Consider the following 55,440-nt stretch of genomic DNA (forward strand, 5'->3'; position numbering starts at 1 on the left):
CGACGTCCCGGCCCCGCGGATCCTTCAGATCCAGGGCGATCGACTCCTTGCCGCGGTTGCACCACACGAAGTGCGAGGCCAGACCGCGGGCGGCGGTGTCGTAGCCACGCGCGAAGTCGCCGCCGTCGACCCGCTCGATCTTGATCACCCGGGCACCGAGATCGGCGAGCTGACGGGTGGCGAAGGGGGCCGAGACGGCCTGTTCCACGGCGACGACGGTGATGCCCTCCAGGGGCAGGGGCAGGCCCTCGGGGGGCAGGGGCAGAGGATCCATGGGCTGGATCATGACCTGCGGCGGTGGGCCTTGTCAGCAGGTCGTCACCGGGGACGCGCGTACCGGCGCACGGCCGACGGCGCGAACACCGCGATCAGCACCGCGCACCAGGCCAGCGACCCGGCGACCGGGTGGGCCACCGGCCAGGCGGCACCCCTCGGGACGGGGGCGTTGCCGAAGAGGTAGCGCAGCGCGGTGGTGACCGCGCTGATCGGGTTCCACTCGACGAGGGTGCGCAGCCAGCCGGGCATGCCGTCGGCGGGGATGTACGCGCTGGACAGCAGCGGCAGCACGAAGGTCGTGCTGGCCAGCTGCCCGGCCGCCTCCTCGTTACGGGGCAGCATGCCGAGGAGGATCCCGGCCCAGGTACAGGCGAACCGGAACAGCAGCAGCAGGCCGAGCGCGCCCGCCGCCCGTGCCGCGGACCCTTCGATGCGCCAGCCCACCGCCAGTCCGACCAGCAGCAACGGCACGGTCCCGGCGGCCGAGACCACGAGGTCGGCCACCGCCTGCCCGAGCGGTACGGCCGCCCGGCTGACCGGCAGCGTGCGCAGACGGTCCATCACGCCGCGGTGCGCGTCCTGGGAGGCCTGGAGCATCCCGGTGGTCAGCCCGCCCGCGGCCGTGGCCGCCAGCAGTCCGGGGACGAGGAAGGAGCGGTACTGCTCGCCGGGCATCGCGACCGCGCTGCCGAAGACGTAGCCGAAGAACAGCAGCATGGTGATCGGCATGGTCTGGGTCAGGACCACCAGACCGGGGTTGTTGCGGATCCGCTGGAGCTGCCGCCCCAGCATCGCCGTGCCGTCGTGCGCCAACATGCTCATGCCACCAGCTCCTTGCTGCCCGTGAGGCGGAGAAAGACGTCGTCCAGGGTCGGCGGGCTGATGCTCGCGTCGAGCAACGGCACGCCCGCCGCGTCGAGTTCACGCACCAGGCGCGGCAGGGTGAGGGTCGGGTCGCGGGTGACGGCGCCCACGGCCTTGCGGTCGCGGTCGATCGACGGCTCGGCGCCGGTGAGCCGGTCGAGGACGCCCGCCGCCCTCACCATGACGTCCGCGTCCGTGACGACGACCTCCGCGTACGCCCCGATGAGCGCCTTGAGCTCGGGCGGCGAGCCCGTGTGCGCCACCCGTCCGCGGTCCACCAGGGCGATCGTGTCGGCGAGCTGGTCGGCCTCCTCCAGATACTGCGTGGTGAGCACGACCGTCGTGCCCTCTTCGGTCAGGTCGCGCACCGTGTCCCAGATCCGGTTCCGGCTGGCCGGGTCGAGGCCCGTGGTGGGCTCGTCCAGGAAGAGCACGTCGGGCCGGCGGACCAGGCTCGCCGCCAGGTCCAGTCGCCGCCGCATCCCGCCCGAGTAGGCGGACGCGGGCCGGTCGGCCGCCTTTGCCAGTCCGAACCGCTCCAGCAGCTCGTCGGCGCGCGCCGCCGCGTCCCGGACCCGGTGCAGCCGGGCGAACAGCCGGAGGTTCTGCCGCCCGGTGAGGTCCCCGTCGACCGATGTGTCCTGTCCGGTCACCCCGATCCTGCGGCGTACCGCCGCGGGCTCCCGCACCAGGTCGTGGCCCGCCACCCGCGCCGAGCCGGCGTCGGGGCGCAGCAGCGTGGTCAGCAGGCGTACCGCCGTGGTCTTGCCTGCCCCGTTCGGGCCGAGGAGCCCGCAGACCGTGCCCTGTGCGACCGCGAGGTCCAGTCCGCGCAGGGCGTGCACGCCACCGAACCGCTTCTCCAGCCCCTCACTAAGTACAGCGTACGTAGTAGTCATGGGTGGACCATAGCGCACTACGTACGCCGTACGTAACTACGATGGTGGGCGAGGTGATGACGGATGGCGGGCCGAGCGGCCGAACCCCATGTGATCTGGGCGCGCCCCGAGCGCACGGGCCGAGGGCCGAGGCCGGCGTACACCCGCGCCGACATCGCGGCGGCCGCGGTGCGCATCGCGGACGCCGAGGGACTGGACGCGGTCTCCATGCGGCGCGTGGCGGCCGAGCTGGGCTGCGGCACGATGTCGCTGTACAACTACGTCCCCCGCAAGGAGGACCTGTACGAGCTGATGATGGACGCCGTGGGGGGCGAGCACGAGCTGTGGGAGCCGTCCGGGGACTGGCGCGCGGACATGCTGCGCCTGGCCCACCAGACCCGGGCCCTCATGCACCGCCACCCCTGGCTGCCGCGAATGATCTCCGGTCACTACGGCTTCAGCCCCCAGGCGCTGCGCTACCTCGAGCACTGCCTGGCCTGCCTGGACCCGCTGCCGGCGCCCGCCGCCGCCAAGCTGGAGCTCATCGCGATGGTGAACGGCGTGGTGACGACGGCCGTCTCCAATGAGCTGGCCACCGCCGAGCGCGCCCGCTCCCTGCCCTGGTCGGCGGAGCAGGAGCAGGCGGTCCGCATGGCCTACCTCGGCGGACAGCTCGCGACCGGTGCCTACCCGCGCCTGGCCGCCGCCCTGACGGAGGGCGCCGGACCGGTCGACCTGGACGCGGTGTTCCAGCGCATCGTGGAACGCGTACTCGACGCCTTCGAGCCCAAGGACCGGTACTAGAGCAACGCGCCCGAGGAGCGGTACTAGAGCAACGCGAACTGCCCCTCGGGGCCCTCCTCCTGGTGATCGAGCACGGAGGCGGGACGGCGGGCCGTGCCCGGGACCGGCAGGACGCCCGCCGCGCGCAGCTCCTCGGCCGTGACGGGTGCGCCGAGCGTCAACGCCTCACGCGACGGCCGCACATCGGCGAGCAGGGCCAGGACCGTGATCAGTTCCAGCAGCTCGGACGTCCAGGTCTGCGGCCAGGTCGCGGGGCGGATCGCCGTCAGTGTGCCCTGCTGTCCCTGAACGGTACGGGCCGCGAACCACTGCTCCAGGACCCGGGCCCCGCCCGCCTCGAACTCCCAGGCCTCCGGCGGCACAGGGGAGATACGCCCCTCGTCGAGGTGGAGGGTTTCCTCCTCGGGGTCGTAGTGAATGGTCAGAGGCCGGGTGGGCAGCGGGGCGCGGACGTAGGGGCGGCGGCCGCCCGGCAGTTTGGGGCGTTCGCCGTCGCGGCGCATCAGCCACAGCATGCGGCGGCCCAGCTCCACGCCGTGCGACCAGTGCTCGGGACTCTCGGTGAGGGGGACGGCGAGTCCGCCGGGGCCGGGGCATGCGACCGCCATGGTCCAGGCGAGCATGTCCGCCGGGGTGGGGCTCAGGCCCAGACGAGCGCTCAGGTGCTCCAGCAGGCCGGGTGCCAGGTTGGGTTCGGCGCCGCCGGGCCTGCGGTACAACGGGCGGACGAGGCCGGGGCGGACGAGCGGCGGCAGGGACGTCGCGAGCAGGACCGGGCCGCCCGAGTCCGTGGCGCTCTCCACGACGAAGATCTGGTGGTCGTCGGCGACCCGCCACAGCTCGGGCCGGGCCGTGTCGATGAGGCGGTGGTCGGGGATCAGCCACTGCTCGTCGAAGGGCGCCGCCAGGACGCGTACCGGCTCCGGGCAGGGGCCGACGGCCCGCGCCAGCTTCTCCGTGCCGCCGGACCGGCCCGGCAGCTGTCCGACCGCCGAGTGCAGGGTGCGGGAGCGTGTCGGTTCGAACAGTGCCTCACGAGCGGGTCCTTCGGCCTCCATCAAGGCGTCCCACCGCGCCTTCAGGCAGGCCGCGTCGGGCGCCGACGGCCAGGCGCGGCCCGGCCGCAGCGGTGCGACGGACCACGGCATGAGGTCCGCGAGCAGCGGAGCGTCGTCGTGCGTCACGCCGGGCATCGTACGACGTGCTCAGGTGGCCTCGAGGGTGACCGTGAAGGAGAAGCGGTCCCCCCGGTAGTGGATCACCGCCACGTCCAGGGGCCGCCCGGAGGTGTCGTAGGTGACACCCGTGTAGTGCAGGATCGGGCTGAGCAGCGGGACGTTCAGCAACTGGGCCGTCTCCGGGTCCGCGAGCCGTGCCTGGACCGTGTCCGTGATGCGGCTGATGCCCGCGCCGACCACGTCCCGCAGCACCTTGGTCATCGGCCAGCGGACCAGGTCCTCGGCCTCGATGCGTTCCGCCAGCTCCGGACGGACGTAGTTGCGCGCGTGGTTGGTCGGCTCGCCCGTCTTCTCGTCGCTGCGCAGCCGGTGATACGTCGCCACCTCGGTCAGATCCGGGAAGTGCTCGGCGAGTTCGGCCGGTACCGGCGCCGTGCCCCGGTCCAGCAGCTCGGTCGTCATGCCGGACTGCTGGGCCACGATCGCGTCCACCGAGCCCAGCAGGCGCACCGGGGCGCCCCTCCTCACGCTGGGCTCGATGAACGTGCCGCGCCGTCGGTGGCGGCTGATCAGCCCCTCGTCCTCGAGCTCCTTCAGCGCCTGCCGCATGGTCAGCACGCTCACCCCGTAGTGCCCCGCGAGCTGCTCCTCGGTGGGCAGGCGCAGCGGGTCCCGGGGTGAGCGGCCGAGTATCGAGGCGCGCAGCGACTGCGACACCTGGTACCAGAGTGGCAGCTTGCGGTTCAGAACGATCGAGTCGGGGGCAAAGGAGGTCACGGGGCTATCCGTACCGGTCGTCGGCGCTCAGCGCAACGGCTGGTAATGGCGCTCGAAGCCCCGCCACACATCGTCGTATCCGCGCTGGAGGTGCTCCGCCTGAGCCGCGTGCGGTGTCAGGGTCACCGGCCAGCGGGTCTCGAACATGAACGCCAGCCCGTCGTCGACCTTGTGCGGCCGCAACTCGGCCGCGCTCGCCTTCTCGAACGTCTCCCGGTCGGGGCCGTGCGCCGACATCATGTTGTGCAGCGATCCCCCGCCCGGCACGAAGCCCTCCGCCTTCGCGTCGTAGGCGCCCTCGATGAGCCCCATGTACTCGCTCATCACGTTCCGGTGGAAGTACGGCGGCCGGAAGGTGTTCTCGCCCACCAGCCAGCGCGGTGCGAAGACCACGAAGTCGACGCCCGCCAGTCCGGGGGTGTCGCTCGGCGAGGTCAGCACGGTGAAGATCGACGGGTCGGGGTGGTCGTAGCTGATGGTGCCGATCACATTGAACCGGCGCAGGTCGTAGACGTAGGGCACATGGTTTCCGTGCCAGGCGACGACGTCGAGCGGCGAGTGGTCGTAGAGGGCCGTCCACAGGTTGCCGCAGAACTTGTTCACCACCTCGACGGGCCCCTCGACGTCCTCGTACGCGGCGACCGGCGCCCGGAAGTCGCGGGCGTTCGCCAGGCCGTTGGCGCCGATCGGGCCGAGGTCGGGCAGACGGAAGGGGGCGCCGTAGTTCTCGCTGACGTAGCCACGGGCGGCCGGGCTCGGCCCCTTGTCGGACTCAGTGTCGAGCAGCTCCACGCGGAAGCGGACGCCGCGCGGGATCAGCGCCACCTCGGCGGGCTCCACGCGCAGCATCCCGAACTCGGTGCGCAGCAGCAGCCCGCCGCGCTCCGGCACGATCAGCAGTTCGCCGTCGGCGTTGCTGAAGACACGGTCCATGGAGGCGTTGGCCTGATAGAGGTGCACGGCCATGCCGGTGCGCTGGGCGGCGTCGCCGTTGCCGCCCAGGGTCCACAGCCCGGCGAGGAAGTCCGTGCCCGCGGCCGGTTCGGGCAGCGGGCTCCAGCGCAGCCGGTTCGGGTCGGGCACCGTCTCCGTGAAGGGCGCCGAGCGCAGCGTGCCGTTGTCGGCGCGGGTGAAGGCCGGGTGGGCCGCCGAGGGGTGGATGCGGTACAGCCACGAACGGCGGTTGTGCGCCCTCGGCTCGGTGAACGCCGTACCGCTCAGCTGCTCCGCATACAGCCCGAGCGGCGCGCGCTGCGGGGAGTTGCGGCCCTCGGGCAGCGCGCCCGGGACCGCCTCCGAGCTGTGCTCGTTGCCGAAACCGGAGAGATACGACAGCCCCTCCGCGATCTTCCTCGTGTCCCCGCTCATCCACGCTCCCTCGCAACGGATTCCTATGCATCACCGTAGGATTCGGGGGTCGGGTGCGCAAGGGGGGAAGGGGCGTGTGAGCGGAAGCGAGGCGCGCGTGGGAGAACGGGGGGCTGAGGGCGGCGGGGCCTGCAAGGGAAACGGTGCGTTCGAGAGGGACGGGGTCTGCGAGTGGTAACGATGCGTTCGAGAGGGACGGGGCCTGCGTGGGGTAACGGGGTGTTCGAGGAAGGCAGGTGGGGTACGTGAGGGCGGTCGGCTGCCCCGCCCCCTCGGCCCGGCGTCCGGGCGCCGACCGCTCGCCGCGCCCGCGGCGGTGGTCCGGCGCCCGATGAGTGCCGGGGCCACCGATGTCCGTACAGACGGGCGAGGTTCACCGGCCCCCGGCGGAGATGCATCATGAAGCCCGTGCCCCACGCGACATCGCTGCGCCGCGCGCCCGTCCAGCGCCGTAGCGCGGAACGACTGACCAGGATCCTCGACGCCTGTGCCGACCTGCTCGACGAGGTCGGCTACGACGCCCTGAGCACCCGGGCCGTGGCCCTGCGCGCGGGTGTGCCGATCGGCTCCGTGTACCGCTTCTTCGGCAACAAGCGGGCCATGGCCGACGCCCTGGCCGAACGCAACCTGGAGCGCTACACCGAGCGCGTCACCCGCAGACTCGCCGACGCGGCCGATGCGGGCGGCGAGGGCGGCTGGCGCGCGGCCATGGACGCGGTGCTCGGCGAGTACCTCGACATGAAGCGCACGGCGCCGGGCTTCTCCCTCGTCGACTTCGGCAACCAGATCCCGGTCGGCGCCCGCTACGCCGAACCCAACCACCGTGTCGCCGACCGGCTTTCGGATCTGCTGTCGGCATATCTCGACCATGAACCGGACGAGGATCTGCGGCGTGTGTTCCTCATTGCTGTGGAAACGGCCGACACCCTGGTCCATCTGGCCTTCCGTATGGACCCCGAAGGCGACGAGAGCGTCATCGCGGAGACACGCGTGCTTCTGCGGGCCTACCTCGAGCGGGTGCTGGACTGAGGGCAATCCCACGTCCCGCCACCCCTCCCCACCGTCCATACCGGTCGGTATGCTCGGCCCGTTCGTGCGCCACCCCCGCCATCCTCCGGGAGGACCCGTGTCCCGCACCGCTCTGCGCATATGCCCCCTCTGCGAGGCCACCTGCGGGCTGACGCTCACCGTCGACGGCACCCGGGTCACCGGCGCCCGCGGCGACCGGGACGATGTGTTCAGCAAGGGCTTCATCTGCCCCAAGGGCGCCTCCTTCGGAGCCGCCGACGCCGACCCCGACCGGCTGCGCGCACCGCTCGTGCGCCGGGACGGTGAACTGCGCGAGGCCACCTGGGAGGAGGCGTTCGACGCCGTCGCCGCCGGGCTGCGGCCGATCGTCGAGCGGTACGGACCGCACGCGGTCGGCGTCGTCCTCGGCAACCCCAATGTGCACACCGTGGCCGGCGGCCTCTACCCGCCCGTCCTGCTCGCCGGCCTCGGCACCCGCAGCCTCTTCACGGCCTCGACCCTCGACCAGATGCCCAAGCACGTCTCCAGCGGACTGCTGTACGGAGACGCGGGCGCCATCCCCGTGCCCGACCTCGACCGCACCGATCACCTCCTGCTCATCGGCGCCAACCCGCTGGAGTCCAACGGCAGTCTGTGCACCGCCCCCGACTTCCCCGGCAGGCTCAAGGCCCTCAAGGCCCGAGGCGGCACCCTCACCGTGATCGACCCGCGCCGCACCCGCACCGCCCGGCTCGCCGACCGCCACGTCGCCGTCCAACCGGGCACCGACGCGCTGCTGCTCGCGGCCATGACGTACGTCCTCTTCGAGGAGGGCCTCGTCGACCTGGGGCATCTCGCCCCGCATGTGCAGGGAGTCGAGGACGTGGCCGCCGCCGTCCGGGACTTCACGCCCGAGGCCGTCTCCGCGGCGTGCGACGTCGACGCGGACACCGTCCGCGCCCTGGCCCGGGAGCTGGCCGCCGCGCCCACCGCCGCCGTCTACGGCCGCATCGGCAGCTGCACCGTGCCGCACGGCACCCTCGCCAGCTGGCTGGTCGATGTGCTCAACATCCTCACCGGCAACCTCGACCGGCCCGGCGGCGCCCTCTTCCCGCTGTCGGCCACCGACAAGACCCCCCGGCCCGCCGGGCCCGGCCGCGGATTCGCGCTCGGCCGCTGGCACTCACGGGTCCGGCGGCACCCCGAGGCCAAGGGGGAACTGCCGATCTCCGCGCTGGCGGAGGAGATCGACACCGCCACCGAGGAGGGCAGCCCGGTGCGCGCCGTCATCGCGATCGCCGCCAACCCCGTGCTCTCCTCCCCGGACGGCGACCGCCTCGACAAGGCGCTCGGCTCGCTCGACTTCATGGTCGCCGTCGACCCGTACCTCAACGAGACCTCGCGCCATGCGCACGTAGTGCTGCCCCCGCCCCCGCCCTCCCAGGCGCCCCACTTCGACTTCGCCTTCAACGCCCTCGCCGTGCGCAACCAGGTGCGCTACACCCGTGCCGCCGTTCCCCTGGAGCCCGGCCGCATGGCGGAGACGGAGATCCTCGCCCGGCTGGTCCTGGCCGCGACCGGCATGCACGGTGCCGAGCCGGCCGCCGTGGACGCCCTGGTCATCGACCAGACCCTGGGCAAGGCGGTCACCGAGGCCCACTCGCCCGTCCATGGACACGACCCGCGTGAACTGGCCACGCGGCTCACCGGGGACAGCGGAGCCGAGCGGCGGCTGGACATGATGCTGCGCCTCGGCCCTTACGGCGACGGGTTCGGGGCCCGGCCCGACGGGCTCAGCCTCCGGAAGCTGCTCGCCCATCCGCACGGCATCGACCTCGGCCCGCTCCAGCCCCGTCTGCCGCAGCCGCTGAAGACCGTGAGCGGCAAGGTCGAACTGCTGCCGGCCCCGATCGCGGGCGATCTGCCGCGCCTCAGGCAGGCGCTGGGTGAGCGCGCGGCCGGGCTCGTGCTCGTCGGACGGCGCCATCTGCGGTCCAACAACAGCTGGCTGCACAACGTGCCCGCGCTCACCGGCGGTTCCAACCGCTGCACCCTGCACGTCCACCCGGAGGACGCGGAGCGGCTCGGGCTCGTCGACGGCGCGTTCGTACGGGTCAAGGGCGCCGGGGGAGCGGTGACCGCGCCCGTCGAGGTCACCGACACCGTCCGGCGCGGGGTCGTCAGCCTGCCGCACGGCTGGGGCCACGACCGGCCCGGCACCCGGATGAGCCACGCCGCCCTCGACCCCGGTGTCAACGTCAACCAGCTCCTCGACGGCAGTCTGCTCGACCCGCTGTCGGGCAACGCGGTGCTCAACGGGGTGCCCGTCGAACTCCTGCCGCTCGGCACACCGCGCCCCGCCGGGCACTCCGGAGAGCCTCTGGCGCCGCAAAACTAACAACGCTAGTTTAGGGCTCGGACGACATGGCCCCGGCCCCGGAGGACGACGATGAAGGCACATGACGGCATGTACATCGACGGCGCCTGGCGCCCCGCCTCGGGCCCGGACCCCATCGACGTCGTGAACCCGGCGGACGAGCAGGTCATCGGCCGGGTCCCGGCGGGGACCGCCGAGGACGTCGACGCCGCCGTCCGCGCCGCCCGAGCCGCCCTCCCCGTGTGGGCCGCCACCCCGCCCGCCGAGCGGGCCGGGCGCCTGACCGCCCTGAGGGACGTGCTCGCCGCCCGCCAGGAGGAGATCGCCGAGACCGTCACGGCGGAGCTGGGGTCGCCGCCGTCGTTCTCCCGGACCGTGCAGGTGGGCCTGCCGATCGCGGTGGCGGGCTCGTACGCCGAACTGGCCGCCGGCCATGCCTTCGAGGAGAAGGTCGGCAACTCCACCGTCCACCATGAGCCGGTCGGAGTCGTGGGTGCCATCACGCCCTGGAACTACCCCCTCCACCAGATCGTCGCCAAGGTCGCCCCCGCGCTCGCGGCGGGCTGCACCGTCGTCCTCAAGCCCGCCGAGGACACCCCGCTGACGGCCCAGCTGTTCGCGGAGGCGGTGCACGAGGCGGGCGTGCCGGCCGGCGTGTTCCAGCTCGTCACCGGCCTCGGGCCGGTCGCGGGCCAGGCGCTCGCCGCGCACGAGGGCGTCGACCTGGTCTCGTTCACCGGATCCACGGCCGTGGGCCGGCTGATCGGCGCCACGGCCGGGGCGGCCGTCAAGAAGGTCGCCCTGGAACTGGGCGGCAAGTCGGCGAACGTCATCCTGCCGAGCGCCGACCTCGCCAGGGCGGTGAACGTCGGCGTCGCGAACGTGATGGCCAACTCCGGCCAGACATGCAGCGCCTGGACGCGGATGCTGGTGCACCGCGACCGGTACGAGGAGGCGGTCGGGCTGGCGGCCGCGGCCGCGGACAAGTACGGCGACCGCATCGGGCCGCTGGTGAGCGCCAAGCAGCAGGCGCGGGTGCGCGGTTACATCGACCAGGGCGTGGCGGAGGGCGCGCGCCTGGTCGCGGGCGGCGCGGACGCCCCGCGCGAACGCGGCTACTACGTACGGCCCACCGTCTTCGCCGAGGTCACCCCGGAGATGACGATCGCCCAGGAGGAGATCTTCGGCCCGGTGCTGTCGATTCTGCGCTACGAGGACGAGCAGGACGCCCTGCGGATCGCCAACGGTACGGTCTACGGGCTCGCCGGCGCCGTCTGGGCGGGCGACGACGCGGAGGCCGCCGCGTTCGCGCGCAGGATGGAGACCGGTCAGGTCGACATCAACGGCGGCCGCTTCAACCCCCTGGCCCCGTTCGGGGGCTACAAGCAGTCGGGGGTGGGGCGCGAGCTGGGTTCGCACGGGCTCGCCGAGTACCTCCAGACCAAGTCCCTTCAGTTTCAGGAAGGCTGACCGAGATGGTCCGTGCCGCTGTGCTGCCCGCCGTCGGTGGCCCGCTGGAGATCACCGGCATCGAGCTGCCGCAACCGGGCCCCGGCCGGGTCCGTGTCCGGCTGGCCGCCGCCGGGGTGTGCCACTCCGACCTGTCGCTGTCCAACGGCACCATGCGGGTGCCGGTGCCCGCGGTCCTCGGACACGAGGGCGCGGGGACGGTGGTGTCCGTGGGGGAGGGTGTCACCCATGTCGCACCGGGCGACGGTGTCGTCCTCAACTGGGCGCCGTCCTGCGGCAGTTGCCCTGCCTGTGCACGGGGCGAGGTGTGGCTGTGCGCGAACGCGCTGACCGGCTCCGGGGACGTCTACGCCCGTCGCGCGGACGACGGGACCGATCTGTACCCCGGCCTCAACGTGGCCGCGTTCGCCGAGGAGACGGTGGTGGCGGCCTCCTGTGTGCTGCCGGCACCCGAGGGAGTGCCGCTGACCGACGCGGCCCTGCTGGGCTGTGCCGTCCTCACCGGGTACGGGGCCGTGCATCACGCGGCCCGCGTGCGGCCGGGGGAGACGGTGGCGGTGTTCGGCGTCGGCGGGGTGGGCCTCGCGGCCCTTCAGGCGGCCCGGATCGCGGGCGCGGAGCGGATCGTCGCGGTGGACGTGTCCCCCGCCAAGGAGGAGCTGGCCCGACGGGCGGGCGCCACCGACTACCTGCTCGCCTCCGACGCCACCTCGCGCGAGATCCGCGCTCTCACGGACAAGCAGGGCGTCGACGTGGCGGTGGAGTGCGTGGGCCGCGCGGTCACGATCCGCGCGGCCTGGGACGCCACGCGACGCGGCGGCCGTACGACGGTCGTCGGCATCGGCGGCAAGGACCAGCAGGTCACCTTCAACGCCCTGGAGCTCTTCCACTGGGGCCGCACCCTGTCGGGCTGCGTCTACGGCAACACGAACCCCGCCGAGGACCTGCCGGTCCTGGCCGAGCACGTACGCTCCGGCCGTCTGGACCTCGGGGCGCTGGTGACGGAGCGCATCGCCCTGGAGGGCATCCCGGCGGCGTTCGACACCATGCTCGCGGGCAGAGGAGGCCGGGCGCTGGTGGTGTTCTAGGAACTCCGCGGCCGGACGGGAACGGGGAGGCATGTCCGGCCGGGAGGGTCCATCCGCCTACGCGGTCGGGGCGATCTGCCGGTACTGCTGCTCCAGCCCGTCCAGCAGCGCCGTGAGCCCCGTCTCGAAGGCGCGTTCGTCGATCTTCTCCTGCTGCTCGGCGAGCCGGTGGGCCTGGCCGAGGTGCGGGTAGTCGGCGGGATCGTACGCCGCGGCGTCGTCCACGAAACCGCGCGCGAACGAGCCGAGCGCGGAGCCCATCACGAAGTAGCGCATCAGCGCGCCGATGGAGGTGGCCTGCGCGGGCGGCCAGCCCGCGTCGACCATCGCGCCGTACACGGCGTCCGCGAGGTGCAGCGCGGCCGGGCGGCGGCCGGGGCCGCGCGCCAGTACCGGCACGATGTTCGGGTGGTCGCGCAGGGCGGCCCGGTAGGAGACCGCCCAGTCGTGCAGCGCCCTCCGCCAGGGCCGGCCGTCCTCGAACATCGACAGGTCGACCTGCGCGCTCACCGAGTCCGCCACCGCCTCCAGGATCTCGTCCTTGGTGCGGAAGTGGTTGTAGAGGGAGGGCCCGCTCACCCCGAGCTCGGCGGCGAGACGGCGGGTGGAGACCGCCGCGAGGCCCTCCGCGTCCACCAGTTCCCGTGCCGCGGCGACGATGCGGTCGGTGCTCAGGAGGGGCTTGCGCGGTCGGGCCATGGCGCACATAGTAGGGCTGCACCTAGAAACTAGCAGTGCTAATTTAAAGGTGCGGATATGAAAGACCTCCGGGATCTCCTCCCGAGCTTCCCGGACCTTCCCTTGGGGTGACGCGTCGTGAATCTGGAGCTCAGCGAGGAGCAGGCCGCCGTGCGGCGGCTGGCCGAGGACTTCGTGGCCCGTGAGGTCGCCCCGCACGTCGTCGCCTGGGACCGGGCCGAGGAGGTCGACCGGGCCATCGTGAAGAAGCTGGGCCGGCTCGGCTTCCTCGGACTGACCATCGACGAGGAGTACGGCGGTTCCGGCGGCGACCACCTCGCGTATTGCCTGGTGACCGAGGAACTGGGCCGCGGTGACTCGTCCGTGCGCGGCATCGTCTCGGTCTCCCTCGGTCTCGTCGCCAAGACCGTCGCCGCCTGGGGCGACGAGGGGCAGAAGCGGCGGTGGCTGCCGGGGCTCACCTCGGGCGCGTACGTCGGCTGCTTCGGCCTCACCGAGCCGGGCACCGGCTCCGACGCGGGCAACCTCACCACCAGGGCGGTCCGGGACGGCGACGACTATGTCGTCAACGGCACCAAGATGTTCATCACCAACGGCACCTGGGCCGACGTCGTGCTCCTGTTCGCGCGCTCCACGGACGCCCCGGGCCATCGGGGCGTCTCCGCCTTCCTGGTGCCGACCGACACTCCCGGCCTCACCCGCCGCCCGATCCACGGCAAGCTCGGCCTGCGCGGCCAGGCCACCGCCGAACTGGTCCTCGAGGACGTAAGGGTGCCGGCCTCCGCGATGCTGGGTCCCGAGGGCAAGGGCTTCTCGATCGCCATGTCCGCGCTGGCGAAGGGGCGGATGTCGGTCGCGGCGGGCTGTGTCGGCATCGCCAGGGCCGCCCTGGACGCGGCCGTCCGTTACGCCGGCGAGCGCGAGCAGTTCGGCCGCTCCATCGCCCACCACCAGCTGGTCCAGGAACTCCTCAGCGACATCGCCGTCGACGTGGACGCGGCGCGGCTGCTGACGTGGCGGGTAGCCGATCTGATCGACCGCGGGCTGCCCTTCGCCGTCGAGTCCTCCAAGGCCAAGCTCTTCGCCTCCGAGGCGGCCGTCCGGGCCGCGAACAACGCCCTCCAGGTCTTCGGCGGCTACGGCTACATCGACGAGTACCCGGCCGGCAAGCTCCTGCGCGACGCCCGGGTGATGACCCTCTACGAAGGAACGAGCCAGATCCAGAAGCTCGTCATCGGGCGCGAGCTGACGGGGGTCTCGGCGTTCTGACCGTCTCTGCGCTCCCGGGGTGTGCTAAGCGCTCGCTCACCTTCGGCGGTATGGTGTTACTCCGGCCGGCGAGAGGGGACGAGACAGCGATGACTACGGCGGAGGAGACGGGCGGCGGCGAGGCGCAGCCGTGGGCCGAGGTCACCCCGGACGCGGCCCGGCGGCTGCTCCTGGCCGCCGTGGAGGCCTTCGCCGAGCGCGGCTACCACGCGACCACCACCCGCGACATCGCGGGCCGCGCGGGCATGAGCCCGGCCGCGCTCTACATCCACTACAAGACCAAGGAAGAGCTGCTCCACCGCATCAGCCGGATCGGACACGAGAAGGCCCTGGAGATCCTGCGGGCGGCGGCCCGGCGGGAGGGCACCGCGACCGAGCGGCTCGCGGACGCCGTCAGCTCCTTCGTCCGCTGGCACGCTGGGGGGCGCACCACCGCCCGGGTCGTGCAGTACGAGCTGGACTCGCTCGGCCCGGAGGCCCGCGCCGAGATCCTCGCCCTGCGGCGCGAGGTCGACGCCGAGGTGCGCGGGATCATCGAGGACGGGCTGGCGACCGGCGAGTTCGACGTGCTGGACGTGCGCGGCACGACGCTGGCCGTGCTCTCCCTGTGCATCGACGTGGCCCGCTGGTTCAATCTGGACGGACCCCGCACCCCCGAGGAGGTCGGCACGCTCTACGCCGACCTCGTGCTGCGGATGGTCGGGGTGCGGAAGTAGCCGGCCGGCCCGCTCGGGAGCGGTGACCGGCCGGCCCGGTCAGAGGTAGTAGCGCGCGACCGACTCGGCCACGCACACCGGCTTGTCGCCGCCCTCGCGCTCCAATGTGAAGGCCATCGCCAGCTGCACCCCGCCCGGCACGTCCTCGACGCCGGCGATCGTCGCGGTGGCGCGCACCCGCGAGCCGACCGGCACGGGCGCGGGGAAGCGGACCTTGTTGGTCCCGTAGTTGACGCCCATCTTCACGCCCTCGACGCTGATCAGCTGCGGTCCGAAGAGCGGGAGCAGTGACAGCGTGAGATAGCCGTGCGCGATGGTCGTGCCGAAGGGGCCCGAGGCCGCCTTCTCGGGGTCGACGTGGATCCACTGGTGGTCACCCGTGGCGTCCGCGAACAGGTCGATCCGCTTCTGGTCGATCTCCAGCCAGTCGGTGTACCCCAGCTGCTCGCCCACCGCCGCCTTCAGTTCGTCGGCGGATGTGAAGGTCCTCGGCTCTGCCATGTTCCCGGCCTCTCGCGTGATGAAGTCAACATGCCTAAGCAACTGCTTAGCATGGTCCTGGGCGGGGTCCGTGTCAACGGACTCGGGCCTGGCGTGGCCGGTGCAACAAAGCCCGGGAGCCGCAGGGAGCCGCCGGGGGCCGCTGCTCAGCGGCCCCCGGCCCGCGCTCACTCGTACTCCGTGCCGCCCTTCCGGGTCAGATACGCCGGACTGACCGCCTTCGCGATCGCCCTCCCCCCGGTCACCGGGCTGTACCGCTCGGTGACCGGCCGGATCACCACTCCCTCACGCAGATGCATCTCCCGCCCCGACACCGTCTCCCGTCCCGTGGCGCACTCCAGCACGCGCGGGAGGTCGTACGGCCCCTCGTACAGCCGCGGTACCAGCGGCAGTTCCCCGGCGAGCACGTCCACGGGGTCCAGCCATCGGGGTGTGCCGCCGATCTCCGCGGACACGTCGAAGACGGCGTACCCCAGGGTGTCGCGCCGCCCGTCGGCGCCGTATGTCAGATCCTGGACGCCCGCGCCGTAGACCTCCGCGAAGATTCCCACCCGGCGCGCGCCGAGCCGCTCGGCGAGCCGGGCCGCGGCCTCGGGGACGCCATGACCGCGCACCGCCCGCCAGTACAGGTTGCGCGGATCCTCCTTCAGCGCCAGGGACTTGGCGCCGAAGCCCTTCGAGGAGACGTACACCCGGTCCTCGTCCGCGACATAGGTCAGCAGGCACGCCGAGCCGTGCAGCTTCTCCGTCAGGACGACGGGCTCGCCCGGCGCGAAGATGTCCGGATAGCGCTGGAGATTCTCGATGTCCACCCAGGGCAGCAGACCGGGCGCGGGCTCCACCTCGCCGCTCATGGTGGGCGGGATCGGCGGCACCCACTTGGTGATGCCGAGCACCTCCGCGAAGTCGGTGCCCTCGGCCGCGGCCCGCGCGAGGTCGAGGTCCGCCAGCGCCCTGGGGCGGCAGACGATGCCCTGCGAGAGCTCGCCGCGCAGCCGGACCGCCTTGACCCGGTCGGACGTGCTGCCCGCAAGCCGTCCGGTCAGCCCCAGCTCCTCGATCAGCGCGGCAGGGAGCACGGACTGCTCGGGGATGTAGACGGCGGAGTCACCGGTGCGGTACTGGCCCTTGGCGACGACGGCCCGGTACAGGCCCACCTGGGCCAGTTCGAGTGCGTCGGCGTTGGGATGCTCATGGATCGTCAGCACTTCGGCGGTGACGCGCAGCGTCGACATCGGGACTCCTCAAGGTCGCTCAGCCGTGTTTCATCGCCCTCGACTGTCCCTGTCGCAAAGGGGTGGAGCCAGCGGATTTGCGGCTGGTAGCGTCTGCCTCTTCGGCCGGCGGCGACGCCGCGCACACCACGCCGCCGCGATGCGGGCTGAGCCGGGTGGACCGGCGTTCCTGGTCCCCCGAGCAGGCGGCCGCCATCGAGGCGTTCCTGTACGCCTGGTGGGAGGGCGTCCTCACCACGCGGCGGCCGTCGAACCGGTGGACGAGGTCTTCGAGACCTGTGCCGCCCTCGCGGGGTGGGTGACGCCGTCCCTCGAGCGCCGGCCGCGGCACCCGTCGCCGACGCGCACCTCGTGCACCGCGCGGGCGGCCGGTTCGACGAACTCCTCGCCGAGGCGCGCCCTTCTCCTGACCGGAGGCGGCGCAGGACACGGCGATGGCGGAACTTCGGTCGTGGTTCGCCCGGCGGGCTTCCGATCGCCTGCGCTCCCTTGGGGGAACCGCCCCGGCCGACCGGGCCGCGCTTCTCGCCCTGCCGCGGAGCGGCGCTGGGACCGTCTGTCCTGAACCGGCCTCTCCGTCACCGGCCGGGCGCTCGGCACAGCCCGGTGTCCGCACGGCGCGGCAGCGGGCTGCGGGTCTCGATAGGGGGTGCGGCATCCCCGGCGCACCCCCGCGCCCTCGGGCGCTGTGCTCAGGCCGACACCAGCAGCCGTGCGCGCCGGGCCTCCGCCAGCGCCCCGGGTGTCAGCACGGGCGCCGGCACCACGATGCCGCAGTCCGTGCAGACCGGACCCGACGACGGCTCATGGGCCAGGTCGTACCTCCATACGAGGCGCTCGCCGGCGCATACCGGGCAGGCCTTGCCCGGTTCGCGCTCCAGTGCGGCGATGAGCCGGCGCAACACCTCGGCGAGCGGCTCACCGGGGTGGACCCGCGGGTCGTCGCACCAGGCGACACCGAACCCGCCCCAGGTCAGCCGGTGCCAGTCGTCGACACTGCCCGGTCTGCGCAGCCCGTCGTGCTTCTCCTTCCTGCGACGCTGTGTGAACTCGGCCTCGTAGGCGAGCCACACGGACCGGGCCTCCTCCAACTCCTCCAGCGCGGCCACGAGCCGCGCCGGATCGGGGGAGCGGTCCTCGGGACCGAACCCGGCCCGGGAGCACAGATGGTCCCAGGTCGCCCGATGCCCGTAAGGGGCGAACTTCTCCAGGCACTTGCGCAGTGAGTAACGCCGTAGCGCCAGATCGCACCCGGGGTCTCGAACCTGTCTCGCCAGACTCCGGAAACCGGCCATCGCCCTGCACCTCCGTCACACCTGCACCTGTACTTCGGTTACTTCGGCGTCGTCGTACGGACGTCGCCGAATAGACGTATCGACAAGCGATTCGGCTCCATCCTTTTTCGATGACCTCCCCAAGCCGACTGCCGAACTATTGAAAGTTGACGCTTGTTCATCTTCAATCGCGGGGGATACCGGCGGTAACGTCCGCCCGCCCCCCGAGCTCTCGGCTCCGCTCGAGCAGGGGGACCCCCATCGTCGGGAGGAGCTGCCATGCCACAGCGCGCCCCACGCAACGTCCACGCCGGACTGAGAACTCCCCGCAGTTTTCCGAAGTTCCTCGGGGCCGCTGCTATATGCGTCCTCGTGGGCGGTCTTTTGTCGCCAATCTCCGCGGCGGCGGCCGGCGACGGCACGACGGCCGCCGGCGCCGTGGCCGCCGACGACTACTGCGGCGGCCAGTGTTCGGACACCCTCCCGCCCGGCGAGAACGGCAACGCCACCCTCGCCCAGATCCTGCTCAACCAGGCCTTCGGCACCCAGCCCGGCCACGCCGAGGACCAACTCGGCCCGTACGCCGACCTGGCCAAGGGCTACTCCGCACTTACCGACGCCCAGATCAACACCTTCTTCAACGACGCGTCGTTCGGGGTCCCGTCCGGTCAGGTCGCGTCCACCGAGAAGCCCGCGGGCCGCGGCGACGTGACGATCGTCCGCGACAAGAAGACGGGCGTCCCGCACATCACCGGCACCACCCGATACGGCACCGAGTTCGGTGCCGGGTATGCGGCGGCCGAGGACCGGCTGTGGCTGATGGACGTCTTCCGGCACGTCGGACGCGGCCGGCTGACCTCCTTCGCCGGCGGCGCGGCCGCCAACCAGGGGCTTGAACAGCAGTTCTGGCGCAACGCGCCGTACACCGAGGCCGATCTCCAGGCCCAGATCGACCACGCGGTGGCCACGGCCGGGGACCGCGGCAGGCAGGCCCTCGACGACGTCAACGCCTATCTCGCCGGTGTCAACGCCTACATCGACGCCTCCGACAGCGGCCGCTACTTCCCCGGCGAGTACGTCCTGACCGGCCACAAGAACGCCATCACCAACGCCGGCACCATCGAGCACTTCAAGGTCACCGACCTGGTCGCGCTCGCCTCCGTGATCGGCGCCCTGTTCGGCTCCGGCGGTGGCGGCGAGGTCGGCAACGCCATATCCCTGCTCGCGGCCCAGTCCAAGTACGGCGTGGAACAGGGCACCAAGGTCTGGGAGTCCTTCCGCGAGCGCAACGACCCCGAGGCCGTGCTCACCGTCCACAACGGGGAGAGCTTCCCGTACGCGTCGAAGCCCGGCACTCCGCAGGGCGCGGCACTGCCCGACGCCGGTTCCGTGACCCAGGAGCCGCTTGTCTACGACCGCACCGGCAGCGGGGCCACCGCGAGTGCCAGGAGTGCCTCGAAGAGCGCTGCCACCACGGCCCTGTCCTCCGCCCGGCGCGGCATGTCCAACGCCCTCGTGGTCGGCGGCAGGTACACCGCGAGCGGCCACCCGATCGCCGTCTTCGGCCCGCAGACCGGCTACTTCGCGCCCCAGCTGCTGATGCTCCAGGAGATCCAGGGACCGGGCATCAGCGCCCGCGGCGCCTCCTTCGCGGGCCTGAGCATGTACGTCGAACTGGGCCGTGGCCAGGACTACTCGTGGAGCGCGACGACCTCCGGCCAGGACATCATCGACACCTACGCCGTCGAGCTGTGCCAGGACGACCACCACTACCTGTACCACGGCACCTGCACCGCCATGGACGAGGTCGAGCAGAAGAACGCCTGGTCCCCGACCGTCGCCGACGGGACCGCGGCCGGCTCGTACACCATGCGGGCCTGGCGGACGAAGTACGGTCCCGTCGAGTACCGCGCGACCGTCGGCGGCAAGAAGGTCGCCTACACCACCCTGCGCTCCTCCTACCTGCACGAGGCCGACTCGATCATCGGCTTCCAGATGCTGAACGACCCCGGCTACGTCAAGGGCCCGCAGGACTTCCAGAGCGCGGCGCAGCACATCAACTACACGTTCAACTGGTTCTACGCCGACTCCCGGCACACCGCGTACTACAACAGCGGCGACAACCCGGTGCGCGCGAACGGCACGGACGCCGACTTCCCGGTGTGGGCGCAGGCACCCTACGAATGGCGGAGCTGGGACCCGGCGACGAACACGGCGGACTACACCCCGCCGTCCCAGCACCCGAACTCCGTCGACCAGGACTACTACATCTCCTGGAACAACAAGCAGGCCGAGGACTACGCGGCCGCTCCCTGGGGCGAAGGGTCGGTCCACCGCGGCAATCTGCTGGAGGACCGGGTGAAGAGGCTGGTGGCGGCGGGCGGGGTGACCCGCTCCGCGCTGGTCGAGGCGATGGCGGACGCGGCGCTCGCCGATCTGCGGGCCGAGGACGTGCTGCCGAAGCTGCTGAAGGTCGTGAACAGCTCTGCGGTCACGGACCCCACGGCCGCGGCGGCGGTGAGCAAGCTGTCCGCGTGGGTGTCGGCGGGCGCGCGACGCACGGAGACCTCGTCCGGCTCGAAGACCTACGCCGACACCGACGCGATCCGCGTCCTGGACGCCTGGTGGCCGCTGCTGGTCAAGGCCGAGTTCGAACCGGGCCTCGGCAGCGACCTGTACACGGCCGTCGCCGGCAACCTGCCGGTCGACGAGTCCCCGTCGGCCGCGCACGGCCCGACCGGCTCGCACGCCGGAAGCTCCTTCCAGTACGGCTGGTGGAGCTATGTCGACAAGGACATCCGGGCGGTGCTGGGGGAGCCGGTGCAGGGCCCGCTGACGCAGAAGTACTGCGGCGGCGGCAGCCTGAGCGCCTGCCGGGACATCCTGATCAGCACCCTCAAGCAGGCCGCCGGACTGACGGCGTCCCAGGTGTACCCCGGCGACGACCAGTGCTCGGCCGGTGATCAGTGGTGCGCCGACTCGATCGTCCAGCGCACCCTCGGCGGCATCAAGCACGGCAGGATCAGCTGGCAGAACCGGCCGACGTTCCAGCAGGTGGTGGAGTACACCTCGCACCGGTAGGCCGGAAGCGGCGGCGGGTCAGACCACCCGGCCCGCCGCCAGCACCAGCTGCGCCAGTTCCCGGTGCACGATGTCGCTGTGCGCGCCGGAGGGCGGTCCGCCGTGGCAGACCACGGCGGACGCGTCGACGTTCACACAGCCCGCCGCAGGCAGCCCCCGTAGCGCGTCGGCGAGTGTAAGGCCCCGGGTGCCGTCCACCGCCTGCACGCCGTCGTGCCCCATCGCACCCCACTCGGGCCCGAGGAACCGGCCGATGTCGAAGCCCTCCGCGAGCCCGTCGGTCAGCGAGCGATCGTCCCCGGCCATCCGCGACGCCAGCGGGTAGAGCGTGCCGAGCGCCGAGTCGAAGCCGGAGTAGCAGCACACCAGTGGCCCGTCGACACGATCGCGGTAGCCGTGCAGGACGCCGCCGGAGCGCGAGTCGCCCGGGAGGCGGGCCGCGAACGCGTAGTGGGAGAAGGCCCCTTGGAGCAGCGTCACGGACTTCACCGTGCGCACGCCGTCCGGCAGTCCGCGCAGCGCGAACGACACCAGCCGCCCGCCGAAACTGTGGCCGACGAGATGCACGCGCACGCCCGGTGCAGTCCGCGCCAGCCGCCCGATCACCGGCCCGAGCCCGCGTTCCCCGACCGTGCCCGCGCGCCGCTTCATCGCGTAGTACGTGGCCTGCCGCAACACCTCACGGGCCCCGTCCCACAGCCCCTTCGGCGTCCACGAGAACCCCTCCACGCCCGCAGCCGCCGCCGACTCCACCTGTTCCAGAGCCCGTGCGAAGACCCGGCACACCTGTGTCATGTCCTCCGACAGCATCGCGGGACCGCTCCCGGACGGCCCCTCCCGCCCCGTGTCCCCGGCGCACGCGGCCTGCGGCCCCTGCGGATCCACCTCCACCAGCAGCCGTACGAGCTGGCCGAACTCCTCCAGCGAGGCGGCGTCGTCCGGGGGCCGGTCCAGCAGCCGGGCCAGCTCGTCCACCTCGGTCGCGCGGCCGGGGAAGACCTTCGCCAGCGCCTGCCGACTGCTCTCGTCCAGCCCCGGCCGGGCGGCCGAAGAAGCGTCCGCCACGGCCGACCGAGGGAAATCGGGTACCGGTTCGTCCGCGAACATCATCGACGGCCAGATCACGCCGGCATAGCCCAGGCGGGCCTTCGGCGCGAGTGAGGGCATGGGCGCGAAGAAGCGGCCGTAGAGCCGGGTCGCGCCGGGGCGCTCGTTGTTCCAGCCGTGCGCGAAGACCAGCAGGTCCCGCACTCCGCGCCGGGTCACGTCCGCGAGCAGCCGGTCCCGCTCGGCACCGTCCACGTCGCCGTCCGCGTCGAAGGTCAGCTCCCAGTAGGGATTCACACCGATCGCCGGTACCGCCATGAGGACCCCCTTGCCCCGAGGCCGAGTGCGCTGTGTCCGCATCGTCCTGCCGCCGGGGCAACTTGGCCATACGGCACGACTCATGCGTACACGAGGTACCTCTCGCGGACCCGCCGGAAGGCGTGCAGCTCGTCCTGCCAGGCGGCCACGACCTCGTCGGCGCCCGCGCCCGCGTCGATCATCGTGCGTACCCGGGCGGATCCGGTGAGCCTGTCGATCCAGGCGTCGGGACGCCAGGCGAAGCCGCTCCACACCTTCCTGGCGGTCACGAGCAGCGCGATCCCGGTGCGGACGGGGTCGTACGCGGCCCGGTCGTGCACATGGATCTGCACGCCGCCGACGGTCCTCCCCTGGAACTTGGAGAACGTGGGCGTGAAGTACGCCTCCCTGAAGTGCACCCCGGGCAGGCGAAGGCGCTCCGCCTCGGCCGCCCACCGTCCGTCGACGCCCTCCGCGCCCAGCATTTCGAAGGGGCGGGTGGTGCCGCGTCCCTCCGAGAGACTGGTGCCTTCGAACAGACAGGTTCCGGAGTAGACCAGCGCGGTGTCGGGGGTCGGCATGTTGGGGCTCGGCGGCACCCAGGGGAGACCGGAGACGTCGTGGAAGTCCGACCGCCTCCAGCCCGTCATCAGGACGGTGTCGAGCGGGACGGGTGCGCTCAGGAACTCCCCGTTGAACAGCAGCGCCAGCTCCGCCACCGTCATCCCGTGCGCCTGGGAGACCGGCTGCCGTCCCACGAAACTCGCGAACTCCGTGTGCAGGACCGGTCCCCGGGCGGACCGTCCGGTCACCGGATTGGGCCGGTCCAGGACCACGAACCGTCTGCCCGCCAGCCGTGCCGCCTCCATGCAGTCGTAGAGGGTCCAGATGTACGTGTAGAAGCGGGCGCCCACGTCCTGGATGTCGAAGACGACGGTGTCCACGCCGGAAGCCGTGAAGACGTCGGCGAGCGCCTGTCCGCTCTTTCCGTAGGTGTCGTACACGGGAAGTCCGGTCGCCGGATCGTCGTAGCGCCCCTCGGAGCCGCCCGCCTGCGCGGTGCCGCGGAAGCCGTGCTCGGGGCCGAAGACCGCGCCCAGGTTCACCCGGGGGTCGGCGTGCATCACGTCGACGATGTGGCGCAGGTCCCGGGTCACACCGGTCGGATTGGTGACCACCCCGACCCGCCGGCCGTCCAGGAGCGCATAGCCGTCCGCCGCCAGCCGCTCGAAACCGGTGCGCACGCGTCTGCCGCGCTTGGCGCCGGAGTCGGCCGGCGTGACAGAAGGCGTGCCGGAAGACGTGGCAGAGGTGACGGACGTGGCTGAGGTGACTGATGTTCCGGACGCCTTGGGCGCCGAGACCGACACGGCCGTCGCCGTGGTCGCGGTGAGCAGCCCTCGTCGGGACAGCCTCATGCGGTGACCTCCGTGATCGACGGACCTGTCATGCGCACGTACCATGCGCACGCCCCATCGGAGGAGCCCCTTCCCTCGTTACATACCGACTGGTTAGTCTGTCGTTCGCAGCAGAGCCGACTGCGGCAGAGCCGGGCCGCGTGGCGTCGCGTCGAAGGAGACCGATGGTGGAAGCCGTGCAGGATGCGGGAGTGGTCGTCACCGGGGCGGGGGGCGGCATCGGGGCCGCGCTGGCCCGCCGCTTCGCCGCCGAGGGGGCGCGGGTCGTCGTCAACGACCTGGACGCCGAACGGGCGAAGGCAGTGGCCGACGAGATCGGCGGCATCGCGGTCCCCGGAGACGCCTCCGCGGTCCTGACCGAGGCGCGGGACGCCCTCGGCGGCACGGTCGACGTCTACTGCGCCAACGCGGGCCTCGGCTCCGGCGGCACCGAGGCCGCCGACGAGGAGGTGTGGGAGCGGGCCTGGGACGTGAACGTCATGGCGCACGTCCGCGCCGCCCGCGCCCTGCTGCCCGCCTGGCTGGAGCGCGGCGAGGGTCGCTTCGTCTCCACCGTCTCGGCCGCCGGACTGCTCACCATGATCGGCGCCGCCCCCTACAGCGTCACCAAGCACGGGGCGTACGCCTTCGCCGAGTGGCTCTCGCTGACCTACCGCCACCGCGGCCTCAAGGTCCATGCGATCTGCCCCCAGGGCGTCCGCACCGACATGCTGACCGCCTCCGGAAGCGCCGGCGAACTGGTGCTCGCACCCACCGCGATCGACCCCTCGGACGTCGCCGACGCGCTCATCAGGGGCATCGAGGACGATCGCTTCCTGATCCTGCCGCACCCCGAGGTAGCCGCGTACTATCAGGCGCGCGCCACCGAGCCGGATCGCTGGCTGACGAACATGAACCATCTCCAGCAGAAGTGGGAGTCCGCCCGGTGAGCACGTCCCGGTACGCCGCCAAGCCCTGGCTCGCCCTGCTCAGCGACGCCCAGCGCGCCCCCCTCCACCCCGCCGACTCCCTCGTGCACGCCCTGCGCGCGGTCCCCGGGGACCGTACCGCCCTCGCCTACTTCGACGGGCGCCTCAGCTACGCCGAACTGGACGGCCTCACCGACTCGGTCGCCGGGCACCTGGCCGCCCGGGGCCTCGAGCGCGGGGACCGGGTCGCGATCCTGTTGCAGAACTCCCCGCACTTCGTGATCGCCCTGCTGGGGGCCTGGAAGGCGGGCGCGACCGTCGTGCCCGTCAACCCGATGTACAAGTCGGGCGAGGTCACCCACGTCCTCAAGGACGCAGAGGTGAGCGCCCTGGTGTGCGCCGACCGCGCGTGGGAGGCGTATCTGCGCGACACGGCCGCCGGCTCGCCGGTCCGTATCGTGCTCACCGCGTGCGAGCTCGACCTCCAGACCCGGGGCGACGCACGGGTGCTGACCTTCGAACGGGCGGAACCGGCCGCCGACGCGGACGACCTCATGGCCGTCGCACGGCAGGGCCACCCGGCGCCCGAGGGCCGCGACCCGGCATCCTCCGACATCGCGCTGATCAGCTACACCTCGGGCACCAGCGGCACCCCCAAGGGCGCGGTCAACACCCACGGCAACGTCATGTACAACGCCGAGCGGCAGCGGACCGGACTGGGCCTGCCGGAGGTGCCCGTCTACTTCGCGCTGGCGCCGCTGTTCCACATCACCGGCATGGTGTGCGAGCTGGCGTCCTGTCTCACCAGCGGAGGGACGCTCGTCCTCGCCTACCGCTTCGACGCGGGCGTCGTCCTCGACGCCTTCGCCGAGCACCGGCCCCACTACACCGTGGGCCCGTCGACGGCCTTCATGGCGCTGGCCGCCCACCCGTCCGTCACCCCTGGCCACTTCTCCTCCTTCAAGGTCATCTCCTCCGGCGGAGCCCCGCTGCCGCCCGCCCTGGTGGAGAAGTTCCGGGCCGGCTTCGGGCCGTACATCCGCAACGGCTACGGCCTCACCGAGTGCACCGCGCCCTGCGCCTCCGTGCCGCCCGGCCGGGAGGCCCCCGTGGACCCCGTCTCCGGGACGCTCGCCGTGGGCCTGCCGGGCCCCGACACGGTCGTCCGCATCGTCGACGACAAGGGGCAGGAGGTACCGTTCGGTGAGCAGGGCGAGATCGTGGTCCGGGGGCCGCAGGTGGTGCCCGGCTACTGGGGACGGCCCGATGCCACCGCCGAGACCTTCCCGGACGGCGAACTGCGCACCGGGGACATCGGATTCATGGACGAGCGGGGCTGGCTGTACGTCGTCGACCGCAAGAAGGACATGATCAACGCGTCCGGCTTCAAGGTGTGGCCGCGCGAGGTGGAGGACGTCCTCTACACCCATCCGGCGGTGCGCGAGGCGGCCGTCGTCGGGGTGCCCGACGGCTACCGCGGGGAGACCGTCAAGGCGTACATCAGCCTCCGCGCGGGCACCGAGACGGACCCGGGCGCACTGGCCGCGTACTGCAAGGAGAGACTGGCCGCCTACAAGTACCCGCGCCAGGTGGAGATCCTCCCCGATCTGCCGAAAACGGCGAGTGGGAAGATCCTCCGTCGGGAACTGCGTTCCCGATCGCAGAACAGCAAGTAAGCATCCAGGAAAGGCAGGTGGCGGCAGTGCCCAGAACGACGGACGGTGACGGTACACCCGTCCCGAAGCGGCTGCTGGCCGCCGCCACCCGGCTCTTCGCCGATCAGGGGTACGACCGCACATCCGTGCAGGAGATCGTCGAGGCGGCCGGCGTCACCAAGGGTGCGCTTTACCACTACTTCGGCTCCAAGGACGATCTGCTGCACGAGGTGTACGCGCGGGTGCTGCGCATCCAGCAGGAGCGCCTCGACGCCTTTGCGGACGCCGACGAGCCGATCGAGAAGCGGCTGCGGGGCGCGGCCGCGGACGTCGTCGTCACCACGATCGAGAACCTCGACGACGCGATGATCTTCTTCCGGTCCATGCACCACCTGAGCCCGGAGAAGAACAAGCAGGTACGCGCCGAGCGGCGCCGCTACCACGAACGGTTCCGCGCCCTGATCGAGGAGGGCCAGAGGAAGGGCGTGTTCTCCACCGCCACGCCCGCCGACCTGGTGGTCGACTACCACTTCGGCTCGGTGCACCACCTGTCGACCTGGTACCGCCCCGACGGGCCGCTCAGTCCCCAGCAGGTCGCCGACCATCTCGCGGACCTGCTGCTGCGGGCGCTGCGGCCCTGAGCGCATACGTATGCGGGGCGGCCGTCTCCACGGCCGCCCCGCACTTGTGTCTCAGAGGTACTTCTTCAGCTCCCGGCGCGCCAGGGACCGCTGGTGCACCTCGTCCGGCCCGTCCGCGAGCCGCAGGGTCCGGGCCGCCGCCCACAGTTCGGCCAGCGGGAAGTCCTGGCTCACCCCGCCCGCGCCGTGCAGCTGGACCGCCTTGTCGAGGATGTCGACGACCGTGCGCGGAGTTGCGATCTTGATGGCCTGGATCTCGGTGTGGGCGCCCCTGTTGCCGACCGTGTCCATCATCCACGCGGTCTTCAGCACCAGCAGCCGCAGCTGCTCCACAGCCACACGGGCATCGGCGATCCACCCCTGCACCACGCCCTGCTGGGCCAGCGCCTTGCCGAAGGCGGTGCGGGAGACGGCCCTGACGCACATCAGCTCGATCGCCCGCTCGGCCATGCCGATCAGCCGCATGCAGTGGTGGATGCGGCCGGGACCGAGCCGGGCCTGGGCGATGGCGAAGCCGCCGCCCTCCTCCCCGATCAGGTTCGACACCGGCACGCGCGCGTGGTCGAAGACGACCTCGGCGTGACCGCCGTGGTAGTGGTCCTCGTAGCCGTACACCTGCATCGCCCGCTTGACGTGCACGCCGGGCGTGTCGCGCGGGACCAGCACCATCGACTGCTGACGGCGGATGTCGGCCCCGTCCGGGTCCGTCTTGCCCATCACGATGAGGATCTTGCAGTCCGGGTTCATCGCCCCGGAGATGTACCACTTGCGGCCGGTGATGACGTACTCGTCGCCGTCGCGCTCGATGTGCGTGGTGATGTTGGTGGCGTCCGAGGAGGCCACCTCGGGCTCGGTCATGGCGAACGCCGACCGGATCTCCCCGGCGAGGAGCGGCTCCAGCCACTGCTTCCTCTGCCGCTCGTCACCGAACTGGGCGAGCACCTCCATGTTGCCCGTGTCGGGCGCCGCGCAGTTCAGTGCGGTGGGCGCGAGCTGCGGGGAGCGGCCGGTGATCTCGGCGAGCGGCGCGTACTGGAGGTTGGTGAGCCCGGCGCCGTACTCGGCGTCGGGCAGGAACAGGTTCCACAGGCCTTGCCGGCGGGCCTCGGCCTTCAGCTCCTCGACGATCGCGGGGGTGTCCCACGGGGAGGCCAGCCCCGCCCGCTGCTCTTCGGCGACGGCCTCCGCCGGATAGACGTGCTCGTCCATGAAGGCGAGCAGCTTGGCGCGCAGTTCCTCGGTGCGCGCGTCGAACGCGAAGTCCATGACGGTTCAGCCTTCCTGGAGGGTGGTCAGGCCGTGCTCGATGAACACGGGCACCAGTTCGCCGATGCGGTCGAAGCCCCGCCCGACCGTCTGGCCGAGGGTGTAGCGGTAGTGGATGCCCTCGAGGATCACGGCCAGCTTGAACCAGGCGAACGCCGTGTACCAGGAGACGGCGGTGAGGTCGCGTCCCGAGCGGGCGGCGTACCGCTCGATCAGCTCGGCCGGGTCCGGGTGTCCCTCGGCGATGGCGGTGGTGGAGATGGGGGAGTCCGGCAGCCGCAGGGGCACGCTGTACATCACCAGCAGGCCGACGTCGGTGAGCGGGTCGCCGAGCGTGGACATCTCCCAGTCCAGGATGGCGGCGATCCGGTCGTCGTCGCCGAGCAGTACGTTGTCCAGGCGGTAGTCGCCGTGGATCACGGTGGCCTGGGGCGAGACGGGCAGCGCGCGGCCGAGTGCGGCGTGCAGCTCGTCTATGCCGGGCAGCTCCCGGTTGCGGGAGGCGTCCAGCTGCTTGCCCCAGCGGCGCAGCTGCCGGTCCAGGAAGCCCTCGGGGCGGCCGAAGTCGGCGAGCCCCACCTCGGCGGGGTCCACCGCGTGCAGCTCCACCAGGGTGTCCACCAGCCCGAGGATCGCGTCCCGGGTCCGCTGCGGGCCGAGCGGGGCGAGTTGCTCGGCGGTGCGGTAGGGGGTGCCCTCGACGAAGTCCATCACGTAGAAGGGGGCGCCGAGGACGGAGTCGTCCTCGCACAGCAGCACCGGGCGCGGCACCGGGACGGCCGTCGGGTGCAGCGCGCTGATCACCCGGTGCTCGCGCTTCATGTCGTGCGCGGTGGCCAGGACGTGCCCGAGCGGGGGACGTCGTACGACCCACCGGGCCGTGCCGTCCGAGACGGCGTAGGTGAGGTTGGACCGCCCGCCCTCGATCAGCCGGCCGGTCAGGGGACCGTTCACCAGGCCGGGCCGCTCGGTGTCGAGCAGCCCGCGCAGCCGGTCGAGATCGAGACCCGGCGGGTGGTCTGGGCTCATCATTGCTCCTACATGCGCGGAAACGGGACCACCATCATGATGCCGACCGGTCGGTATGTCGTCCAGTGGGTGGCGCGAACGTGATCGGCGCCACGGGCTCTCCGTGGCGCCGACTGCCGGGGTACCGGCACGGCGGCGACGCGCCGCCGTGCCCTCATGCGTGGCTGGCCACCATCTCCCCACCGTTCATGACCGCCATGTCATGGAAGGCGGGCAGCAGATCCAGGGGTGAGCCCTCCGGGCGGCCGTCCAGCTCGGCGTAGGCGCGGTGCAGATTGGCCACCAGCCGCTCGCTCTCGCGCCACTGCGCGAACTCCCCGAGGTCGGTGGCCTGGGCGGCCTGGAGCGGTGTACGGCCCGCCGCGTGGTTCTCCTGAGCCACGTCCGCGACGAACCGCAGATAGCGCTCGGTGCGGTCGAACTCCGAGGGGTCGGTGATCGCGCCGTGGCCCGGCACCACCGTTTCGGCACCCAGTTCGCGCAGCGTGTGGAGGGCGCGCAGCGAGCCGCTGAGCGAACCCATCAGGAGGAACGGCGTACCGCCCTCGAAGACGAGGTCACCGGCGAACAGCACCCGGCGGTGCGGCAGCCACACCACGGAGTCCCCGACCGTGTGGGCGACGCCGGTATGGATGATCTGTGCGTCGATCCCGCCGACATGCATCGTCGTCCGGTCGGTGTACGTCACATCTGCGCCCCGGATACGGATGTCCCCGTAGTCGATCCCGGGCCACACCAGCGGCAGGTTGTGTCCGCTCGCGAGCGCCTCCCGTCGGCAGCCGGCGTGCGAGACGATCGTGGCGAACGGCGCGAAGTGGGAGTTGCCGTAGGTGTGGTCGCCGTGATGGTGGGTGTTGACGACGAACCGCGGCGCGGCCGCCCCGGTGGCCGCGATGGCGGCGGCCAGGGCGCGTGTGCGGCGCTCGGTCGCCGCGGTGTCGACAAGCAGGGTCGTGGTGCCGTCCGCCACGAACCCGGCGTTGTTCAGACACCATCCGCCGTCCGGCTGCACATAGGCGTGTACGTCGTCGGCGAGTGCGACCGTGTACGGTTCCGCCGCGGCCATGGGACCCCCTGAGTCGTCGTCAACCGGTGACCAAGCCTGCCAGTCGGCAACGAGCCCGCGGAAGCAGGGGTTCCCCGTGCGGCCGCGGAGTCGTCAGTGGTCGTCCCAGTGTCCCTCGTGCCCGGCGTGCCGGTGGCCGTCGTGCAGATAGTCGACGTGGTCGCCGTGCGGGACCGCGCGGTGGCCACAGCCCTCGCCGTGCTGGTGCTCGTGTCCCTCGTGGGTGACGTGCCCCCCGGCGTCGCACTCGTCCCAATGGCCGCCGTGCTCACGGTGCAGATGGCCGTCGTGGGCGTAGTCGACGTGATCCCCGTGCGGTACGGCGTCGTGCCCGCAGGCCGGGCCGTGGCTGTGAGGGTGTCCTGTGTGTTCCGCGTGCTGGGTGCTCATGGCGCTCACCTTCGAAGGTGTCGTGCGAGGGGCGGTTCGGACTGACGGAAGGAGAAACCGGTGGGAGGAGAAACCGGTGGGAGGAGAAACCGGCCGGATGAACAGTACCAAAAGGGGCAATCTCGACTCGCTCGACAAGCGTGCCGTGTGAGCACGCCGAGCGTGCTCAGAACACCAGTGCGGCCGCGCACAGGGCGAGGGCGGCCGTGCAGAGGGTCGCTGCGGTGGCGTGGCGGGTCCGCAGTCGTGTGGCGGGGCCGGTCTCCGCGGTGGCCAGGGCACGGATGCGCAGGTGAGCGAGGGTCAGGAAGCCGAGCCAGAGCAGGCCGCACAGGATGACCGCGGCGAAGCCGGCCGCCGTCCCGTCGTGCAGCGCCGTCTTCGCGGCCAGAACGGCGGCAACGGTGCTCGACAAAGTGGTGCGGCGCCAGGCGAGCCGGGTGCGCTCCGGCTGGAGTCCCGGGTCGCGCTCCGGGGCCGGGGCGTTCATCCTTCCCAGCCGAGGACGACGATCACGACCATGGCGACCGCCACCACGGCGACGGCGATGCTCAGCAGTGCCGGGAAACGCGACGCGGGAAGGTCCTCGCCGCGCCGCATGGCCCGCTCGCAGCGCACCCAGTGGTTGATGGCGCGCAACGAGCACAGGACGCCGGCGCCCAGCAGCCCCAGGGCGAGCCCGGCCCGCCAGGCCCAGCGCAGGTCCGGCAGGAACTGGTCCACGGCGAAACCCCCGCCGATCAGCGCCAGCGCGGTGCGCAGCCAGGCCAGAAAGGTGCGCTCGTTGGCCAGCGAGAAGCGGTAGTCGGGCGTACGGCCCTCCTGCCGGATCTCCTGGGGCGCGAACCACAGCCGGACGTTCCGCACGAATTCGCTCACGTGCAGGACCCTACCCGTCCGTCACCGGGGGCCCGGCGGGGCGGCGGCGGCACGGTCCGGGCGGGGATTCAGGCCGTGGCCCGCCGGTACTCCTTGAGACGTCGGTACGCGGCCAGGCCGTCCGGGACCCACTCCCAGCCGGACAGCCGGCGGTCCACCTCCTCCTCCGGCAGGAAGGCGTACCAGGCGACCTCGTCGGCCTGGGGGCTGACGGGCAGGTCGCAGCGGACCTGGTAGACCGAGGACCACCAGCTCCGGCCGGGGCCGTCGTCGTACAGGAACCTGAACAGCGGTTCGGGCCGGGGCAGCCCGCTGACGCCGAGTTCCTCCTCCGCCTCCCGCAGGGCGGCGTCGTCGTAGGACTCGCCCGCGCCGACGACCCCGCCGACGAACATGTCGTACAGGGACGGAAAGACCAGCTTGGTGGAGGTGCGGCGGTGCACGAACAGCCGGCCCTCGCCGTCCCGCGCCTGGATGAACACACACCGGTGGCGCAGTCCGCTCGCGTACGCCTCCCCGCGCGGCGACTGCCCGATGACCCTGTCGTTCTCGTCCACGATGTCGAGGAGCTCGTCTGCGGCACTCATACACCCATCCAAGCAGCGCCGGCCGGCACCGTGCGTCCCGCCCGCACGCCACGGACCCGTCCGCGCTCCGGCGCCGCGGGCCTCACCCCGCCTGGAGGTCCCGTTCGCGTTCCGGCTCAGCCGCCCCCCGGGGCATGGCCGGGTGCAGGCCCAGCAGCACGATGCCGAAGACGATCGCCGCGAGTCCCGCCGTCTCCCAGGCAAGCGCGCCGGTGTCGGTGCGCAGCCGGTCCCCGAGGAAGCCCACCCCGCACACGATCCCGGCCAACGGCTGGGCGGCGGTCAGCGCGGGCAGGGACATCCGCAGCGGCGCCGTCTCGAACGCGCTCTGCACCAGGATCAGCCCCGTCACCCCGAGCACCAGCACACCGTAGGGCTGCCAGCCGGTGACGAACTCCGTCCAGCCGCCCGCCGTGAGCCGCTGCCCGCTCACCCGGGTGAGTGCGTCCTGCACCCCGTACAGCAGCCCCGCCGCCAGGCCCAGGAGCACCGGCCCGATTATCAGCCGTGACTTCTTCGCATAGGCCGTCAGCAGCAGCGCCAGGCCGACCATCACGCCGATGATCAACCAGTGCCGCACCGGATCCGTGACCGCGACGCCCGCCCTGGGCCGCCCCGCCACGATGAACGCCGTGACGCCACCGGCGAGCAGCACGAGCCCGGCCCACCCCTGACGGCCCAGCGGCTGTCTGGTCTGCCGGCGGGACTCGGCCAGCGCGAACAGCAGGTTCGTGGCGACCAGCGGCTCGACCAGGGAGATCTCCCCATGGGCCAGCGCGACGGCGCTGAGGCCCATACCGACCACCATCAGGCCGATGCCGCCGAGCCAGCGGGGCATCTTCACCAGGTCCAGCAGCAGCCGGGGGGAGAGGAAGTCGCTGAGCGGCGCGTGCTGTGCGGCGTTCTGCTGCAGCACAAACCCGGTGCCCAGGCAGAAGGCCGCGCTCACGGCGAGGGCCAGAACCAGTACCGACACGCTGTACCTCGATGATTCAACGGGGTCACGGCAGGCGTATCACGCCGACTGTAACGCCCCGGACTGTGCCCCGCCCGTGGTTGACCGCTTCTCGACAGGCGCCGCCCGTCCATGGCGCACGACGCTCGAACCTACGCACGGCGAGTACCCGGGAGCAGGCGGTTGACGCCGTCACTCCTCCTGCCGAAGGATCTGTCCCGTCGGTCACGGCATACCGACCGGTAGCCACGTCGAGAGGAACTGGCCCCATGGCCTACGACGCTGATGTCATCGTCATCGGGGCGGGCCTCGCCGGGCTCACCGCGACCGCGGAACTGGTGGACGCCGGCCGGAAGGTGATCCTGCTGGACCAGGAGCCCGAGCAGTCGATGGGCGGCCAGGCGTTCTGGTCCTTCGGCGGCCTCTTCCTCGTCGACTCGCCGGAGCAGCGCCGGCTGCGGATCAAGGACAGCCACGCCCTGGCCCTCCAGGACTGGATGGGCACCGCCGCATTCGACCGCCCCGAGGACCACTGGCCGCGCGCATGGGCGGAGGCGTACGTCGACTTCGCGGCCGGCGAGAAACGGGCCTGGCTGCACCGGCAGGGTGTCCGCTTCTTCCCGGTGGTCGGCTGGGCCGAGCGCGGCGGATACGACGCCACCGGCCACGGCAACTCCGTTCCCCGCTTCCACATCACCTGGGGGACCGGCCCCGGGCTGATCGCACCGTTCGTACGCCGCGTCCGGGCCGGCGCCGCGCGCGGTCTGGTCCAGCTGAGGTTCCGGCACCGGGTCACCGGGCTCGCGCGCAGCGCGGGCACCGTCGACACCGTCACCGGGGAGGTCCTGGAGCCCTCGGACGTGCAGCGGGGCCAGGCCAGCAGCCGCACCGTCACCGGCGCCTTCGAGTTCAGGGCCCAGACGGTGATCGTCACCAGCGGCGGCATCGGCGGCGATCACGACCTGGTGCGGGCCAACTGGCCGAAGCGTCTCGGCGCGCCGCCGCAGCGGATGGTCTCGGGCGTGCCCGCGCACGTCGACGGGAAGATGCTCGGCATCGTGGAGGAGAGCGGCGGCCGTCTCATCAACCGCGACCGCATGTGGCACTACACCGAGGGTCTCCACAACTGGGATCCCGTCTGGGAGAACCACGGCATCCGCATCCTGCCGGGCCCGTCCTCCCTCTGGTTCGACGCCCGCGGCCGGCGACTGCCCGTCCCGCTCTTCCCCGGCTTCGACACCCTCGGCACCCTCGAGCACATCATGAAGACCGGGTACGACCACACATGGTTCGTGCTCGACCGGAAGATCATCGGCAGGGAGTTCGCGCTGTCCGGCTCCGAGCAGAACCCCGACCTCACCGGCAAGTCGGTCCGGGACGTGATCGGACGGGCCCGCGCGGACGTGCCCGGACCGGTCAGGGCGTTCATGGACCACGGTGTCGACTTCGTCGTGGAGAAGGACCTGGGCGCGCTGGTGCGCGGTATGAACGCGCTCACCGCGGAGCCGCTCATCGACGAGGCCGAGCTGCGCCGCGAGATCGTCGCGCGGGACCGGGAGGTCCTGAACCCGTTCACCAAGGACCTCCAGGTGACCGCCATCCGCGGGGCCCGCCGCTTTCTCGGCGACCGGCTGATCCGCACGGCCGCCCCGCACCGCATCCTTGACCCCGGCGCGGGTCCCCTGATCGCGGTGCGCCTGAACATCCTCACCCGCAAGACGCTCGGCGGCCTGGAGACCGATCTGTCCTCGCGGGTGCTGACCGAGGGCGGCGACCCGCTCGCGGGGGTGTACGCGGCCGGGGAGGCGGCGGGCTTCGGCGGGGGCGGGGTGCACGGCTACCGCTCCCTGGAGGGCACGTTCCTCGGCGGCTGCCTGTTCTCGGGGCGCACGGCCGGACGCGCGGCGGCGAAGGCGCTCGGGTGACGGGAGGCCGGGCCCCTGAGAACCCGGTGAGAAATGGTTACGGAATCCTGACGGGCACCCGTCCACCCTGGCCCCGAGGGGGTGGCGGGTGTTCGAATCAGTCCGTGAACCCTGAACGACCCGAAGAGAGGGACGCACCGGAGCCCGGGGACCGGGGGACACCCGAGCCCACCGCGACCGGCACCCCGATAGGACGCCGGGTGCTGCTGGGGACCCTGGGCCTCGGCGCGCTCGGCGTCGTCGCCGCGCCCACGCTCCAGCGCGGTCTGGAAGCCTTCCTCGGCAGTGTCTCCGGCAAGGACCCGACGGGCCTGACCGGTCTGCTGCCCAACGGTGGCGGCTTCCGGTACTACTCCGTGACGGCGTCCGTTCCGCACCGGAACGAGACCGACTACCGCCTCACCGTCGACGGCCTGGTCGACCACCCGAAGACCTATACGCTCGCCGACCTGCGGGCCCTGCCCCAGACCCGGCTCGTGCAGGACGTCCAGTGCGTCACGGGCTGGCGGGTGCCGAAGACACCGTTCGAAGGGGTACGGCTCGTCACCCTGCTGGAGGCCGCGGGCGTCCGCTCCTCCGCCGGTGCCGTCCGCTTCACCTGCTTCGACGGGGCGTACACCGAGAGCCTCACCCTCGACCAGGCGCGCCGCAGCGATGTCCTGGTGGCGCTGAAGATGCAGGACAAGCCGGTGAGCCACGAACACGGCGGCCCGGTCCGCCTCTATGTCGCCCCCATGTACTTCTACAAGTCCGCGAAGTGGCTCTCCGGCATCACCGTCACCCGGGACGTGCGCCCCGGGTACTGGGAGGAGCGCGGCTACGACGTGGACGCGTGGGTCGGCCGGTCGAACGGACGGGACGATGCCCCCACGAGTTGACGCCGAGCAGCCCGTCGCCGCTCCGGCCCGGGTACACCGCTTCACGCGCGCGGAGCGCTGGGTCCACCGCACGACGGCCGTGCTGATGGGCGTGTGCGTGGCCACCGCGGCCTGCCTGTACATCCCGGTCTTCGCGGAACTGGTCGGCCGCCGTGAACTGGTGGTCAGGATCCACGAGGTGGCGGGCGTGCTGCTCCCGGTCCCCGTCCTGGCGGGCCTGGCCTCCCGGGCCTTCCGCGCGGACCTGGGCCACCTCAACCGCTGGGGGCCGCACGACCGGATCTGGCTGCGCGCGGCCCTGCGCCGCGACCACCGCCGCCGGTCCCGCCCCGCGGGAAAGTTCAACGCGGGCCAGAAGACGTACGCGGCCTGGATCGCGGGCGCCACGCTGGTGATGCTCGGCACGGGACTGCTGATGTGGTTCACCCACCTCACCCCGCTGAAGTGGCGCACATCGGCGACCTTCGTGCACGACTGGCTCGCCCTGACCATCGGCGTGGTCCTGGCCGGCCACATCGGCATGGCCCTCGGAGACCCGGAGTCCCGCAGGGGCCTGCGCACGGGCCTGGTCAGCCGCCACTGGGCGGACCGGGAACACCCGCTGTGGCGCCCGTAGCCGCGACGCATGTCACGAGCCGGGGGCGCCCGTCCCGGCCGTGCCCGCCGGCCACGGCCCGGCCGGCGGCCCGCTTGGCCGCCGCGAGTGCCCCGGCGTCCGGGCCGTGTGCCTCGGGGGCCTCGACGAGCCGGGCCGGTGCTGCCGCGGCCGAGGCGACGGTGGCGCCCCGGCCGGGGGTGCCGCCGGCCCGGCCGGGGGTGCGGTTCCCCACCGTCAGCGGGTGGCCGGCGGTCAGGAAGGCGGAGGCGACTGCCGTCGAACTCCGGATCGCCGCCACGTGACGTCCTGGACGCGCGTGACGTCCTGGACTCCCTGGCCGGGCATCCGCTGTAGTCGGTCCGGGAAGTCCGCGACGTTCCGAAGTCCGGCAGCGGCTAGATCACTAGGGACAGCAGCAGCACCAAGGCGCCGGCGACCACCGAGATGATCGTCTCCATGACCGACCAGGTCTTGACGGTCTGCCCGACGCTCAGTCCGAAGTACTCCTTCACCAGCCAGAAGCCGGCGTCGTTGACATGGCTGAAGAACAGCGAGCCGGCGCCGATGGCCAGGACCAGCAGGGCGGCGTGAGTGGTCGACATATCGGCCGCGAGCGGCGCGACCAGACCCGCCGCCGAGACGGTCGCCACGGTCGCGGAACCCGTCGCGAGCCGGATCGCCACGGCGATCAGCCAGGCCAGCAGCAGGGCGGGGATCGACCAGTCCCTGGATATGTCCAGGACCATCCTGCCCACGCCGCAGTCGATCAGCGTCTGCTTGAAGCCGCCGCCGGCGCCCACGATGAGCAGGATGCCCGCGATGGGGGCGAGCCCCTTCTCGACGGTCCGCGTGATCCGCTCCTTGCTGAACCCGGCCGGGCGGCCCAGCGTGAAGATGCCGACGATCACGGCGGCGAGCAGGGCGACCAGCGGGGAGCCGATCACGTCGAAGATCCGCTGCACCATCTTCGCCGGGTCGTCCACGACGATGTCGACCAGGGCCTTGGACAGCATCAGGACGACCGGGAGCAGCACGGTGGCCAGGGTGGCGCCGAAGCCGGGACGCCTCTCCAACTCCTCGGAGGCGCGCGGCGGGAGCATCCGTTCCGGAACCGGGGCGTCCACCCAGCGGGCCGCGACCTTCGAGAACAGCGGACCGGCGATGATCACCGTCGGGACGGCGACCAGCACCCCGAGCGCCAGCGTCACGCCGAGGTTGGCCTTGACGGCGTCGATCGCCACCAGCGGCCCCGGGTGCGGCGGGATCAGACCGTGCATCACCGACAGGCCCGCGAGCGCCGGGATGCCGATCCGCATCAGCGAGTAGCCGCCGCGCTTGGCGACCATCAGCACGACGGGGATCAGCAGCACGATGCCGACCTCGAAGAACAGCGGCAGACCGATCACCGAGGCGATCAGCACCATCGCCCACGGCATCGCACGGCCCTTGGCCCGGGCGAGGATCGTGTCGACGATCTGGTCCGCGCCCCCGGAGTCGGCGAGCAGCTTGCCGAGGATCGCGCCGAGCGCGATCAGGACGCCCACACCGGCGACGGTCGAGCCGAGTCCGGTGGTGAAGCTGGTGATGGCCTTGTCGAGCGGTGCCCCGGCGAACGCGCCGAGGGCGAGCGAGCCGATGGTCAGGGCCAGGAAGGCGTGGAGCTTGAACTTGGTGATGAGCAGCACGATGACGGCGATGCCCGCCGCCGCAGCGATGCCCAGTTGAGCGTGGCCCGCCGAGGTGATCGGCTCGACGGTGTCCGCTGCCAGCATCTCGACGCTGAGTCTGGTCACGGGGGTCCCTTGGGTGAGGAGAGGAACTCTCGGTTTCTGGTGGGGAAGGGCCCTCGGACCGCCCGCCCCGGGGAAGCGGCGGCGGCGCGAGGGCCGGGGGTTACTGCGAGGGCTGGGCGGAGGACCGCTCGAGGTCGCGCAGGGCGTCCATGGCGCGGGCGGTGATCTTCTCGGGGCTGCCCGAGACGTCCACCGCCACCCCCGCCTCGTCGGGCTCCAGCTGCTGGAGCGTGGCGAACTGGGAGTCCAGCAGCCCGGTGGGCATGAAGTGCCCCTGCCGGTGCGCCATCCGGTCCTCGATGAGCTTGCGGTCGCCCGTGAGGTGCACGAAGACGATGCCGGGAGCCGAGGCCCGCAGCCGGTCGCGGTACGCCCGCTTCAGCGCCGAGCTGCTGACGACCCCGCCGAGTCCCGCCCGCCCCTGCGCCCAGGTGCCGATGGCGTCCAGCCAGGGCCACCGGTCCTCGTCCGTGAGCGGGACACCCGCCGACATCTTGGTGATGTTGGCCGGCGGGTGGAAGTCGTCGCCCTCTGCGTACGGAACGCCGAGCCGGGCCGCGAGCAGGGGACCGACCGTGGTCTTGCCGGTTCCCGCGACGCCCATGACCACGACGACGTGGGGGGTACGCACTTGCTGCATCGTGCTCTCGCTGTCTTCGTCGACATCTGATGTCGACGTCACTGAAACCGATTAGGTACGACTAATTCAAGAGTCTGTGATGAATAAGTCTGACTTTTTCTTGGCGTGACCCGCCTCGTACGCTGAGTGCATGACCACTCCGGGCCGGGGACTGCACGGCCGTGTACTGGACACCCTCGGCCCAGCGATCACTGCGGGCGAGTACCCGCCGGGCAGCGTCCTGCGCACCGACGAACTCGCCCAGCACTTCGAGGTCTCCAGGTCCGTGATGCGCGAGGCGGTCCGGGTCCTGGAGTCGATGCACCTGGTGGAATCCCGCCGCCGGGTGGGAGTGACGGTCCGTCCCAAGGCCGAGTGGAACGTCTACGATCCCCAGGTCATCCGGTGGCGCCTGGCCGGCGCCGACCGCCCGCACCAGCTGCGCTCACTGACCGTGCTGCGGTCGGCGATCGAACCCGTGGCCGCGGGCCTGGCCGCCCGCAACGCCACGCCCGAGCAGTGCGCCCGGCTCACCGAGTGCGCACTGGGCATGGTCGCCAACTCGCGCGGTCACCAGCTGGAGGGATACCTGGTCCACGACATGGCCTTCCACCGGACGATCCTGGACGCGTCCGGCAACGAGATGTTCGCCCGCCTCGGCGATGTGGTCGCGGAGGTCCTCTCCGGTCGCACCCACCACGACGTGATGTTCGAGGACCCCGACCCGGCCGCGGTCACCCTGCACGTCCAGGTCGCGGAGGCGGTACGGGAAGGGGACGCGGCCCGTGCCGAGCATCTGACCCGCGAGATCACCGTCGGCGCACTGCACGAGCTGGACATTCTCGTGCCATAGCGGCCGTATGTCGCCGCGTCGGCCGTCCGTCGCCGCGTCAGTCGAGGAAGTCCCCGTCGACGTACACCCATGCCCCGTCCACCCGTTCGAACCGGCTGCGTTCGTGCAGGGTGCCGCCCCGGTAGGAGGCGCGGAAGGTCACCGTTCCCGTCGAGTGGAACGCGGATCCGCCCGTCGACTCCAGGACCTCCAGCCCCGTCCAGCGCATCCCGGGGTCGAGGTCGAGGCGCGCGGGACGGGTGCGCGGATGCCAGGTCCGCAGCAGATACCCGGTGTCCCCCTGGACGAACGCGCTGTACCGGGACCGCATGAGCGCCTCGGCGGTCGGCGCGGCGACGGCACCCGAGTGGAAACGGCCGCAGCACTTCTCGTACGCCTCGGACAGCCCGCACGGGCAGGAACGCGTGGTCATGACCGTCATTCTGCCGGGTCGGGCGCGGCGCCCCGCGCGGCGGGCGGACGGACCGGCGAGAAGGCCGGCCGGGCCGCCGGAGTTTCGGCTTTCCTTGCGTGCGTACCCGCCCCATCGGAGTCACAGTGGAAGAAGACCGTGCGCCGTGTGCGGCGCCGCGGCGCACCGGTGTGAGGAGGGACGGAAGATGACGACGACCCGAGCCGCCCGCAGCCGGCCTCCCACCGCCAAGGAGTGGACCCTGCGCCTCTACCTCTCCGAGCACGACCCCGCCACCACGGCCCGGGTCGTCCTGGACACCGGTGACAACCTGCTGGAGAGCTGCGCCGCGGCACACCGCAACCCCTACGACCCGGAGGTCCCCGAGATCGGCGACGAGCTCGCCGCCGGGCGCGCGCTGATCGCGCTGGGCCAGAAGCTGCTGCGCGCGGCCGCCGGCGACATCGAAGAGACCGGAGCGCCGGAGGAGGCCCCACCCGCCCCGCTGTGGCTTCCCCGGGAGTGAGGAGGCCGAGCGTGATCTTCATGAATCGTCAGGAAGCGGGCCGGCGACTCGGCGCCCGCCTCGAGCATCTCCGGGACCGGGACGCGGTCGTGCTGGGGCTGCCCAGGGGAGGGGTCCCGGTGGCGTTCGAGGTCGCACAGGCGATCGAGGCGCCACTCGATGTCTGCCTGGTACGCAAGCTGGGCGTGCCCTTCCAGCCGGAGCTGGGGATGGGGGCGATCGGCGAGGACGGCGTACGCGTCATCAACGATGCGGTGGTACGCGAGGCACGCGTCACCCCGGAGGACCTCGCCCGGGTCGAGGAGCACGAACGGGGCGTCCTCGAGCAGCGGGCCCGGCGCTACCGCGGTGAGCGCGAGCCCGTCACCCTCCAGGACCGGACCGTGGTCGTGGTCGACGACGGTGTGGCCACGGGTTCGACCGCGCGGGCGGCCTGCCGGATCGCCCGGGCACGCGGTGCCGCGTGGATCGTGCTGGCGGTCCCCGTCGCCCCGCTCGACTGGACCGAGCGGCTCGGCGGGGAGGCCGACGAACTGGTGTCCGTGGCGACGCCGCGCGACTTCTTCGCGATCGGCCAGTTCTACGCGGACTTCGCCCAGACCGACGACGACGAGGTCGCCGACTGCCTGAGGCGGGCGACAGGACGCTCCGCCGGGGACACCTCCGAAGCCGGGTCCGCCGAAACGGAGTTGGAGGTGACCGCCGGCGCCGTACGCCTCAGAGGGCAGCTGACCGCGCCCGAGGACGCGCCCGGGGTCGTGGTGTTCGCGCACGGCAGCGGCAGCAGCCGGCACAGCCCGCGCAACCAGTTCGTGGCCGGGGGCCTGAACCGGGCCGGCCTCGGCACCCTGCTGTTCGACCTGCTCACCGAGGACGAGGAGCAGGACCGGGCCAATGTGTTCGACACCGGCCTGCTGGCCGGACGGCTGGCCGACGCCACCCGCTGGCTGCGCGCACAGCCCGGATTCGAGACGCTCGCCGTCGGGTACTTCGGCGCCAGCACCGGCGCGGCCGCCGCCCTGTGGGCCGCCGCGGAGCCCGAGGCCCGCATCGCCGCGGTGGTCTCCCGGGGCGGCCGCCCCGACCTCGCCGGGCCCCGGCTGCCCGCGGTGTCCGCGCCCACGCTGCTCATCGTAGGCGGCGCCGACCCGACCGTACTCGACCTCAACCGGCAGGCACAGGCGCGGCTGCGGTGCGAGAACCACCTCGCCATCGTCCCCGGCGCCACTCACCTGTTCGAGGAGCCCGGCACCCTGGAGGTGGTGACCGACCTGGCCCGCGACTGGTTCACCGATCACATGGCCCCCGCTCACGTCTAGCACCCCGGCGACCCCGCCCCCGACCCGCCCGGCACTGCGGCCCACAGGCCTCTCGCACCGGCCGTACGACCGCCTTAGCGTGGGAGGGTGGACGAGGGCGTGGTCACGCTGTTCCTCGGCGGTGACGTCATGCTCGGCCGGGGCGTCGATCAGGTCCTCCCGCACCCCGGTGACCCGGCGCTGCGGGAGGCGTACGTCCGCGACGCCCGGGACTACGTGGGCCTGGCCGAGGCGGTGAACGGGCCGGTTCCCCGGGCGGGCTTCCGCAGGCCCTGGGGCGAGGCTCTGGCGGTCCTGGAGGCCGCGGCGCCCGACGTACGGGTGATCAATCTGGAGACCTCCGTCACCCGCCACGACGACTTCGCGCCCGGCAAGGGCGTCCACTACCGGATGACCCCCGCCAACCTGCCCTGTCTGGCGGCGGTCCGCCCCGATGTCTGCGTCCTGGCCAACAACCATGTGCTCGACTTCGGCCGCCGTGGCCTCGCGGAGACCCTCGACGCCCTGGCGGGCGCGAGACTGCGGACGGCGGGGGCGGGGCCCGACGCGGCTTCGGCCCGCCGGCCGGCGGTCGTGCCCCTGCGCGGCGGCGGCCGGGTGCTGGTCTTCTCCTTCGGCATGCCCTCCAGCGGTATCCCGGAGCACTGGGCCGCCACCGAGGACCGGTCCGGTGTCGACCTCCTCCCCGGGCCCACCATGACCTCCGCCGCCGCGTTCGCCGAGCGCCTGCACCGCGTGAAACGCCCGGGTGACCTCGCCGTCGCCTCCGTCCACTGGGGCTCCAACTGGGGCTACGACATCTCGCGCGCCCAGATCCGCTTCGCGCACGCGCTCGTCGACGCGGGCGTGGACATCCTGCACGGTCACTCCTCGCACCACCCGCGCCCCCTGGAGGCGTACCGGGACAGGCTCGTCCTCTACGGCTGCGGCGACCTCGTCGACGACTACGAGGGCATCGGCGGCTACGAGCGGTACCGGGACGACCTGCGGCTGCTCTACCTGGTCTCGGTCGAGCCGGACACCGGCAGGCTGACCGGTGTCCGGATGGTGCCCCTGCAGTCACGCAGAATGCGGCTGGAACACGCCTCGTCCGAGGACGCCGCATGGCTGCGAGCCGCCCTCGACACGTGCAGCCGCCCTCTCGGCACCCACATCGGCCTCGACCCCGACAACACGCTGAGATTCCGCTGCCCGCCCGTGCGGAAGTGACCGCTTCCCATCGTCCCGGCAGCGATGCAGCCCGACGGGCACGGCGTTCCGGCCCACGCAAACCGGTCCGCTCCGGTCCGGTCCCGAGACCGGACCACTCCCGCCGGAGCCGCTCCCGCGCCGACCCCGCCCGCCCCGCGCCGACGCAGCGCACGTCGACGATCCGGTCCCGCGGCCATGCGGTCCCCCCGTCTGACGGAGGCAACGGCCCCTATCCGGTCTCTTCCTCCTCGTTCTCGGAGATCACGTGCATGGCCGCCTCCTCGGCTCCGCGGGCGCCACCGTCGATGCCGACGTCGCTCGCGACGAGTGCGGCCTCCGTGTCGGGATGGGCGCCCTCGTCCGGGGCGACGAGCCGCCCCGCATCGGGCCCGCCGACCTCCTCGTCGACCGGTTCGCCCTCGCCGCCCGGCACGTCCCCGATCCCGTCGCCCTCCGGCTCCGTCTCCTCGGGCACCTCCCGGGCCAGCCGCCGGTCCATCGTCTCGCCCTCGCGCTGCTCGGCCGCGGTGGTGCCCGGCTCGTCCACCGCCAGCGGCCTCTCCGGCGGGGAGTACCCCTCCTCCATCGGCTCCGATCCGCGGTCGACGAGGGTGTCCTCCGATTCGAGCGGGCCGATGTCCTCGACCACGTCCTCCTCGCCCTGAGGCTGGTAGACCTCGTCCCCCATGCCGTTCTCCGTCACGTCCGCACCGCCTTGCCTGCCGCGTCCCACGCTTACCCGCCTCCCTCCCGGGTCTCCGGTCCGCCGTAGGGCAAACGCGGTTCGGCCTCACGCAGCCCGGCCCTTCGCGAGGAACCGGCGCAGCCGGCGCAGCGGCCAGGTGTTGATGACGTCGTCCGGGGTGAGCCAGCCCCGCTGCGCGGTGCCGACGCCGTAGCGCAGCTGGGCGAGGTGCGGCACGGAGTGGGCGTCGGTGTTCACGGCGAACTTCGCGCCGTGTTCCCGGGCCCGCAGAATGTCCTCGTCGCACAGGTCGAGCCGGTCGGGCTGGGCGTTGACCTCCAGCGCGGTACCGGTGCGGGCGCAGACCGCGAAGACCTCGTCCCAGTCGGCGTCGACTCCCGGCCGCTTGCCGATCAGACGGGTGGTCGGATGGCCGAGCACATTGACGTACGGGTTCTCGCACGCCCGCACGAGCCGCCTGGTCGTCGCCTTCCGGCCCAGGTCGAAGTGGGAGTGCAGAGAGGCCACACAGAGGTCGAAGCCCGCGAGGAAGTCGTCGGGCCAGTCCACCTCCCCCTCGGGGCCGATGTTCAGCTCGGTGCCGTGCAGCAGCCGCATCCCGTGATGGGTGCCGTCCAGCGCCCGCACCCGCTCCCGCTGGGCGAGCATCTTCTCGTCCGTCATGCGCTGCATGTACAGGTTGGGCGCGTGATCGGTGACCGCGTAGTACGCATAGCCGCGCGCGGCGGCGGCCTCCACCATCGTCTCCAGCGACGCGAGGCCGTCGGTGAGGTCGGTGTGGGTGTGCAGATCGCCGCGTACGCTCCGCTCGGTCACCACCTCGGGCAGCTCGCCGCGCAGCGCCGCCTCGATCTCCCCGCGGTCCTCCCGCAGCGTCGGGGGGATCCAGGGCAGGCCGAGCCGGGCGTAGACCTCCTCCTCCGAACGGGAGGCGAGTGACTGGCCGCTGTCCGCGTCGAACAGGCCGTATTCGGACAGTTTCAGCCCCTGCCGAACGGCGATGGTGCGGGTGCGGATGTTGTGCGCCTTGGCCCCGGTGAAGTACTGGAGCCCGGCCCCCCAGGAGTCCGGCGGCAGGACCCGCAGGTCGACCTGGACGCCCTTGGTGGTACGGATCGACGTCTTCTTCGCGCCGTGGGCGATCACCTCGGCGGTGGACTGCAGCCCACGGAGTGCGTCCATGAAGGGGGCGGACCGTTTCGCCGCGACCAGTACGTCGATGTCCCCGACGGTCTCCTTCATGCGGCGCAGGGACCCGGCGCAGGTGCAGCGCTTGCAGCCGGTCACGTCCGAGAGTTCGGCGACGATCTCCTCGGCGGTGTCGACGGCCAGGTGCAGCGGAATGCGGGAACCCGCCTGCTGGAGCAGGGCGATGCCGTGCCGGATGTTGTCCTGGGTCTTCGCGCCGAAGCCCTTCAGATCGTGCAGGGCGTCCGCCTCGATCGCGGCGGCCAGTTCGCTCACCGACGCGATGTGCAGGTCCTCGTAGAGCCGCATCGCCTTCTTCGGGCCGAGGGTGGGGATCGCGATCAGCTCCCGCACCCCGGCGGGGATCCGCGCCCGGCGCTCCTCGACCGCGGAGACGGTGCCGGTGCGCAGATACTCGAGCACCTTCTCGGCGATCGACCGGCCCACGTTCGGTATGTCGCGCAGCCCGTCGGCGTCCAGCCGGGAGACGTCGTCGGGGTATCCGCCGATGGCACGCGCGGCCTTCTCGTAGGCGCGCACCTTGAACGCGTCGCCTCCCGTGATAGCGATGAGGTCCGCGTACTCCTGAAGGAGCGCCTCGACCTCGTCGTTGGGCCGGGCCACATCTCAGAGTCTAGGCACGCACAAACGGACGGCGCCCATCGGCGCCGTCCGCTGCAAGTGTCCGAGGGGGGACTTGAACCCCCACGCCCGATAAAGGGCACTAGCACCTCAAGCTAGCGCGTCTGCCATTCCGCCACCCGGACAAGGTGTCTGTCGCGCGGGCTCCCCCGCGGCGACGAAGGAAACATTACCAGGCTTTCGGTGGCGTTCGATCACACCCCGTTCCGGCGTGAACGGCGCGTGACGGACCGGACAGCGCCTTGGGGCGGGGCGGGGGTCGGAGAGAGGATGAGGGGAACCAGCGGCAGCGTGACAGTGGGAGGAGACAGCGTGACCGAGACCGGCACGGCCAGGAACGTCACCGGCGAGGACGAGGTTGTGGACCTCTGCCGTGAGCTGATCCGGATCGACACCAGCAACTACGGCGACCACTCCGGCCCCGGCGAGCGCAGGGCCGCCGAGTACGTCGCCGAGAAGCTGGCCGAGGTGGGGCTCGAACCGCAGATCTTCGAGTCGCACAAGGGCCGTGCCTCCACGGTGGCCCGTATCGAGGGCGAGGACCCCTCGCGGCCCGCGCTGCTGATCCACGGCCACACCGACGTGGTACCGGCCAACGCCCAGGACTGGACCCACCATCCGTTCTCCGGCGAGATCGCCGACGGGTGCGTATGGGGGCGCGGCGCGGTCGACATGAAGGACATGGACGCCATGACGCTGGCCGTCGTCCGGGACCGGCTGCGCAGCGGGCGCAGGCCGCCGCGCGACATCGTCCTTGCGTTCCTCGCGGACGAGGAGGCCGGTGGCACCTACGGCGCCCGGCACCTCGTCGACCACCACCCCGGCCTCTTCGACGGCGTCACCGAGGCGATCAGCGAGGTGGGCGGCTTCTCGTTCACCGTGAACGAGCAGCGGCGGCTGTATCTGATCCAGACGGCCGAGAAGGGCATGCACTGGATGAAGCTGACCGTGGCCGGCACGGCGGGGCACGGGTCGATGATCCACCGGGACCACGCGATCACCGAGCTCTCCGAGGCGGTGGCGCGGCTCGGGCGGCACAGGTTCCCCGTGCGGGTCACCAAGACCACCCGCGCCTTCCTCGACGAACTCGGCGACGCGCTCGGCACCGAACTCGACCCGGAGGACATGGAGTCGACCCTCGCCAAGCTCGGGGGCCTCGCGAAGCTCATCGGCGCGAGCCTGAGAAACACGGCCAATCCCACGCAGCTGAACGCCGGTTACAAGGTGAACGTCATCCCGGGTGAGGCCACGGCCCATGTCGACGGGCGCTTCCTGCCCGGCTTCGAGGAGGAGTTCCTCGCCGACCTCGACCGGATCCTCGGGCCCCGTGTGCGGCGGGAGGACCTGCACTCCGACAAGGCCGTCGAGACGACCTTCGACGGGGCGCTCGTGGAGGCGATGCAGTCCGCGCTGCTGGCCGAGGACCCGGGGGCGAAGGCGATCCCGTACATGCTCTCCGCGGGCACGGACGCCAAGTCCTTCGACGAACTGGGCATTCGCGGCTTCGGGTTCGTGCCCCTGAAGCTGCCCCCGGAGCTGGACTTCGCGGGCATGTTCCACGGCGTCGACGAGCGGGTCCCGGTGGACGCCCTGAAGTTCGGCGTGCGAGTCCTGGACCGGTTCATCGACGCGTCCTGAACGCCCGCCCAACACCCTTGATTCCGTCCCGGTTTGCGTGCTGAAACGAGACTGCAGTAATCGCCAGCGCGTACGGGCGCCGACCGGGACGGGTGAATGCGACCATAAGCTCGTAGCTCCATTACTCCCTCCTCGTTACATGGGGTGCGGTCCGAGGCAGGGATCGCATTTGCCAAGCAAGGAGGAATAATGATCAAGAAGGTCGTCGCTGCTGCGGCCGCCACCGGTGGTCTGGTTCTCGCGAGCGCGGGTCTGGCTGCCGCCGACGCTGGTGCCCAGGGTGCCGCCGTGCACTCCCCGGGCGTCGTGTCCGGCAACGTCATCCAGGTTCCCGTGCACGTCCCGGTGAACGTCTGCGGCAACACGATCTCGGTGATCGGGCTGCTGAACCCCGCCTTCGGCAACACCTGCATCAACAAGTGACGTTGTGCCTCACCCCGTGAGGGGCCTCACCCGCGAGGGTCGGGGCCCGTCGGCCCCGGAGTGCGTGCCATGCGCTCCGGGGCCGACCGGTTCCTCGTCCCCGCTCGCCCGCTAGGGCGAGCTCAAGAAGGTTCACGACAAGGTTGAAGGCAGGGAAATCAGCAATGCGACAGGTCACCCGCAAGGGCCTGATGACCGTGGCGGCGGCGACCGGCGTCCTCGCTGTCACCGGCGGCTATGCGCACGCCGACTCGGGTGCGAGGGGAACGGCCGCGGGCTCGCCCGGCGTGCTGTCCGGCAACACCGTCCAGGTTCCCGTCCACGTCCCGGTGAACGTCTGCGGAAACACCGTGAACGTGATCGGGCTCCTCAACCCGGCGGTGGGCAACGCGTGCGCCAACACCGGCGGCGGCGCGCACACCGGAGGGGGCGGCGGCTCCCACGCGGGCGGTCACACCGGTGGCTCGCCTGGCGTCGGCTCCGGCAACACCGTCCAGGTGCCGGTGGATGTGCCGGTCAACGTCTGCGGCAACAGTGTGAACGTGGTCGGGATCGGCAACGGCGCGGTGGGCGACCACTGCGCCAACACCGGCGGCGGTCACTCGACGACTCCGCCCGGCGGCGGCCACCAGCCCCCTCCGGGCGGCGGCCACCAGCCCCCTCCGGGCGGCGGCCACCAGCCTCCCCCGGGCGGCGGTGGCACCACGCCTCCCGGTGGAGGCGGTACGACACCTCCCGGCGGGGGCGGCAGCACGCCCGGTACGCCGGGACACCCCGGTCAGCCTGGTCACCCCGGCACGCCCCAGCGGCCGGGCGGCGGTGGCTCCCAGCACGTCAGCCACCCCGGCGGGCCCTCCCTCACCCGGCCCGCGGGCAGCGCCCAGCTCGCCCACACCGGCAGTGACCTGCCGCTCGGCCTGCTGGCACCGGCGAGCGCGGGTGCCCTGCTCGGCGGCGCCCTGCTCTACCGCAGGTCACGCGCGACGAGGTAAGGCGCCGGGCACAGGGAGGAGAGCGCCGATCGTCGCCGCGCATACGCACGCCGTGACAGCGCGTTTCCCGCGGCGGACGAGGCGGGACAGAGCGCCTCGAAACGCCGCACTCTCCCTGCCTGGGCGCCCCGGAAACGGATCGGGCCCCGCAGACGCGGGGCCCGATCCGTTTCAGCCGCCTTCACTCACCACGTGGCGCGCACCTGGCGGATGATCCGCCGGCGCAACCGCACCTTGCGGCTGCCGTCCCGCAGCAGGCTCAGTCGGTCCAGCTCCCAGTGTCCGTACTCGGCATGGTCCGTCAGCAGACGTGTGGCGTCCTTGCGGGACACCCCGCGCGGTACGTACACGTCGACAAATTCGTATTCCGGCATCGCATCTATTGTGCGGGCTGGGGCCCGGTACGGATAGCGTCTGCACTATGTCTGATGCTGCGCAGCCCACCGCTGCCGAGGTACGTGCCGCCGCCGAGGCGGTCAAGACCGCGCTAGACCGCCACCTGGCCGCGGTCGAGCGCCGGACGGGTGAGGACGACCCGGCCGTCTACGAGGCGTTCAACGAGCTGGCCGCGGCGGCCGAGGAGTACGACGAACTGCTTTACGACCGCTATGACGAGGTCACACCTTTCGAGATCCCCGGCGCGGAGGACGCACTCCCGCCGTACACGGGCCCCGAGGAACCGAACGCGCTGAGCGTGCTGATCCGCCGGGACTACGCGGTGGCGGAGCCGCAGCGGCTGCTGGCGCAGGCGCGGCGCGTGGAGGACGCGGACGCGGACGGCCCACTGGAGTCGTCGGCCGGCACCGTCCACGGCGCGCTCGGTGTGCTCTTCGGGGAGTTCGAACCGGACGAGATCGCCTCCCGGCACAAGGAGTTCGGCCTGGAAGAGGGCGACTCCACCCTGTGGGTGACGGCCGCCGACGAACCGGCGGAACCGGGGGAATGGCTGGAGACGCCCTTCGAGCAGGTCGATCCGCAGCGGGTCGTCTGCCGCTTCGACGTCAGCTCGGTCTTCGACGACGAGCCGGACGAGGACGACGCGGAGGAGGACCTCCGGCTCGATGCGGAGCTGCCCGGCGAGCTGGACGACGACGAGGAGCTGGAACCGCTGGACGCCGAACGCTAGGCGGGGAAGGGCGGCGCTGCCGTAAGGCCGAAGGCCCCCGGCGCCGCCACCCGGCCCTCATTCCCCGGCCGTCGGCGCCTGAGGCCGCAGCAGTACGGTCAGGCGGGTGGTCCGTGGCCCTGCCGCGACCTCGGCCACGGCCCGCGGCAGGGCCTGCTCCACTCCGTGCACCACGGACAGATGGCGGACCGCCCGGCCGAAGGCCGTGTACACCCAGGGCCGGCTGAGGGACTGGGCGGCGTCGCCGGGAAGCACCACCACGGCCGCGGGCCAGCGCTGCCCCACCGCCTGGTGAGCGGTCAGCGCCCAGCCGTGGCGCACAAACTGCTCCACCCGCTCCCTGGGTACGACCACGGCGACGCCGGCGCACTCCAGATGCAGTCCCTCCGCGTCCGCCGTCACCACGCGACCCGGGAGCGCACGGCCCGGCACGGGGGAGTAGACGATCCTGTCCCCGGGGTCGAAGCCGCCGAAGCGGCCGGGACCGGGGTTCAGCCGCTCCTTGAGGGCCGCGTTCAGCGCCCGTGTGCCGGCCGCGCCACCGTGCCCCGGCGTGATCACCTGCGTCTCCTCCGAGGGAACGCCGATCGCACGCGGCACCGAGTCCGCGACCAGCTGCACGGTCCGGTGCACGGCCTCCCCGGCGTCCCCGACCGGCACGATCACCACCTCCTTGCCGGGCGCGTCGACCTGCGGAAGCTCACCGACACCGATCGCGGAGACCAACTCGCCGAGCGGCCCCGGATCGGGGGTTCGGGAGGCGATCTGCGGGCACACACGCGCGGCGAGCAGATCGGCGAACACCCGTCCGGGACCGGCCGACCACAGCACATTCGGGTCACCGCTCAGCACCAGGCGGGCCCCGTCGGGCAGCGACTCGACGAGCAGCGCCGCCGTCTCGACGTCCAGCTGGGGCGCGTCCAGCACGATGAGCAGGTCCAGGTCCAGCGCGCCGTCCGCGTCCCGCCCGGGGCCCTCGGCACCGGACAGCAGACCCGCCACCGTGGCCAGCGCCGCGTGCGCCTGTTCCTCGGAGGTGTCCGCCGGACCGAGCCGTGCGAGCAGCGCGGCGAACGCCTCCCGTCCGGCCGGGCCGTGCGTGGCGGCCCAGGCGCGCGCACCGAGCCGGTGCGCCTCGCGCAGCAGCGTGGCCGGCTCGATGCGGGAGGCCTCCCCGCCGGTGTGCAGCACCAGTCCGTGACCCGCGACCGCGCGGATCAGCTCCGCCGCCGAGCCCTGCGCCGAGCCGGCCGCCCGCTCCCAGTCCTGCGCCGAACCGCCCTCCTTCGGCGCGGAGCCGGCCAGCCGGGCCAGTCCGTCGGCGAGGCTCTCCTCTGCGAGCGCGTACCGCTCCAGACCGACCAGGGCGCGGACCGGCCGGTCCGCGTCGTCCTCGTCGCCATCCCGGGTGTGGGTCTCCAGCGCGTCCTGGAAGACGAGAGCCTCACCCTCGGCGATCGTGCCGCGCACCGCCGTCTCCGGGTCCGGCACCGAGCGCTGCGCGAGCGCGGTGTGAAGGGCGGGGAGTTCCAGCGCCGTGTGTCCGGCCACGGCTGCCTGCTCCAGCAGCCAGACCGTCATCGCGCGCGCCCGCCGCTCGTCGTCCGGCCGGCACTCGGCGCCGAGCAGGGCCCGGGCGAACCCGTCCGTCTGCTCGGGCCGCACCCCGGGGACCCGCAGCAGCAGCCAGGGGTCCGCGCGCAGACGTGCGTCCACGTCTTCGCCGAGAGCCGCGGCGGCCTGGGGAGCCAGGGCTTCGGGCGCACCGCCCTCGGCCAGCACGGCCCGCACGGCCGAGACGGCCTCGGCGGCGGGGGCCACACCGGCTGCCGGGGGTGCCTCGGGCAGGGTGCGCCGCACGGGCTCGGGGGTGGGACGGCGCGGGGCGGGAGCCGGCTCGCTGAAGGCGCTCGGCACCGGCTTGGCGCCGCCCTCCACGGCCCGCACGGCCGCGAGCAGGTCGGCGGCCTTGCCGCTGAGCTTCCCGCCGGCCTCGATCGGCCCCGTCTTCTCCGCCTTCCGCCGCTCGATCCGTTCCCGCTCCACCCGCTGAGCGGCCAGCTCGGCCTCGGCCTCCGACCTCTGTGACGAGGTACCGTCGCCCGCGTCGCCCGCGTCGGCCATCTCACCGTCGCCGTCGCCCGCGTCGGCCGTACCACCGTCACGGTCGCCCGTATCGGCCGTACCGCCGTCGCCGTCACCGGCCTCTGCCGTGCCGCCCGCATCGGCGGCCGTGGCTCCGCCCGACCCGGTTCCGGCCTCGTCGGCCGGTTCCCCCGGAGGGGAGGCCGTCTCCGTGGTTTCCGGGTCCGTGCTCACAGCGTGCTCCAGTCGTGATCGGGATAGCGGTGCACCGGGGCCGACACATCGTCCAGCGCCCGGCAGATCTCGTCAGGAAGACTAAGCGTCTCCACTGACAACGCCGCCGTGAGCTGCTGCGCGTTGCGCGCACCGAGGATCGGCGCGACCACCCCCGGCCGGTCGCGGACCCAGGCCAGCGCCACCTGGAGCGGCGTCGCGGCGAGCCCGTCGGCGGCCGTCTGCACCGCGTCCACGATGCTGCTCGCCGTGTCGTCGAGGTAGGGCTCGACGAACGGGGCCATGTGCTCCGACCCCCCGCGCGAGTCGGGCGGCGTCGCATGACGGTACTTGCCGCTGAGCACCCCACGGCCCAGCGGAGAGGACGGCAGCAGCCCGACCCCGAGGTCCAGGGCGGCCGGCAGCACCTCGCGTTCCACGCCCCGCTGGAGCAGCGAGTACTCCATCTGCGTGCTGGCGATCCGGGTACGGACCCCCGGCGCCGCCAGCTGCCACGTCGCCGCCTTCGCGAGCTGCCAGCCGCAGAAGTTGGACACGCCCGCGTACCGCGCCCGGCCGCTGGAGACCGCCAGGTCGAGTGCCCCCAGGGTCTCCTCCAGCGGGGTGTACGGGTCGAAGGCATGGAGGTGCCACACGTCGACGTGGTCCGTGCCGAGGCGGGCGAGCGAGGCGTCCAGCGCGGCGAGCAGATGGCCGCGCGAGCCGTCGAAACGACGGTCGGGGTCGGGTACGCTCCCCGCCTTCGTCGAGACCACCAAGTCCCGGCGCGGCACGAGACCGTCCATCAGTCGTCCGAGCAGATACTCGGCCTCCCCGTCCCCGTACACGTCCGCCGTGTCGACGAGGGTTCCGCCCGCTTCCCAGAACACCTTCAACTGCTCCGCGGCGTCGTGCTCGTCCGTGTCCCGCCCCCATGTCAGGGTGCCGAGTCCGATGCGGGACACACGAAGGCCGGTACGGCCGAGATGCCTCTGCTCCATGGACGCCGAGATTACTGGCCGGAACTGGCCACGTGGGGGCCTGTGGACAACCGATTTCCCCAGTCCCCGCGCTGATTTCCCCTCCCCCCGCGGTGATTTCCGCCTGCCCCTGCGCTCCACGCGTGCCACCACGACGACCGGCGCCCCCAGTCCGGCAGCGTCGCCGCCCGGACACCGGCCCCCTGCAACGACGCGCGCCACCGCCAGGCGCCGGCCTCCCCTCCGGGCGCACCGCCGCGCTATGGTCTGCGCACAAGGGACGTTACTGATCGGTAAGGGGAATCGGCCATGCAGCTCGGGATCAACCTCGGCTACTGGGGCGCGGGAATGGACGCGGACAACCTCGCCGTCGCCCAGGAGGCCGACCGGCTCGGCTACGCGGTGTGCTGGGCCGCCGAGGCCTACGGCTCCGACGCGGCCACCGTGCTCTCCTGGGTCGCCGCGCAGACCGAGCGCATCGACGTCGGCTCCGCGATTTTCCAGATCCCGGCCCGCCAGCCCGCGATGACCGCGATGACGGCCGCCACCCTCGACTCGCTCTCCGGCGGCCGCTTCCGCCTCGGCCTCGGCGTGTCCGGGCCGCAGGTCTCCGAGGGCTGGTACGGCGTCAAGTTCGACAAGCCGCTGTCCCGCACCCGGGAGTACGTGGAGATCGTACGCAGGGCGATGACGCGGGAGCGGCTGTCGTACGAAGGCGAGCACTGGACCCTCCCGCTGCCCGACGGCCCCGGCAAGCCGATCAAGCTCACCGTGCACCCGCAGCGCGAGCACATCCCGCTCTACATCGCCGCGATCGGCCCCAAGAACCTGGAGCAGACCGGTGAGATCGCCGACGGGGCCCTGCTCATCTTCCCCTCGGCCGACCACATCGAGGAGACCGCGATCGGGTATCTGCGCGCCGGACGCGAGAAGGCCGGCAAGACCCTCGACGGCTTCGACGTCTGCCCCACGCTCCCGCTCGCGCTCGGTGACGACAAGGACGTGGCGGCCCTGGCCGACACCTTCCGTCCCTACACCGCCCTCTACGTCGGCGGCATGGGCAGCCGCAAGCAGAACTTCTACAACCAGCTCGCCCAGCGCATGGGGTACGAGAAGGCCGCCGCCGAGATCCAGGACAAGTACCTGGCCGGCGACAAGGAAGGCGCAGCGGCCGCCGTCCCGCACGAGCTGATCGACCGGACCACCCTGTTGGGTTCCGTTGACCGCATCGCCGACCGGATGAGGGCCTACGCCGAGGCCGGCGTCACCACGCTCACGCTGGCCCCCGCGGGCTTCACCCTGGACGAGCGGATCGCCTCCCTCCGGGCGGGATCCGACGCCCTGGAGCGGGCCGGGCTCGCGTAACCCGCGGAGGGATCTCCCCGGAGGGGCTTCACACAGAGGTCTCCACGGCCGTGGTGGGGGCTCGGGGGTCCTCCCCGCCACGGCCGTCACGGGGAACAACGCCTGGGCGGGCCCCCGGTTACGCGCGGGCCCGCGCCCGCGCGTCCTTCGTTCGGCGGAGTTCTCCGCCACACGTGTTGCCGCACCTCTGGCGCCCCACTTGACTCGTTCTTTGCGGACCCCTGCAGAGAGGCGTCAGTGATGCTTTCGGCCAAGAGCCTGTTCCAGGAGATCTTCGACAACGACGAGTCGTTCCGGCTCTTCTGTTCCATAGCCGCCGGTGGTGAGTCACAGGGCGGCTGGGAGAACGGCCGCATCGCCGCACTCGTGCCGGCGGAGGAGCGCAGGCTCGCGTCCAGGATCGGCAGGCACGGCGCCGACGAGGACAAACACGGGCGTATCTTCCGCGCGCTGCTGAGGAAGCGCGGGCTCGAGCCCGTCCGGGTACCGCCCGAGACGGACTACACGATGCTCCTGGAGAAGCACGGCATCGGGCTCGCCCACGAGAAGCTGAGGGGCGACCGGAAGCTGACCGTGCAGGACATCGTCACCTATCTGGCCCACAGCAGGGTCACCGAGCAGCGTGCCTCCGAGCAGATGGAGCTGCTCTGCAAGCACTTCGGCGACCACCCCGACGTGGGCCGCGCGATCCGGATGATCTCCCGCGACGAGGACAACCACCTCGCCTACTGCCACGAGGAACTGCTGCGTTTCGTGCACGCCGGACACGGCCGCGACATCCAGCGGACGCTGCGCGAGTGCGCACTGGCCGAGATCCGTGTCCACCGGGACGTCAGCCTCGCCGTGATGGCCCGTATGGGGCGGATCCTGAGCTGGCCGAAGGCCAAGTCCGCGCTGCTCGCGGCCGGCATCCACGCGACGTACTGCTACGAGCGCGCCGGCGGCTGGCGGCGCATGGTGTCGCTGAGGATGCCGGAACGCCGGGACG

Annotated in this window: 53 protein-coding genes and 1 tRNA gene (2 of these 54 running past the window's edge); 24 read left to right on the forward strand and 30 right to left on the reverse strand. The window is 72.1% G+C overall.

Annotated features, from left to right (window positions below):
* The 3 genes in view from ABZ876_RS29275 to ABZ876_RS29285 are tightly spaced (at most 44 nt apart) and all read right to left on the reverse strand, a layout consistent with a single transcriptional unit that may run on beyond the window.
* On the reverse strand, window positions 1-274 hold the beginning of the coding sequence (locus ABZ876_RS29275) for a CaiB/BaiF CoA-transferase family protein (RefSeq protein ID WP_361787535.1). It extends 944 nt beyond the left edge of the window; the window shows 274 of its 1,218 coding nt (coding positions 1-274); its start codon is at window positions 272-274; its stop codon lies off the left edge, out of view.
* A 44-nt stretch (window positions 275-318) separates the two neighbouring features.
* Window positions 319-1,098, reverse strand: a complete 780-nt coding sequence (locus tag ABZ876_RS29280; protein ID WP_361787537.1) for an ABC transporter permease — start codon at window positions 1,096-1,098, stop codon at window positions 319-321.
* Entirely contained in the window at window positions 1,095-2,039 is a 945-nt protein-coding gene (locus ABZ876_RS29285; RefSeq protein WP_361787542.1) for an ATP-binding cassette domain-containing protein, read from the reverse strand. The genes ABZ876_RS29280 and ABZ876_RS29285 overlap by 4 nt, the downstream gene beginning before the upstream one ends.
* Before the next feature lie 63 nt (window positions 2,040-2,102).
* On the opposite strand from ABZ876_RS29285, the gene ABZ876_RS29290 reads away from it, so the two are divergent.
* Window positions 2,103-2,822 (forward strand): TetR/AcrR family transcriptional regulator C-terminal domain-containing protein, encoded by a 720-nt coding sequence (locus ABZ876_RS29290; protein ID WP_361787544.1) that lies wholly within the window; start codon window positions 2,103-2,105, stop codon window positions 2,820-2,822.
* A 23-nt stretch (window positions 2,823-2,845) separates the two neighbouring features.
* On the opposite strand, the gene ABZ876_RS29295 is transcribed toward ABZ876_RS29290, so the two are convergent.
* From ABZ876_RS29295 to hmgA, 3 genes are read right to left on the reverse strand one after another with little or no spacing between them, the layout of a single operon-like run.
* A complete protein-coding gene (locus ABZ876_RS29295; RefSeq protein WP_361787546.1) occupies window positions 2,846-4,015 on the reverse strand; it encodes a type ISP restriction/modification enzyme in 1,170 nt (389 codons plus the stop codon).
* 12 nt (window positions 4,016-4,027) lie between these two features.
* Entirely contained in the window at window positions 4,028-4,777 is a 750-nt protein-coding gene (locus tag ABZ876_RS29300; protein WP_361787548.1) for a GntR family transcriptional regulator, read from the reverse strand.
* Window positions 4,778-4,804: 27 nt separating this feature from the next.
* Entirely contained in the window at window positions 4,805-6,145 is a 1,341-nt protein-coding gene (hmgA, locus tag ABZ876_RS29305) for a homogentisate 1,2-dioxygenase (protein WP_361787550.1), read from the reverse strand.
* Window positions 6,146-6,544: 399 nt separating this feature from the next.
* Here hmgA and ABZ876_RS29310 point away from each other — a divergent pair, with 399 nt between their 5' ends.
* The 4 genes from ABZ876_RS29310 (at window position 6,545) to ABZ876_RS29325 (ending at window position 12,088) form a co-directional block, all read left to right on the forward strand.
* A complete protein-coding gene (locus ABZ876_RS29310) occupies window positions 6,545-7,174 on the forward strand; it encodes a TetR/AcrR family transcriptional regulator (RefSeq protein ID WP_361787552.1) in 630 nt (209 codons plus the stop codon).
* Between the two features lie 97 nt (window positions 7,175-7,271).
* A complete protein-coding gene (locus ABZ876_RS29315) occupies window positions 7,272-9,551 on the forward strand; it encodes a molybdopterin oxidoreductase family protein (RefSeq protein ID WP_361787554.1) in 2,280 nt (759 codons plus the stop codon).
* A gap of 51 nt (window positions 9,552-9,602) precedes the next feature.
* Window positions 9,603-11,000 carry an aldehyde dehydrogenase family protein gene (locus tag ABZ876_RS29320; RefSeq protein ID WP_361787556.1) on the forward strand — a complete coding sequence of 466 codons (1,398 nt, stop codon included), beginning with the start codon at window positions 9,603-9,605 and terminating at the stop codon, window positions 10,998-11,000.
* 5 nt (window positions 11,001-11,005) lie between these two features.
* Window positions 11,006-12,088, forward strand: a complete 1,083-nt coding sequence (locus tag ABZ876_RS29325; RefSeq protein WP_361787558.1) for a Zn-dependent alcohol dehydrogenase — start codon at window positions 11,006-11,008, stop codon at window positions 12,086-12,088.
* 57 nt (window positions 12,089-12,145) lie between these two features.
* Here ABZ876_RS29325 and ABZ876_RS29330 read toward each other — a convergent pair whose 3' ends face one another.
* The gene (locus ABZ876_RS29330) at window positions 12,146-12,787 is read right to left on the reverse strand and encodes a TetR/AcrR family transcriptional regulator (RefSeq protein ID WP_361787560.1); all 642 of its coding nucleotides are present in this window, start codon (window positions 12,785-12,787) and stop codon (window positions 12,146-12,148) included.
* Window positions 12,788-12,904: 117 nt separating this feature from the next.
* On the opposite strand from ABZ876_RS29330, the gene ABZ876_RS29335 reads away from it, so the two are divergent.
* Together ABZ876_RS29335 and ABZ876_RS29340 are read left to right on the forward strand one after the other, a co-directional pair.
* Window positions 12,905-14,056: an acyl-CoA dehydrogenase family protein gene (locus ABZ876_RS29335; protein WP_361787562.1), complete on the forward strand. Its 1,152-nt coding sequence runs from the start codon at window positions 12,905-12,907 to the stop codon at window positions 14,054-14,056.
* A gap of 89 nt (window positions 14,057-14,145) precedes the next feature.
* On the forward strand, window positions 14,146-14,772 hold the full coding sequence (locus ABZ876_RS29340; RefSeq protein ID WP_361787564.1) for a TetR/AcrR family transcriptional regulator: 627 nt from the start codon (window positions 14,146-14,148) through the stop codon (window positions 14,770-14,772).
* 39 nt (window positions 14,773-14,811) lie between these two features.
* On the opposite strand, the gene ABZ876_RS29345 is transcribed toward ABZ876_RS29340, so the two are convergent.
* The 3 genes from ABZ876_RS29345 to ABZ876_RS29355 form a co-directional block, all read right to left on the reverse strand.
* Window positions 14,812-15,273, reverse strand: coding sequence for a MaoC family dehydratase (locus tag ABZ876_RS29345; protein WP_361787566.1), 462 nt, complete (start codon window positions 15,271-15,273; stop codon window positions 14,812-14,814).
* A 167-nt stretch (window positions 15,274-15,440) separates the two neighbouring features.
* Window positions 15,441-16,508: an RNA ligase (ATP) gene (locus tag ABZ876_RS29350; RefSeq protein ID WP_361787568.1), complete on the reverse strand. Its 1,068-nt coding sequence runs from the start codon at window positions 16,506-16,508 to the stop codon at window positions 15,441-15,443.
* A gap of 692 nt (window positions 16,509-17,200) precedes the next feature.
* Window positions 17,201-17,803, reverse strand: coding sequence for a hypothetical protein (locus ABZ876_RS29355; RefSeq protein ID WP_361787570.1), 603 nt, complete (start codon window positions 17,801-17,803; stop codon window positions 17,201-17,203).
* A 258-nt stretch (window positions 17,804-18,061) separates the two neighbouring features.
* On the opposite strand from ABZ876_RS29355, the gene ABZ876_RS29360 reads away from it, so the two are divergent.
* Entirely contained in the window at window positions 18,062-20,863 is a 2,802-nt protein-coding gene (locus ABZ876_RS29360) for a penicillin acylase family protein (RefSeq protein WP_361787572.1), read from the forward strand.
* Between the two features lie 18 nt (window positions 20,864-20,881).
* Here the strand turns inward: ABZ876_RS29360 and ABZ876_RS29365 are convergent, their stop codons facing one another.
* Entirely contained in the window at window positions 20,882-22,228 is a 1,347-nt protein-coding gene (locus tag ABZ876_RS29365) for a serine-threonine protein kinase (protein WP_361787574.1), read from the reverse strand.
* Between the two features lie 80 nt (window positions 22,229-22,308).
* Entirely contained in the window at window positions 22,309-23,625 is a 1,317-nt protein-coding gene (locus ABZ876_RS29370) for a DUF1343 domain-containing protein (protein ID WP_361787576.1), read from the reverse strand.
* A 164-nt stretch (window positions 23,626-23,789) separates the two neighbouring features.
* Here ABZ876_RS29370 and ABZ876_RS29375 point away from each other — a divergent pair, with 164 nt between their 5' ends.
* The 3 genes from ABZ876_RS29375 to ABZ876_RS29385 are packed head-to-tail and all read left to right on the forward strand — an operon-like array spanning window position 23,790 to window position 26,829.
* The gene (locus ABZ876_RS29375) at window positions 23,790-24,554 is read left to right on the forward strand and encodes an SDR family NAD(P)-dependent oxidoreductase (protein WP_361787578.1); all 765 of its coding nucleotides are present in this window, start codon (window positions 23,790-23,792) and stop codon (window positions 24,552-24,554) included.
* Window positions 24,551-26,209 carry an AMP-binding protein gene (locus tag ABZ876_RS29380; RefSeq protein ID WP_361787580.1) on the forward strand — a complete coding sequence of 553 codons (1,659 nt, stop codon included), beginning with the start codon at window positions 24,551-24,553 and terminating at the stop codon, window positions 26,207-26,209. The genes ABZ876_RS29375 and ABZ876_RS29380 overlap by 4 nt, the downstream gene beginning before the upstream one ends.
* 26 nt (window positions 26,210-26,235) lie before the next feature.
* Complete coding sequence (locus ABZ876_RS29385) at window positions 26,236-26,829, forward strand: TetR/AcrR family transcriptional regulator (protein ID WP_361787582.1); 594 nt, start codon at window positions 26,236-26,238, stop codon at window positions 26,827-26,829.
* Window positions 26,830-26,880: 51 nt separating this feature from the next.
* On the opposite strand, the gene ABZ876_RS29390 is transcribed toward ABZ876_RS29385, so the two are convergent.
* The 8 genes from ABZ876_RS29390 to ABZ876_RS29425 form a co-directional block, all read right to left on the reverse strand.
* Complete coding sequence (locus tag ABZ876_RS29390; protein WP_361787584.1) at window positions 26,881-28,095, reverse strand: acyl-CoA dehydrogenase family protein; 1,215 nt, start codon at window positions 28,093-28,095, stop codon at window positions 26,881-26,883.
* A gap of 6 nt (window positions 28,096-28,101) precedes the next feature.
* Entirely contained in the window at window positions 28,102-29,124 is a 1,023-nt protein-coding gene (locus ABZ876_RS29395) for a phosphotransferase family protein (protein WP_361787586.1), read from the reverse strand.
* Between the two features lie 154 nt (window positions 29,125-29,278).
* Complete coding sequence (locus tag ABZ876_RS29400) at window positions 29,279-30,190, reverse strand: MBL fold metallo-hydrolase (RefSeq protein ID WP_361787588.1); 912 nt, start codon at window positions 30,188-30,190, stop codon at window positions 29,279-29,281.
* 93 nt (window positions 30,191-30,283) lie between these two features.
* The gene (locus ABZ876_RS29405; RefSeq protein ID WP_361787590.1) at window positions 30,284-30,580 is read right to left on the reverse strand and encodes a hypothetical protein; all 297 of its coding nucleotides are present in this window, start codon (window positions 30,578-30,580) and stop codon (window positions 30,284-30,286) included.
* A 166-nt stretch (window positions 30,581-30,746) separates the two neighbouring features.
* Window positions 30,747-31,070 (reverse strand): DUF202 domain-containing protein, encoded by a 324-nt coding sequence (locus ABZ876_RS29410; RefSeq protein ID WP_361787592.1) that lies wholly within the window; start codon window positions 31,068-31,070, stop codon window positions 30,747-30,749.
* A complete protein-coding gene (locus tag ABZ876_RS29415) occupies window positions 31,067-31,459 on the reverse strand; it encodes a DUF202 domain-containing protein (protein ID WP_361787594.1) in 393 nt (130 codons plus the stop codon). The genes ABZ876_RS29410 and ABZ876_RS29415 overlap by 4 nt, the downstream gene beginning before the upstream one ends.
* A gap of 68 nt (window positions 31,460-31,527) precedes the next feature.
* Window positions 31,528-32,046 carry an NUDIX domain-containing protein gene (locus tag ABZ876_RS29420; protein ID WP_361787596.1) on the reverse strand — a complete coding sequence of 173 codons (519 nt, stop codon included), beginning with the start codon at window positions 32,044-32,046 and terminating at the stop codon, window positions 31,528-31,530.
* Window positions 32,047-32,128: 82 nt separating this feature from the next.
* Window positions 32,129-33,022 (reverse strand): DMT family transporter, encoded by an 894-nt coding sequence (locus ABZ876_RS29425; RefSeq protein WP_361787598.1) that lies wholly within the window; start codon window positions 33,020-33,022, stop codon window positions 32,129-32,131.
* A gap of 248 nt (window positions 33,023-33,270) precedes the next feature.
* Here ABZ876_RS29425 and ABZ876_RS29430 point away from each other — a divergent pair, with 248 nt between their 5' ends.
* The 3 genes from ABZ876_RS29430 (at window position 33,271) to ABZ876_RS29440 (ending at window position 36,420) form a co-directional block, all read left to right on the forward strand.
* Window positions 33,271-34,926, forward strand: a complete 1,656-nt coding sequence (locus tag ABZ876_RS29430; RefSeq protein ID WP_361787600.1) for an FAD-binding dehydrogenase — start codon at window positions 33,271-33,273, stop codon at window positions 34,924-34,926.
* Between the two features lie 104 nt (window positions 34,927-35,030).
* Complete coding sequence (locus tag ABZ876_RS29435) at window positions 35,031-35,804, forward strand: molybdopterin-dependent oxidoreductase (protein WP_361787602.1); 774 nt, start codon at window positions 35,031-35,033, stop codon at window positions 35,802-35,804.
* Window positions 35,788-36,420 (forward strand): cytochrome b/b6 domain-containing protein, encoded by a 633-nt coding sequence (locus ABZ876_RS29440; RefSeq protein ID WP_361787604.1) that lies wholly within the window; start codon window positions 35,788-35,790, stop codon window positions 36,418-36,420. Before ABZ876_RS29435 ends, ABZ876_RS29440 begins: the two co-directional genes overlap by 17 nt.
* Here ABZ876_RS29440 and ABZ876_RS29445 read toward each other — a convergent pair.
* The 3 genes from ABZ876_RS29445 to ABZ876_RS29455 all read right to left on the reverse strand — a co-directional run bounded on the left by ABZ876_RS29445 (window position 36,374) and on the right by ABZ876_RS29455 (window position 38,835).
* The gene (locus ABZ876_RS29445) at window positions 36,374-36,700 is read right to left on the reverse strand and encodes a hypothetical protein (protein ID WP_361787606.1); all 327 of its coding nucleotides are present in this window, start codon (window positions 36,698-36,700) and stop codon (window positions 36,374-36,376) included. The genes ABZ876_RS29440 and ABZ876_RS29445 overlap by 47 nt on opposite strands.
* Before the next feature lie 97 nt (window positions 36,701-36,797).
* Window positions 36,798-38,195, reverse strand: a complete 1,398-nt coding sequence (locus tag ABZ876_RS29450) for a gluconate:H+ symporter (RefSeq protein WP_361787608.1) — start codon at window positions 38,193-38,195, stop codon at window positions 36,798-36,800.
* Between the two features lie 100 nt (window positions 38,196-38,295).
* Entirely contained in the window at window positions 38,296-38,835 is a 540-nt protein-coding gene (locus tag ABZ876_RS29455) for a gluconokinase (RefSeq protein ID WP_361787610.1), read from the reverse strand.
* 130 nt (window positions 38,836-38,965) lie between these two features.
* Here ABZ876_RS29455 and ABZ876_RS29460 point away from each other — a divergent pair, with 130 nt between their 5' ends.
* Complete coding sequence (locus ABZ876_RS29460) at window positions 38,966-39,667, forward strand: FadR/GntR family transcriptional regulator (RefSeq protein ID WP_361787612.1); 702 nt, start codon at window positions 38,966-38,968, stop codon at window positions 39,665-39,667.
* A gap of 37 nt (window positions 39,668-39,704) precedes the next feature.
* Here the strand turns inward: ABZ876_RS29460 and ABZ876_RS29465 are convergent, their stop codons facing one another.
* Window positions 39,705-40,079, reverse strand: a complete 375-nt coding sequence (locus ABZ876_RS29465; protein ID WP_361787614.1) for a YchJ family protein — start codon at window positions 40,077-40,079, stop codon at window positions 39,705-39,707.
* Window positions 40,080-40,266: 187 nt separating this feature from the next.
* Between ABZ876_RS29465 and ABZ876_RS29470 the strand changes: the two genes are divergently transcribed.
* The 3 genes from ABZ876_RS29470 (at window position 40,267) to ABZ876_RS29480 (ending at window position 43,112) form a co-directional block, all read left to right on the forward strand.
* Window positions 40,267-40,584 (forward strand): dsRBD fold-containing protein, encoded by a 318-nt coding sequence (locus tag ABZ876_RS29470; RefSeq protein WP_361787616.1) that lies wholly within the window; start codon window positions 40,267-40,269, stop codon window positions 40,582-40,584.
* An 11-nt stretch (window positions 40,585-40,595) separates the two neighbouring features.
* Entirely contained in the window at window positions 40,596-41,903 is a 1,308-nt protein-coding gene (locus ABZ876_RS29475) for a phosphoribosyltransferase family protein (RefSeq protein WP_361787618.1), read from the forward strand.
* An 87-nt stretch (window positions 41,904-41,990) separates the two neighbouring features.
* Window positions 41,991-43,112: a CapA family protein gene (locus tag ABZ876_RS29480; protein ID WP_361787620.1), complete on the forward strand. Its 1,122-nt coding sequence runs from the start codon at window positions 41,991-41,993 to the stop codon at window positions 43,110-43,112.
* Between the two features lie 211 nt (window positions 43,113-43,323).
* Here ABZ876_RS29480 and ABZ876_RS29485 read toward each other — a convergent pair whose 3' ends face one another.
* From ABZ876_RS29485 to ABZ876_RS29495, 3 genes are all read right to left on the reverse strand, one after another.
* Window positions 43,324-43,782, reverse strand: coding sequence for a DUF5709 domain-containing protein (locus ABZ876_RS29485; RefSeq protein WP_361787678.1), 459 nt, complete (start codon window positions 43,780-43,782; stop codon window positions 43,324-43,326).
* A 102-nt stretch (window positions 43,783-43,884) separates the two neighbouring features.
* Entirely contained in the window at window positions 43,885-45,612 is a 1,728-nt protein-coding gene (gene polX, locus ABZ876_RS29490; protein WP_361787622.1) for a DNA polymerase/3'-5' exonuclease PolX, read from the reverse strand.
* Window positions 45,613-45,670: 58 nt separating this feature from the next.
* Window positions 45,671-45,755: transfer RNA gene (locus ABZ876_RS29495), tRNA-Leu, on the reverse strand.
* A 187-nt stretch (window positions 45,756-45,942) separates the two neighbouring features.
* Here ABZ876_RS29495 and ABZ876_RS29500 point away from each other — a divergent pair.
* The 3 genes from ABZ876_RS29500 to ABZ876_RS29510 all read left to right on the forward strand — a co-directional run bounded on the left by ABZ876_RS29500 (window position 45,943) and on the right by ABZ876_RS29510 (window position 48,683).
* Window positions 45,943-47,268 (forward strand): M20/M25/M40 family metallo-hydrolase, encoded by a 1,326-nt coding sequence (locus ABZ876_RS29500; protein ID WP_361787624.1) that lies wholly within the window; start codon window positions 45,943-45,945, stop codon window positions 47,266-47,268.
* A gap of 189 nt (window positions 47,269-47,457) precedes the next feature.
* Window positions 47,458-47,691, forward strand: a complete 234-nt coding sequence (chpH, locus tag ABZ876_RS29505) for a chaplin ChpH (RefSeq protein WP_234517558.1) — start codon at window positions 47,458-47,460, stop codon at window positions 47,689-47,691.
* Window positions 47,692-47,855: 164 nt separating this feature from the next.
* Complete coding sequence (locus tag ABZ876_RS29510) at window positions 47,856-48,683, forward strand: chaplin (protein ID WP_361787626.1); 828 nt, start codon at window positions 47,856-47,858, stop codon at window positions 48,681-48,683.
* 185 nt (window positions 48,684-48,868) lie between these two features.
* On the opposite strand, the gene ABZ876_RS29515 is transcribed toward ABZ876_RS29510, so the two are convergent.
* The gene (locus ABZ876_RS29515; RefSeq protein WP_030053310.1) at window positions 48,869-49,057 is read right to left on the reverse strand and encodes a DUF5703 family protein; all 189 of its coding nucleotides are present in this window, start codon (window positions 49,055-49,057) and stop codon (window positions 48,869-48,871) included.
* 47 nt (window positions 49,058-49,104) lie between these two features.
* Here ABZ876_RS29515 and ABZ876_RS29520 point away from each other — a divergent pair, with 47 nt between their 5' ends.
* Window positions 49,105-49,809, forward strand: a complete 705-nt coding sequence (locus ABZ876_RS29520; RefSeq protein ID WP_361787628.1) for a hypothetical protein — start codon at window positions 49,105-49,107, stop codon at window positions 49,807-49,809.
* 57 nt (window positions 49,810-49,866) lie between these two features.
* Here ABZ876_RS29520 and ABZ876_RS29525 read toward each other — a convergent pair whose 3' ends face one another.
* Complete coding sequence (locus tag ABZ876_RS29525) at window positions 49,867-52,128, reverse strand: helix-hairpin-helix domain-containing protein (protein ID WP_361787630.1); 2,262 nt, start codon at window positions 52,126-52,128, stop codon at window positions 49,867-49,869.
* A complete protein-coding gene (locus ABZ876_RS29530; protein WP_361787632.1) occupies window positions 52,125-53,108 on the reverse strand; it encodes an aldo/keto reductase in 984 nt (327 codons plus the stop codon). Before ABZ876_RS29530 ends, ABZ876_RS29525 begins: the two co-directional genes overlap by 4 nt.
* Window positions 53,109-53,396: 288 nt before the next feature.
* Here ABZ876_RS29530 and ABZ876_RS29535 point away from each other — a divergent pair, with 288 nt between their 5' ends.
* Window positions 53,397-54,452 carry an LLM class F420-dependent oxidoreductase gene (locus tag ABZ876_RS29535; protein WP_361787634.1) on the forward strand — a complete coding sequence of 352 codons (1,056 nt, stop codon included), beginning with the start codon at window positions 53,397-53,399 and terminating at the stop codon, window positions 54,450-54,452.
* A 240-nt stretch (window positions 54,453-54,692) separates the two neighbouring features.
* Window positions 54,693-55,440, forward strand: partial view of a ferritin-like domain-containing protein gene (locus tag ABZ876_RS29540; protein ID WP_361787636.1) — the 5' portion only. It continues 44 nt past the right edge of the window; the window shows 748 of its 792 coding nt (coding positions 1-748); it begins with the start codon at window positions 54,693-54,695; its stop codon lies beyond the right edge, outside the window.

The organism is Streptomyces sp. NPDC046931, from assembly GCF_040644655.1.
GTDB lineage: Bacteria > Actinomycetota > Actinomycetes > Streptomycetales > Streptomycetaceae > Streptomyces.

What these genes read in the sequence shown, in the direction of transcription:
- ABZ876_RS29280 (WP_361787537.1), bottom strand. Translation starts at nt 1,098, where the DNA reads ATGAGCATGTTGGCGCACGACGGCACGGCGATGCTGGGGCGGCAGCTC.
- ABZ876_RS29285 (WP_361787542.1), bottom strand. Translation starts at nt 2,039, where the DNA reads ATGACTACTACGTACGCTGTACTTAGTGAGGGGCTGGAGAAGCGGTTC.
- ABZ876_RS29290 (WP_361787544.1), top strand. Translation starts at nt 2,103, where the DNA reads ATGGCGGGCCGAGCGGCCGAACCCCATGTGATCTGGGCGCGCCCCGAG.
- ABZ876_RS29295 (WP_361787546.1), bottom strand. Translation starts at nt 4,015, where the DNA reads ATGCCCGGCGTGACGCACGACGACGCTCCGCTGCTCGCGGACCTCATG.
- hmgA (WP_361787550.1), bottom strand. Translation starts at nt 6,145, where the DNA reads ATGAGCGGGGACACGAGGAAGATCGCGGAGGGGCTGTCGTATCTCTCC.
- ABZ876_RS29310 (WP_361787552.1), top strand. Translation starts at nt 6,545, where the DNA reads ATGAAGCCCGTGCCCCACGCGACATCGCTGCGCCGCGCGCCCGTCCAG.
- ABZ876_RS29320 (WP_361787556.1), top strand. Translation starts at nt 9,603, where the DNA reads ATGAAGGCACATGACGGCATGTACATCGACGGCGCCTGGCGCCCCGCC.
- ABZ876_RS29325 (WP_361787558.1), top strand. Translation starts at nt 11,006, where the DNA reads ATGGTCCGTGCCGCTGTGCTGCCCGCCGTCGGTGGCCCGCTGGAGATC.
- ABZ876_RS29330 (WP_361787560.1), bottom strand. Translation starts at nt 12,787, where the DNA reads ATGGCCCGACCGCGCAAGCCCCTCCTGAGCACCGACCGCATCGTCGCC.
- ABZ876_RS29340 (WP_361787564.1), top strand. Translation starts at nt 14,146, where the DNA reads ATGACTACGGCGGAGGAGACGGGCGGCGGCGAGGCGCAGCCGTGGGCC.
- ABZ876_RS29345 (WP_361787566.1), bottom strand. Translation starts at nt 15,273, where the DNA reads ATGGCAGAGCCGAGGACCTTCACATCCGCCGACGAACTGAAGGCGGCG.
- ABZ876_RS29350 (WP_361787568.1), bottom strand. Translation starts at nt 16,508, where the DNA reads ATGTCGACGCTGCGCGTCACCGCCGAAGTGCTGACGATCCATGAGCAT.
- ABZ876_RS29355 (WP_361787570.1), bottom strand. Translation starts at nt 17,803, where the DNA reads ATGGCCGGTTTCCGGAGTCTGGCGAGACAGGTTCGAGACCCCGGGTGC.
- ABZ876_RS29360 (WP_361787572.1), top strand. Translation starts at nt 18,062, where the DNA reads ATGCCACAGCGCGCCCCACGCAACGTCCACGCCGGACTGAGAACTCCC.
- ABZ876_RS29365 (WP_361787574.1), bottom strand. Translation starts at nt 22,228, where the DNA reads ATGGCGGTACCGGCGATCGGTGTGAATCCCTACTGGGAGCTGACCTTC.
- ABZ876_RS29370 (WP_361787576.1), bottom strand. Translation starts at nt 23,625, where the DNA reads ATGAGGCTGTCCCGACGAGGGCTGCTCACCGCGACCACGGCGACGGCC.
- ABZ876_RS29375 (WP_361787578.1), top strand. Translation starts at nt 23,790, where the DNA reads ATGGTGGAAGCCGTGCAGGATGCGGGAGTGGTCGTCACCGGGGCGGGG.
- ABZ876_RS29390 (WP_361787584.1), bottom strand. Translation starts at nt 28,095, where the DNA reads ATGGACTTCGCGTTCGACGCGCGCACCGAGGAACTGCGCGCCAAGCTG.
- ABZ876_RS29395 (WP_361787586.1), bottom strand. Translation starts at nt 29,124, where the DNA reads ATGAGCCCAGACCACCCGCCGGGTCTCGATCTCGACCGGCTGCGCGGG.
- ABZ876_RS29400 (WP_361787588.1), bottom strand. Translation starts at nt 30,190, where the DNA reads ATGGCCGCGGCGGAACCGTACACGGTCGCACTCGCCGACGACGTACAC.
- ABZ876_RS29405 (WP_361787590.1), bottom strand. Translation starts at nt 30,580, where the DNA reads ATGAGCACCCAGCACGCGGAACACACAGGACACCCTCACAGCCACGGC.
- ABZ876_RS29410 (WP_361787592.1), bottom strand. Translation starts at nt 31,070, where the DNA reads ATGAACGCCCCGGCCCCGGAGCGCGACCCGGGACTCCAGCCGGAGCGC.
- ABZ876_RS29420 (WP_361787596.1), bottom strand. Translation starts at nt 32,046, where the DNA reads ATGAGTGCCGCAGACGAGCTCCTCGACATCGTGGACGAGAACGACAGG.
- ABZ876_RS29430 (WP_361787600.1), top strand. Translation starts at nt 33,271, where the DNA reads ATGGCCTACGACGCTGATGTCATCGTCATCGGGGCGGGCCTCGCCGGG.
- ABZ876_RS29440 (WP_361787604.1), top strand. Translation starts at nt 35,788, where the DNA reads ATGCCCCCACGAGTTGACGCCGAGCAGCCCGTCGCCGCTCCGGCCCGG.
- ABZ876_RS29455 (WP_361787610.1), bottom strand. Translation starts at nt 38,835, where the DNA reads ATGCAGCAAGTGCGTACCCCCCACGTCGTCGTGGTCATGGGCGTCGCG.
- ABZ876_RS29460 (WP_361787612.1), top strand. Translation starts at nt 38,966, where the DNA reads ATGACCACTCCGGGCCGGGGACTGCACGGCCGTGTACTGGACACCCTC.
- ABZ876_RS29465 (WP_361787614.1), bottom strand. Translation starts at nt 40,079, where the DNA reads ATGACCACGCGTTCCTGCCCGTGCGGGCTGTCCGAGGCGTACGAGAAG.
- ABZ876_RS29470 (WP_361787616.1), top strand. Translation starts at nt 40,267, where the DNA reads ATGACGACGACCCGAGCCGCCCGCAGCCGGCCTCCCACCGCCAAGGAG.
- ABZ876_RS29485 (WP_361787678.1), bottom strand. Translation starts at nt 43,782, where the DNA reads ATGGGGGACGAGGTCTACCAGCCTCAGGGCGAGGAGGACGTGGTCGAG.
- chpH (WP_234517558.1), top strand. Translation starts at nt 47,458, where the DNA reads ATGATCAAGAAGGTCGTCGCTGCTGCGGCCGCCACCGGTGGTCTGGTT.
- ABZ876_RS29510 (WP_361787626.1), top strand. Translation starts at nt 47,856, where the DNA reads ATGCGACAGGTCACCCGCAAGGGCCTGATGACCGTGGCGGCGGCGACC.
- ABZ876_RS29515 (WP_030053310.1), bottom strand. Translation starts at nt 49,057, where the DNA reads ATGCCGGAATACGAATTTGTCGACGTGTACGTACCGCGCGGGGTGTCC.
- ABZ876_RS29520 (WP_361787628.1), top strand. Translation starts at nt 49,105, where the DNA reads ATGTCTGATGCTGCGCAGCCCACCGCTGCCGAGGTACGTGCCGCCGCC.
- ABZ876_RS29530 (WP_361787632.1), bottom strand. Translation starts at nt 53,108, where the DNA reads ATGGAGCAGAGGCATCTCGGCCGTACCGGCCTTCGTGTGTCCCGCATC.
- ABZ876_RS29535 (WP_361787634.1), top strand. Translation starts at nt 53,397, where the DNA reads ATGCAGCTCGGGATCAACCTCGGCTACTGGGGCGCGGGAATGGACGCG.